55 protein-coding genes and 1 pseudogene (1 of these 56 only partly in view) are annotated in these 55,235 nt (G+C 71.5%); 32 read left to right on the top strand and 24 right to left on the bottom strand.

Going from position 1 to position 55,235, the window contains the following annotated elements:
* Positions 1-158: 158 nt before the first annotated feature.
* Together ACIDOF_RS16285 and ACIDOF_RS16280 are read left to right on the top strand one after the other, a co-directional pair.
* Entirely contained in the window at positions 159-770 is a 612-nt protein-coding gene (locus ACIDOF_RS16285; protein WP_409006748.1) for a vancomycin high temperature exclusion protein, read from the top strand.
* Between the two features lie 142 nt (positions 771-912).
* Positions 913-3,141 carry a molybdopterin oxidoreductase family protein gene (locus ACIDOF_RS16280; RefSeq protein ID WP_409006583.1) on the top strand — a complete coding sequence of 743 codons (2,229 nt, stop codon included), beginning with the start codon at positions 913-915 and terminating at the stop codon, positions 3,139-3,141.
* A 44-nt stretch (positions 3,142-3,185) separates the two neighbouring features.
* Here ACIDOF_RS16280 and ACIDOF_RS16275 read toward each other — a convergent pair whose 3' ends face one another.
* The 3 genes from ACIDOF_RS16275 to ACIDOF_RS16265 all read right to left on the bottom strand — a co-directional run bounded on the left by ACIDOF_RS16275 (position 3,186) and on the right by ACIDOF_RS16265 (position 4,882).
* Positions 3,186-3,596, bottom strand: coding sequence for a gamma-glutamylcyclotransferase family protein (locus ACIDOF_RS16275; RefSeq protein ID WP_409006747.1), 411 nt, complete (start codon positions 3,594-3,596; stop codon positions 3,186-3,188).
* A gap of 101 nt (positions 3,597-3,697) precedes the next feature.
* A complete protein-coding gene (gene cutA / locus ACIDOF_RS16270) occupies positions 3,698-4,051 on the bottom strand; it encodes a divalent-cation tolerance protein CutA (RefSeq protein ID WP_409006582.1) in 354 nt (117 codons plus the stop codon).
* Between the two features lie 198 nt (positions 4,052-4,249).
* On the bottom strand, positions 4,250-4,882 hold the full coding sequence (locus ACIDOF_RS16265; protein ID WP_409006581.1) for an NADPH-dependent FMN reductase: 633 nt from the start codon (positions 4,880-4,882) through the stop codon (positions 4,250-4,252).
* Positions 4,883-4,946: 64 nt separating this feature from the next.
* Here ACIDOF_RS16265 and soxR point away from each other — a divergent pair, with 64 nt between their 5' ends.
* From soxR to ACIDOF_RS16250, 3 genes and pseudogenes are all read left to right on the top strand, one after another.
* Positions 4,947-5,432 carry a redox-sensitive transcriptional activator SoxR gene (soxR, locus tag ACIDOF_RS16260; protein WP_409006580.1) on the top strand — a complete coding sequence of 162 codons (486 nt, stop codon included), beginning with the start codon at positions 4,947-4,949 and terminating at the stop codon, positions 5,430-5,432.
* 440 nt (positions 5,433-5,872) lie between these two features.
* Positions 5,873-6,403, top strand: a pseudogene (locus tag ACIDOF_RS16255) (hypothetical protein); the annotation flags it as partial.
* A gap of 219 nt (positions 6,404-6,622) precedes the next feature.
* Entirely contained in the window at positions 6,623-7,234 is a 612-nt protein-coding gene (locus tag ACIDOF_RS16250; RefSeq protein WP_409006746.1) for a class F sortase, read from the top strand.
* A gap of 9 nt (positions 7,235-7,243) precedes the next feature.
* Here ACIDOF_RS16250 and ACIDOF_RS16245 read toward each other — a convergent pair whose 3' ends face one another.
* The 3 genes from ACIDOF_RS16245 to ACIDOF_RS16235 all read right to left on the bottom strand — a co-directional run bounded on the left by ACIDOF_RS16245 (position 7,244) and on the right by ACIDOF_RS16235 (position 9,709).
* Complete coding sequence (locus ACIDOF_RS16245) at positions 7,244-8,023, bottom strand: sulfite exporter TauE/SafE family protein (protein ID WP_409006579.1); 780 nt, start codon at positions 8,021-8,023, stop codon at positions 7,244-7,246.
* Positions 8,024-8,113: 90 nt separating this feature from the next.
* The gene (locus ACIDOF_RS16240) at positions 8,114-8,329 is read right to left on the bottom strand and encodes a hypothetical protein (protein ID WP_409006578.1); all 216 of its coding nucleotides are present in this window, start codon (positions 8,327-8,329) and stop codon (positions 8,114-8,116) included.
* 6 nt (positions 8,330-8,335) lie between these two features.
* Positions 8,336-9,709 carry a ferric reductase-like transmembrane domain-containing protein gene (locus ACIDOF_RS16235; protein WP_409006577.1) on the bottom strand — a complete coding sequence of 458 codons (1,374 nt, stop codon included), beginning with the start codon at positions 9,707-9,709 and terminating at the stop codon, positions 8,336-8,338.
* 236 nt (positions 9,710-9,945) lie between these two features.
* On the opposite strand from ACIDOF_RS16235, the gene ACIDOF_RS16230 reads away from it, so the two are divergent.
* From ACIDOF_RS16230 to ACIDOF_RS16210, 5 genes are all read left to right on the top strand, one after another.
* Positions 9,946-11,160 carry an NAD(P)/FAD-dependent oxidoreductase gene (locus ACIDOF_RS16230; RefSeq protein WP_409006576.1) on the top strand — a complete coding sequence of 405 codons (1,215 nt, stop codon included), beginning with the start codon at positions 9,946-9,948 and terminating at the stop codon, positions 11,158-11,160.
* A complete protein-coding gene (gene nirB / locus ACIDOF_RS16225; protein ID WP_409006575.1) occupies positions 11,160-13,754 on the top strand; it encodes a nitrite reductase large subunit NirB in 2,595 nt (864 codons plus the stop codon). Before ACIDOF_RS16230 ends, nirB begins: the two co-directional genes overlap by 1 nt.
* Entirely contained in the window at positions 13,751-14,107 is a 357-nt protein-coding gene (gene nirD, locus ACIDOF_RS16220) for a nitrite reductase small subunit NirD (RefSeq protein WP_409006574.1), read from the top strand. The genes nirB and nirD overlap by 4 nt, the downstream gene beginning before the upstream one ends.
* A gap of 80 nt (positions 14,108-14,187) precedes the next feature.
* Positions 14,188-15,021 (top strand): Scr1 family TA system antitoxin-like transcriptional regulator, encoded by an 834-nt coding sequence (locus ACIDOF_RS16215; RefSeq protein WP_409006573.1) that lies wholly within the window; start codon positions 14,188-14,190, stop codon positions 15,019-15,021.
* Positions 15,003-15,206: a DUF397 domain-containing protein gene (locus ACIDOF_RS16210; protein WP_409006572.1), complete on the top strand. Its 204-nt coding sequence runs from the start codon at positions 15,003-15,005 to the stop codon at positions 15,204-15,206. Before ACIDOF_RS16215 ends, ACIDOF_RS16210 begins: the two co-directional genes overlap by 19 nt.
* Here ACIDOF_RS16210 and ACIDOF_RS16205 read toward each other — a convergent pair.
* Positions 15,178-16,101 carry an oxidoreductase gene (locus ACIDOF_RS16205; RefSeq protein ID WP_409006571.1) on the bottom strand — a complete coding sequence of 308 codons (924 nt, stop codon included), beginning with the start codon at positions 16,099-16,101 and terminating at the stop codon, positions 15,178-15,180. The genes ACIDOF_RS16210 and ACIDOF_RS16205 overlap by 29 nt on opposite strands.
* A gap of 216 nt (positions 16,102-16,317) precedes the next feature.
* Here ACIDOF_RS16205 and ACIDOF_RS16200 point away from each other — a divergent pair, with 216 nt between their 5' ends.
* The 7 genes from ACIDOF_RS16200 (at position 16,318) to ACIDOF_RS16170 (ending at position 22,360) form a co-directional block, all read left to right on the top strand.
* Positions 16,318-16,809 (top strand): hypothetical protein, encoded by a 492-nt coding sequence (locus ACIDOF_RS16200; protein WP_409006570.1) that lies wholly within the window; start codon positions 16,318-16,320, stop codon positions 16,807-16,809.
* Positions 16,810-16,819: 10 nt separating this feature from the next.
* Positions 16,820-17,149, top strand: a complete 330-nt coding sequence (locus tag ACIDOF_RS16195) for a hypothetical protein (RefSeq protein ID WP_409006569.1) — start codon at positions 16,820-16,822, stop codon at positions 17,147-17,149.
* 144 nt (positions 17,150-17,293) lie between these two features.
* Positions 17,294-17,866 carry a hypothetical protein gene (locus ACIDOF_RS16190; RefSeq protein WP_409006568.1) on the top strand — a complete coding sequence of 191 codons (573 nt, stop codon included), beginning with the start codon at positions 17,294-17,296 and terminating at the stop codon, positions 17,864-17,866.
* Positions 17,867-18,021: 155 nt separating this feature from the next.
* Positions 18,022-19,296, top strand: a complete 1,275-nt coding sequence (locus tag ACIDOF_RS16185) for an ABC transporter substrate-binding protein (protein WP_409006567.1) — start codon at positions 18,022-18,024, stop codon at positions 19,294-19,296.
* Complete coding sequence (locus tag ACIDOF_RS16180) at positions 19,293-20,222, top strand: carbohydrate ABC transporter permease (RefSeq protein WP_409006566.1); 930 nt, start codon at positions 19,293-19,295, stop codon at positions 20,220-20,222. The genes ACIDOF_RS16185 and ACIDOF_RS16180 overlap by 4 nt, the downstream gene beginning before the upstream one ends.
* The gene (locus tag ACIDOF_RS16175; protein ID WP_409006565.1) at positions 20,222-21,061 is read left to right on the top strand and encodes a carbohydrate ABC transporter permease; all 840 of its coding nucleotides are present in this window, start codon (positions 20,222-20,224) and stop codon (positions 21,059-21,061) included. The genes ACIDOF_RS16180 and ACIDOF_RS16175 overlap by 1 nt, the downstream gene beginning before the upstream one ends.
* A gap of 138 nt (positions 21,062-21,199) precedes the next feature.
* Positions 21,200-22,360, top strand: a complete 1,161-nt coding sequence (locus tag ACIDOF_RS16170; protein ID WP_409006564.1) for an alkaline phosphatase PhoX — start codon at positions 21,200-21,202, stop codon at positions 22,358-22,360.
* A gap of 247 nt (positions 22,361-22,607) precedes the next feature.
* Here ACIDOF_RS16170 and ppdK read toward each other — a convergent pair whose 3' ends face one another.
* Together ppdK and dusB are read right to left on the bottom strand one after the other, a co-directional pair.
* Positions 22,608-25,379: a pyruvate, phosphate dikinase gene (gene ppdK, locus ACIDOF_RS16165; RefSeq protein WP_409006563.1), complete on the bottom strand. Its 2,772-nt coding sequence runs from the start codon at positions 25,377-25,379 to the stop codon at positions 22,608-22,610.
* Between the two features lie 557 nt (positions 25,380-25,936).
* Positions 25,937-27,100, bottom strand: a complete 1,164-nt coding sequence (gene dusB / locus ACIDOF_RS16160; protein ID WP_409006562.1) for a tRNA dihydrouridine synthase DusB — start codon at positions 27,098-27,100, stop codon at positions 25,937-25,939.
* A gap of 89 nt (positions 27,101-27,189) precedes the next feature.
* Between dusB and ACIDOF_RS16155 the strand changes: the two genes are divergently transcribed.
* On the top strand, positions 27,190-28,650 hold the full coding sequence (locus tag ACIDOF_RS16155) for an MFS transporter (RefSeq protein ID WP_409006561.1): 1,461 nt from the start codon (positions 27,190-27,192) through the stop codon (positions 28,648-28,650).
* Positions 28,651-28,681: 31 nt separating this feature from the next.
* Here ACIDOF_RS16155 and ACIDOF_RS16150 read toward each other — a convergent pair whose 3' ends face one another.
* Positions 28,682-29,566 carry a helix-turn-helix transcriptional regulator gene (locus tag ACIDOF_RS16150; protein ID WP_409006560.1) on the bottom strand — a complete coding sequence of 295 codons (885 nt, stop codon included), beginning with the start codon at positions 29,564-29,566 and terminating at the stop codon, positions 28,682-28,684.
* Between the two features lie 102 nt (positions 29,567-29,668).
* Between ACIDOF_RS16150 and ACIDOF_RS16145 the strand changes: the two genes are divergently transcribed.
* On the top strand, positions 29,669-31,123 hold the full coding sequence (locus tag ACIDOF_RS16145; protein WP_409006559.1) for an MFS transporter: 1,455 nt from the start codon (positions 29,669-29,671) through the stop codon (positions 31,121-31,123).
* 83 nt (positions 31,124-31,206) lie between these two features.
* Here ACIDOF_RS16145 and ACIDOF_RS16140 read toward each other — a convergent pair whose 3' ends face one another.
* Positions 31,207-31,374: a DUF6243 family protein gene (locus ACIDOF_RS16140; RefSeq protein WP_409006558.1), complete on the bottom strand. Its 168-nt coding sequence runs from the start codon at positions 31,372-31,374 to the stop codon at positions 31,207-31,209.
* A gap of 164 nt (positions 31,375-31,538) precedes the next feature.
* Here ACIDOF_RS16140 and ACIDOF_RS16135 point away from each other — a divergent pair, with 164 nt between their 5' ends.
* A complete protein-coding gene (locus ACIDOF_RS16135) occupies positions 31,539-31,997 on the top strand; it encodes a TetR/AcrR family transcriptional regulator (RefSeq protein WP_409006557.1) in 459 nt (152 codons plus the stop codon).
* A gap of 156 nt (positions 31,998-32,153) precedes the next feature.
* Here ACIDOF_RS16135 and ACIDOF_RS16130 read toward each other — a convergent pair whose 3' ends face one another.
* Both ACIDOF_RS16130 and ACIDOF_RS16125 read right to left on the bottom strand, forming a co-directional pair.
* The gene (locus ACIDOF_RS16130) at positions 32,154-32,369 is read right to left on the bottom strand and encodes a hypothetical protein (protein ID WP_409006556.1); all 216 of its coding nucleotides are present in this window, start codon (positions 32,367-32,369) and stop codon (positions 32,154-32,156) included.
* Positions 32,370-32,550: 181 nt separating this feature from the next.
* Entirely contained in the window at positions 32,551-33,930 is a 1,380-nt protein-coding gene (locus ACIDOF_RS16125; RefSeq protein WP_409006555.1) for a glycine--tRNA ligase, read from the bottom strand.
* A 152-nt stretch (positions 33,931-34,082) separates the two neighbouring features.
* On the opposite strand from ACIDOF_RS16125, the gene ACIDOF_RS16120 reads away from it, so the two are divergent.
* From ACIDOF_RS16120 to ACIDOF_RS16105, 4 genes are all read left to right on the top strand, one after another.
* Positions 34,083-35,114, top strand: coding sequence for a metal ABC transporter substrate-binding protein (locus ACIDOF_RS16120; RefSeq protein ID WP_409006554.1), 1,032 nt, complete (start codon positions 34,083-34,085; stop codon positions 35,112-35,114).
* A 50-nt stretch (positions 35,115-35,164) separates the two neighbouring features.
* Positions 35,165-35,959 (top strand): metal ABC transporter ATP-binding protein, encoded by a 795-nt coding sequence (locus ACIDOF_RS16115; RefSeq protein ID WP_409006553.1) that lies wholly within the window; start codon positions 35,165-35,167, stop codon positions 35,957-35,959.
* A complete protein-coding gene (locus tag ACIDOF_RS16110) occupies positions 35,959-36,903 on the top strand; it encodes a metal ABC transporter permease (protein ID WP_409006552.1) in 945 nt (314 codons plus the stop codon). Before ACIDOF_RS16115 ends, ACIDOF_RS16110 begins: the two co-directional genes overlap by 1 nt.
* 89 nt (positions 36,904-36,992) lie before the next feature.
* Positions 36,993-37,400 (top strand): Fur family transcriptional regulator, encoded by a 408-nt coding sequence (locus ACIDOF_RS16105; RefSeq protein ID WP_409006551.1) that lies wholly within the window; start codon positions 36,993-36,995, stop codon positions 37,398-37,400.
* Positions 37,401-37,784: 384 nt separating this feature from the next.
* Here the strand turns inward: ACIDOF_RS16105 and ACIDOF_RS16100 are convergent, their stop codons facing one another.
* From ACIDOF_RS16100 to ACIDOF_RS16085, 4 genes are all read right to left on the bottom strand, one after another.
* Positions 37,785-38,099 (bottom strand): hypothetical protein, encoded by a 315-nt coding sequence (locus ACIDOF_RS16100; RefSeq protein ID WP_409006550.1) that lies wholly within the window; start codon positions 38,097-38,099, stop codon positions 37,785-37,787.
* A gap of 67 nt (positions 38,100-38,166) precedes the next feature.
* Complete coding sequence (locus tag ACIDOF_RS16095; protein WP_409006549.1) at positions 38,167-39,021, bottom strand: isoprenyl transferase; 855 nt, start codon at positions 39,019-39,021, stop codon at positions 38,167-38,169.
* Between the two features lie 42 nt (positions 39,022-39,063).
* On the bottom strand, positions 39,064-39,813 hold the full coding sequence (gene recO / locus ACIDOF_RS16090; RefSeq protein ID WP_409006548.1) for a DNA repair protein RecO: 750 nt from the start codon (positions 39,811-39,813) through the stop codon (positions 39,064-39,066).
* Positions 39,814-39,848: 35 nt separating this feature from the next.
* Positions 39,849-40,109, bottom strand: coding sequence for a hypothetical protein (locus ACIDOF_RS16085; protein WP_409006547.1), 261 nt, complete (start codon positions 40,107-40,109; stop codon positions 39,849-39,851).
* Positions 40,110-40,190: 81 nt separating this feature from the next.
* On the opposite strand from ACIDOF_RS16085, the gene ACIDOF_RS16080 reads away from it, so the two are divergent.
* Complete coding sequence (locus tag ACIDOF_RS16080; protein WP_409006546.1) at positions 40,191-41,024, top strand: Scr1 family TA system antitoxin-like transcriptional regulator; 834 nt, start codon at positions 40,191-40,193, stop codon at positions 41,022-41,024.
* Entirely contained in the window at positions 41,006-41,203 is a 198-nt protein-coding gene (locus ACIDOF_RS16075) for a DUF397 domain-containing protein (RefSeq protein WP_409006545.1), read from the top strand. The genes ACIDOF_RS16080 and ACIDOF_RS16075 overlap by 19 nt, the downstream gene beginning before the upstream one ends.
* On the opposite strand, the gene ACIDOF_RS16070 is transcribed toward ACIDOF_RS16075, so the two are convergent.
* Positions 41,193-41,843: a hypothetical protein gene (locus ACIDOF_RS16070; protein ID WP_409006544.1), complete on the bottom strand. Its 651-nt coding sequence runs from the start codon at positions 41,841-41,843 to the stop codon at positions 41,193-41,195. The two genes, ACIDOF_RS16075 and ACIDOF_RS16070, sit on opposite strands and share 11 nt — an antisense overlap.
* A 44-nt stretch (positions 41,844-41,887) precedes the next feature.
* Between ACIDOF_RS16070 and ACIDOF_RS16065 the strand changes: the two genes are divergently transcribed.
* Positions 41,888-42,253: a hypothetical protein gene (locus ACIDOF_RS16065; protein ID WP_409006543.1), complete on the top strand. Its 366-nt coding sequence runs from the start codon at positions 41,888-41,890 to the stop codon at positions 42,251-42,253.
* Here ACIDOF_RS16065 and ACIDOF_RS16060 read toward each other — a convergent pair.
* Positions 42,217-44,073, bottom strand: a complete 1,857-nt coding sequence (locus ACIDOF_RS16060) for a helix-turn-helix domain-containing protein (RefSeq protein ID WP_409006542.1) — start codon at positions 44,071-44,073, stop codon at positions 42,217-42,219. The genes ACIDOF_RS16065 and ACIDOF_RS16060 overlap by 37 nt on opposite strands.
* Positions 44,074-44,250: 177 nt before the next feature.
* Here ACIDOF_RS16060 and ACIDOF_RS16055 point away from each other — a divergent pair, with 177 nt between their 5' ends.
* Entirely contained in the window at positions 44,251-45,186 is a 936-nt protein-coding gene (locus ACIDOF_RS16055) for an ArsR/SmtB family transcription factor (protein ID WP_409006541.1), read from the top strand.
* 58 nt (positions 45,187-45,244) lie between these two features.
* On the opposite strand, the gene ACIDOF_RS16050 is transcribed toward ACIDOF_RS16055, so the two are convergent.
* The 3 genes from ACIDOF_RS16050 to ACIDOF_RS16040 form a co-directional block, all read right to left on the bottom strand.
* Positions 45,245-45,799: a hypothetical protein gene (locus tag ACIDOF_RS16050; protein ID WP_409006540.1), complete on the bottom strand. Its 555-nt coding sequence runs from the start codon at positions 45,797-45,799 to the stop codon at positions 45,245-45,247.
* A 209-nt stretch (positions 45,800-46,008) separates the two neighbouring features.
* On the bottom strand, positions 46,009-46,695 hold the full coding sequence (locus tag ACIDOF_RS16045) for a hypothetical protein (protein ID WP_409006539.1): 687 nt from the start codon (positions 46,693-46,695) through the stop codon (positions 46,009-46,011).
* A gap of 148 nt (positions 46,696-46,843) precedes the next feature.
* Entirely contained in the window at positions 46,844-47,131 is a 288-nt protein-coding gene (locus tag ACIDOF_RS16040) for a PH domain-containing protein (RefSeq protein WP_409006538.1), read from the bottom strand.
* A gap of 155 nt (positions 47,132-47,286) precedes the next feature.
* On the opposite strand from ACIDOF_RS16040, the gene ACIDOF_RS16035 reads away from it, so the two are divergent.
* Positions 47,287-47,601: a hypothetical protein gene (locus ACIDOF_RS16035; protein WP_409006537.1), complete on the top strand. Its 315-nt coding sequence runs from the start codon at positions 47,287-47,289 to the stop codon at positions 47,599-47,601.
* 90 nt (positions 47,602-47,691) lie between these two features.
* Here the strand turns inward: ACIDOF_RS16035 and ACIDOF_RS16030 are convergent, their stop codons facing one another.
* Together ACIDOF_RS16030 and ACIDOF_RS16025 are read right to left on the bottom strand one after the other, a co-directional pair.
* Complete coding sequence (locus ACIDOF_RS16030; RefSeq protein ID WP_409006536.1) at positions 47,692-49,695, bottom strand: beta-galactosidase; 2,004 nt, start codon at positions 49,693-49,695, stop codon at positions 47,692-47,694.
* Positions 49,692-50,432: a FadR/GntR family transcriptional regulator gene (locus ACIDOF_RS16025; protein WP_409006535.1), complete on the bottom strand. Its 741-nt coding sequence runs from the start codon at positions 50,430-50,432 to the stop codon at positions 49,692-49,694. Before ACIDOF_RS16025 ends, ACIDOF_RS16030 begins: the two co-directional genes overlap by 4 nt.
* A gap of 260 nt (positions 50,433-50,692) precedes the next feature.
* On the opposite strand from ACIDOF_RS16025, the gene ACIDOF_RS16020 reads away from it, so the two are divergent.
* From ACIDOF_RS16020 to ACIDOF_RS16010, 3 genes are all read left to right on the top strand, one after another.
* Positions 50,693-52,327 (top strand): ABC transporter substrate-binding protein, encoded by a 1,635-nt coding sequence (locus ACIDOF_RS16020; RefSeq protein WP_409006534.1) that lies wholly within the window; start codon positions 50,693-50,695, stop codon positions 52,325-52,327.
* 93 nt (positions 52,328-52,420) lie between these two features.
* Positions 52,421-53,380 carry an ABC transporter permease gene (locus tag ACIDOF_RS16015; protein ID WP_409006533.1) on the top strand — a complete coding sequence of 320 codons (960 nt, stop codon included), beginning with the start codon at positions 52,421-52,423 and terminating at the stop codon, positions 53,378-53,380.
* On the top strand, positions 53,377-55,235 hold the 5' portion of the coding sequence (locus ACIDOF_RS16010) for a dipeptide/oligopeptide/nickel ABC transporter permease/ATP-binding protein (protein ID WP_409006532.1). The gene runs 133 nt beyond the window's last position; only the first 1,859 of its 1,992 coding nucleotides appear in the window; the start codon lies at positions 53,377-53,379; its stop codon lies beyond the right edge, outside the window. The genes ACIDOF_RS16015 and ACIDOF_RS16010 overlap by 4 nt, the downstream gene beginning before the upstream one ends.

Genomic DNA, 55,235 nt, shown 5'->3' with positions numbered 1-55,235 from the left:
AAGCCGACCACCACCCGACCGACACCGGGTCGACCGGCGGTGCTGCGGGGCGGCCGGGTGGCGAGCCCGGTCATGTCGTTCGCCGCGACGCTGGGAAGCGACCCCGGCTCCGGCTGCCGCGCAGTCGGCGTGGGCGGCGGCGCCTCCTGCAAGCTCTGATGCTGGGCTGCGTGCTGGCTCTGCTGCCCGCGACCTGGCTGCACGCCGCTGCCGCGGAGCGGGTGCGCGGACCGGGCGAGCTGCCGCGGACACAGGTCGCGGTCGTCTTCGGCGCGGGCCTGTGGGGCGGCGAGCCCTCCCCGTATCTGGCGCATCGGCTGGACGCGGCGGCCGGGCTGTACCGCGAGGGCCGCGTGGAGGTGGTGCTCGTCACCGGCGACAACAGCCGGGAGGAGTACGACGAGCCGGACGCCATGCGCAGATATCTGACGGCGCGCGGCGTTCCGGACCGCCGCATCGTGAGCGACTACGCGGGCTTCGACACCTGGGACTCCTGCGTGCGCGCCCGGAAGATCTTCGGCGTGGACCGGGCGGTGCTGATCAGCCAGGGCTTCCACATACGCAGGGCGGTGGCGCTCTGCCGGGACGCGGGCGTGGATGCGTACGGCCTGGGGGTGGCCGAGCCGCACGACGCGACCTGGTACTACGGCGGGATCAGAGAGCTGCTGGCCTCCGGCAAGGCCGCGGCGGACGCGCTCCTCGAACCGGACCCGCAGTTCCTGGGCCCGCGCGAGGACGGGATAGCGCGGGCGCTGGCCTCCCACCGCTGAGGACCGACCCATGCGGGTACGGCCGTCCGTCGCGCCGGGACGGCACCTCACCGTCGCCCGCTGCCCGCGCTGAGGCGCGCGTACCTGGCATGTAACCCGGCCGCACCGTGCCGCGTAACACGCCGGACGCACGCTGGAGCGCATGCACAAGACCACGGCATCGCCCACTCCGACGCACTGCCCGTACTGCGCGCTGCAATGCGGGATGGGGCTGGCGCGGGACCCCGGCAGGGACGGGGGTCTGGCCGTGGTGGAGCGGGAGTTCCCGGTGAACCGGGGCGCGCTGTGCGGCAAGGGCCGTACGGCGACCGAGGTGCTGTCCTCCCGGGTGCGCCTGACCGAGCCGCTGATCCGGACCCACGCCACCGGCAGGCTCGAACCGGCCACCTGGGAGGAGGCGCTCGACCGGATCGCGGCGGGCCTCGCCCGGACGCGCGCGGAGCACGGGCCGGACGCGGTCGGGGTGTTCGGCGGGGGCGGGCTGACGAACGAGAAGGCGTACGGGCTCGGGAAGTTCGCGCGGGTCGTGCTGGGCACGTCGCAGATCGACTACAACGGCAGGTTCTGCATGTCGTCGGCGGCGGCCGCGCACCAGCGGGCGTTCGGGCTCGACCGGGGGCTGCCGTTCCCGCTGGAGGACATCCCGCGGACCGGCTGTGTGATCCTGGTCGGCTCGAACCTCGCCGAGACGATGCCGCCCGCGCTCCGCTACCTGACCGAACTGCGGGAGAACGGCGGCAAGTTGATCGTCGTCGACCCGCGCCGCACGCGCACGGCGGAGCAGGCTGACCTGCATCTGGCGCCGCGTCCGGGCACGGACCTGGCGCTGGCGCTCGGGCTGCTGCACGTGGTGGTGGCTCAGGGGCTTACGGACGAGGAGTTCATCCGGGAGCGGACGAGCGGCTGGGAGGAGGCGCGGGCCGGGGCGATGGCGCACTGGCCGGAGCTGGTGGAGCGGATCACCGGGGTGTCGGTGCCCGAACTGCGGGAGGCGGTACGGCTGTTCTGCGCGCCGGAGCACGCGATGGTGCTGACCGCGCGCGGCCCCGAGCAGCAGGCGAAGGGCACGGACACGGTGGGCGCCTGGATCAACCTGGTGCTCGCGACGGGCCGGGCGGGCCGCCCGCTCTCCGGGTACGGGTGCCTGACGGGGCAGGGGAACGGGCAGGGGGGACGCGAACACGGCCAGAAGGCTGACCAGTTGCCGGGGTACCGGAAGCTGACCGACCCGGCGGCGCGGGCGCACGTGGCCGAGGTGTGGGGCGTGGACCCGGACGCGCTGCCGGGCCCGGGCCGGAGTGCGTACGAGCTGCTCGACGCGCTCGGCGGGGACGTGAAGTCGCTGCTGCTGATGGGATCGAACCCGGTGGTGTCGGCGCCGCGGGCCGCGCATATCGAGGGGCGGCTGCGTTCCCTGGACTTCCTGGCGGTGGCGGACGTGGTGCTGTCGGAGACGGCGGAGCTGGCGGACGTGGTGCTTCCGGTGACGCAGTGGGCGGAGGAGACCGGGACGACGACGAACCTGGAGGGCCGGGTACTGCTCCGCCGCCGGGCGATCACGCCGCCGGAAGGGGTGCGTACGGACCTGTTCGTGCTGCACGAACTCGCGGCGCGGCTCGGCGTGGAGAAGGGGTTCCCGACGGATCCGGAGGAGGTCTTCGACGAGCTGCGCCGGGCCTCGGCGGGCGGGCCCGCGGACTATTCGGGGATCACGTACGAGCGCCTCGCGGCGGAGGACGGCGTGTTCTGGCCGTGCCCGGCGACCGAACTGACCGAACCGTCCGAACCGCTCGAACTGCCGGACGTACGGGGGAAGTTGCCGGTCTCGGCCGACGCGGGGACGGCGCGTCCGGGTGCCGTCGGCCCCGATACCGCGCACCCGGATACCGCCCACCCGGGGACGCCTCGCCTGTTCCTGGACCGGTTCGCGACGGAGGACGGGCGGGCCCGGTTCGTGCCGGTGGCGCACCGGGCGGCGGCGGAGGAGCCGGACGCCGAGTATCCGGTGCTGCTGACGACGGGGCGGGTGGTGGCGCAGTACCAGTCGGGGGCGCAGACCCGGCGGGTGGCCGAGCTGAACGCCGCCGTGCCCGGCCCGTTCGTGGAGCTGCACCCGCAGCTCGCCGCGCGGATCGGGGTGGCGGACGGCGAGGCGGTGCGGGTCGTGTCCCGCCGGGGCGAGGCGACGGCGCCGGCCAGGGTGACCCGTACGATCCGGCCGGACACGGTGTTCATGCCCTTCCACTGGCCGGGCGAGGGGCGGGCCAACTCGCTCACGAACCCGGCGCTCGACCCGGTGTCGCGCATGCCGGAGTTCAAGGTCTGCGCGGTCCGCCTGGAACGAACGCCTCCGGAGACGGCGGCGGGCTGACCGGAACCAGGGGGGGCTGGGCGCTCTCGGCTCGGCGCGCTCGGCTAGGCGCTCTCGGCCCGCCAGTCCCCCGTCGAGAGCGGGCGGGCGTGGGCGCGCAGGCGGGCGCGTACGGCGGGGGCCGCGACGTAGACCCAGGCTCGGCGGGTGGCGCCGTCCGGGAGGCGGACGGCGCGGGCGACGCGCTCGTAGTCGTTGTGCGGGTCGCCGGGGCGGTAGTCCTCCAGGCGGTCGAGGTCGGCGAGGAGGGCGTCGTACGACTCGGGGCGGGCGGTGAGGAGTTCGCCGTGCACGGGTCCGGCGCCGGGCTGCTCCACGAGGTACGGGTAGCCGGGGCCCGCGTACAGGACGGCGTCCGGGAGCAGGGCCGGGGTGGCGGCGGCGAGGCGGCCGTGCAGGTGGCGGTCGTGGTTGCACTCCCCGGGGCGGAGCGTGCCGTAGACGAAGAACGGCAAGGCGGAGCCCGAGGCCGACTCCGAGTCCGAGCCCGAGGCCGAGCCCGAGGCCGAGGCCGAGGCCGACCTGGGCAACGGCCCCGGCGCACGCCTCTCGTGGCTCACTTGCCCGTCTCCGCCCGCACCCAGCGGAGGTAGTCGGCGCTGCCGCGGACGACCGGGGTGGCGATGATCTCCGGGGTGTCGTAGTCGTGCGCGTCGGTGAGCCAGCGCTCCAGGGCCGGGTAGCCGTCGGCGGTGGTCTTGAGCAGCACCTGCCACTCCTGGTCGGTGGTGACGGCGCCCTCCCAGCGGTAGACCGACGTGACCGGCCCCGACACCTGTGCGCAGGCCGCGTGCCGGGCCTCGACGGCGCCCGCGGCGAGGGCCTGCGCCTTGGCGACGGAGTCGGTCGTCGTCAGCACCGTGAGCACGGTGTCGACGGGAAGGTCGGGGGTCTCGGGGAGCTGCTCCATGCCTGTACTGCCTCCGTGTCGGCGGATACGGAGGGACGCCGTCCGCGACGCCCCCGCACCAGTCTCCCCGACCGGACGGCCCCGGACGGCCCCGGACCACCCCGGACCGAGCGCCGGCCCGAACCCCGTACCGCGCCAGGACCGAGCCCCGGACCACCCCCAGGGCCGAACCCCCGACCGGCCACCCGCCCGCCCGCCTCAACTCCCGTACGGCCGGACCTCCTTGGCGTCGCGCAGGGCGTGGCCCCACCAGGTCAGCTGGTCGAGCAGGACCTTCGCGGCGGCGTCGGGGCCTGCGGGGTCGAGGTGGTTGCCCTCGTCGTCGAAGTGGCCCTGCGCGCCGTGGAAGGAGACGGTGTCCCGCACCGTCACGGCGTGCAACTCGGCGAAGACGAGCCGCAGTTGCTCGACCGCCCGCAGCCCGCCGGAGATCCCGCCGTACGAGACGAAGGCGACGGGCTTGGCCTCCCACTCGGCGCGGTGCCGGTCGATGAGGTTCTTCAGTCCGGCCGGGAAGGAGTGGTTGTACTCGGGGGTGACGACGACGAACGCGTCGGCGGCGTCGATCTGTCCGGCGACCCGCGCGAGGCGTTCCCGTACGGCGGGTTCGTGGTGGGGCGAGAAGGCGGTGGGCAGGTCGGCCTCGGCGACGTCGACGACGTCCACGGTCAGATCCTCCCGGCCGCGCACGTGGGCGAGGAGCCAGTCGGCGATGACGGGGCCGAAACGGCCGTGCCGGTCGGAGCCGAGGATCACGGCCACGCGCAGCGGGGCGGCGGCCTTCTGGGTACGGGCATCGGTGGTGGGCGCGGAATGCGTCGCTGTAGTCATGCGGAACAGCCTGATAGTTAAACCATTGTTGAGGTCAAGCCGCTCCGTCCAGCATCCTTGTCGTATGCCTCAACTCGCCTGGAACGCCAAGGAAGCCACCGTCGGAGAGCTCGCCGAGCGCAGCGGGGTCGCGCCGTCCGCGCTCCGGTTCTACGAGCGGGAAGGCCTGATCAGCAGCCGCCGCACCTCGGGCAACCAGCGCCGCTACAGCCGGGACACCCTGCGCAGGGTCGCGTTCATCCGCACCTCGCAGCGGCTCGGCATTCCGCTCGCCAGGATCCGCGAGGTGCTCGCGCTGCTGCCGGAGGACCGCACGCCGACGCGGGAGGACTGGGCGCGGATCTCGGAGTGCTGGCGCTCCGACCTGGACGAGCGCATCTGCACCCTGCAGCGGCTGCGCGACAACCTGACGGACTGCATCGGCTGCGGCTGTCTCTCCCTGGACCGGTGCCGGCTGTCCAACCCGGACGACGCCCTCGCCGACCACGGCCCGGGCCCGCGCCGCCTCCTGGAGGACCCGGTTCCGACGGGGACCGCCACCGAGCGCTGAGCCACGGCGGGCGAGCGGGCCGGTCACCCGTTCACAGCCCTCACCCCCCGACTTCGGTCACGCGCCCCGAGCCTCTCGCCGCACGGCCATGACCTGCTGGAACGCGGCGACCGCCCGGCACAACGGGCCCCCGGGGCGGGGGAACCGGGCGCTCACCGGCAGGCGTGCCGGGCCGAGTGCGCCTTTCCTCGTAACAAGGGCGCGACCGACGCAGCGGCACATGGGGGTGCCGCGGGCCGCGTTCTCTCGGAGGACTTGAGATGCGCACCGCCATCCGCCCGCTGACCGCTGCCGCGCTCGTCGTCGCCGCCTCCGCATGCCTCTCCGCGGGTCCCGCGCAAGCGGTCCCCAGACCCGCCGGCCCCCCGACCACGACCGTCGCAGCCCCCCACTCGGCCCGCGCCGCCGCTCCCGCCTCCGCCCCCGCCGTCGAAAGGACCCGTACCGCCCTCGCCGTCGAAGGGACCCGTACCGCCCCCGCCCTCGCCGCCGAGAGGGCCCGCGCCGCCCGCGTCCTCCCGGAGGACAGCGATCCGCCGGACACCCGGCTCGACCTCTACCCCGCCACGGTCGTGCCGGGCTCCAAGGTCACCGTGCACACGCTCGCCTGCGGGGTCCGCTCGCGGGCCGCCGGGGACGCGAGCGCGGTCGGCGCGGGGATGTTCAAGCTGGCGGTCGGCACGCACGACGAGGTCGTCGTCGGCAGCTTCGTCGTGCCGTCGTCGGCGTCGCCCGGCACGTACGCGATCCGGGCGCGGTGCGCCGACGGCAAGGAGGTGTCGGGCGATCTGCTGGTGAGCCTGACGGCGCCGACTGAGCCGGTGAACCCGAAGGGACATGTGAAGACGGGGGTCGGCGGCGCGCTCGGGCCCGACCCCGTGCAGACCGCGGCGGGTGTGGCGGCCCTGGCCGTCGCCGCCGCGGGCGGTACCTGGCTCCTGCATCGCCGGGCGAGAGGCGACGGGATCTGACCGGACAACCTCCGCTGTCCACCGGTACCGCCGCCCCGGCCCCCTTCGAGTCCGCCTCCGCACGCGGCTCGGAGGGGGACGCGGGGCACGTACGACCGCGTACGAGCGGGTACGACCGCGTACGACCACCCCAGGGGGCCCACCGTGCCGAACCGTGAACCCGGGACCCGCAGCAACGGGACCCGCAGCAACGGAACCCGTAAGCCGCTCCGTGCCGCGATAGCCGCCGTCTCCGCCTTCGCCCTGTGCTCCGGCGTGTGGCTGCTGCAGAACGGCAGCGCCACGCACGCGCCGCCGCAGCCGTCCGCCGCCGAGGCCGCCGCCTCCTCCGCGGGCCCGGACCCGCGCGCCACCGAGGCTGCGCCCGCGCTGCCCGCCGCGCCGCCCACCCGCATACGCATCCCCTCGCTCCGCGTCGACGCCCCGCTGATGGGCCTGCGCCTGACCCGCGAGGGCAGCCTCGACGTGCCGCCCGCGGAGAACCGCAACCTGGCCGGCTGGTACGAGGCGGGCACCACGCCGGGCGAGCGCGGCACGTCGGTCGTCGCCGGGCACGTCGACAACGCGGAGGGGCCCGCCGTGTTCTACGCGCTCGGTGCGCTCCGCAAGGGCCAGACCGTCGAGGTGGACCGGGACGACGGCAGGACGGCGGTGTTCACGGTCGACGCGGTGGAGGTGTACGACAGCCGGGACTTCCCGGACGACAAGGTGTACGGCGCCGCCGCGCGCCCCGAGCTGCGGGTCATCACCTGCGGCGGCGGCTGGTCGAAGAACAGCGGCTACCTCGGCAACGTGGTCGTCTTCGCCCACCTGACGGACACCCGCGCGTGACCGCGTGACTCACCCGAGCCACTGGTCGTACGCCAGCTTCCCGACCAGCGTGACCACGACGACCACGAGCACGCCGCGGACGAACCCGCTGCCCTTCTTCAGTGCCATGCGCGCGCCGACCATGCCGCCGACGAGGTTGAACACGGCCATTCCGGCGGCCAGTTGCCACATCACGGTGCCCTGGTAGGTGAACATCGCGAGGGCGCCGAAGTTGGTGCAGACGTTGACGATCTTCGCGGTGGCGGAGGCGTGCACGAGGTCCATGTGCAGGACGGCGGTCAGCGCGATCACCAGGAACGTGCCGGTGCCGGGCCCGAACAGCCCGTCGTAGAAGCCGAGTCCGAGGCCCGCGAGGACGATCGCGGCGAGCACCCGCTGCCGGGTCGGCGGGCCCGCGGTCGCGCCGGTGCCGAAGGCGGGGCGCAGCATCACGAAGGCGAGCACGCCGAGCAGCACGACCATGATCATGGGCCGCAGCACGTCGGCGCTGATCCCGGCCGCGAAGAACGCCCCGGTCATCGACCCGGCGAGGGCCCCGAGCCCGATCTTCACGGCGGTGCCGACCTCGACCGGGGTCTTCCTGATGTACGTGACGGCCGCGGCGGAGGTGCCGACGATCGCGACGGCCTTGTTGGTGCCGTAGACGTAGGTCGGGTGCACCTGCGGTACGCCGATGAGGAGCGCGGGCAGCAGGAGCAGTCCGCCGCCGCCCACCACGGCGTCGACCCAGCCCGCAGCGGCCGCGGCGAGGCAGAGGACCACGACCGTGGTCAGGGATATGTCGGGCATGATCACGACAGTAACCGGAGGGCCTCGCCCTCCCGGGCCCGCCCCTGGCTCAGGGTGCCGCCCGGGTGGCTCAGGGTGCTACCCGGTGGCTCAGGGTGCCGCCCGGGGTTCCGTCACCGGCGCGGGCAGCCGGTCCGGTGCGGGCGGGGCCGCCGGGTCGACGGTGACCGCGAGCAGCGTCGCGGCGAGCGCGCTCGCCGAGGCGAGGCCGACGGCGAGGTTCCGCCGGGCCTGCCGGGTGACTTCCCGTACGGGAACGGGCTTGCGGTGCCGGGCCATGGGCGTACGCCCCTCCAGAGATCTCAAGAGCTGTCAGTACGTGAAGTTCTCGGCGTGGATGCGCTCCTCGGGCACCCCGGCCCGGACCAGCGCCGTGGTCGCCGCGCTCGCCATGCCGGGCGGGCCGCACAAGTACACGTCGTGGGCGGCGAGTTCCGGCACCAGGTTGGCGAGGGCCTGCGGGGCGAGGGGGTCGAAGGACGCGTCGGACGGGCCGAGCAGGAAGTGCAGGTGGGCGCCGCGGGCGGCGGCGATGGCCTCCAACTCGGCCCGCAGCACGAGCTGTTCGGCGTTCCCCGCGCGGTAGAGGAGCGTCAGGTCGCCCGGCGCGCAGGGCAGCGTCTCGAACAGGGCCCGCATGGGCGTGATGCCGACGCCCCCGGCGAGCAGCAGCACCTTGCGCCGGCTGCGGCGGTGCGCGGTGAGCGCGCCGAACGGGCCGGTGGCGAGGACGCGGGTGCCGGGCCGCAGGCGGCGGATGCGGCGCGTGTGGGTGCCGATGGCCTTGACGGTGATGCGTACGACGTCGTCGCGGACCGGCGCCGACAGGGAGAACGGCAGCGCCGTGTGCCAGAGCCTGCGCTGCAGGAACCGCCAGCGGAGGAACTGCCCGGGTTCCGCGCGGAGTTCGTCGAGCCCGATGCCCTGCATGACGACGGAGACCACGCCGGGTCCCTCCACCCGCACCTCCCGCACCCGCAGGCTGTGCCGCAGCGCCTGGCGTACGGGGACGACGAGCCGGTACCAGACGAGCAGCACCGCGACCGTGGCGTGCAGGAGCGACCAGAACCAGCCGGCGAGGGCGCTGCCCGCGAGGTCGGGCCCGGCGAGCTGGTGCGCGAACGCCAGCCCGGCGCCGACGTACGTGAGCAGGTGCAGGGCACGCCAGGTCTCGTGCGGGACGCGGCGGCGTACCGCGCGGGCCGAGCTGACGCCGACGGCGCCGAACAGGGCGGTGCCGACCGCGGCGGCCGCGAGGCCGGGGTAGCCGAGCAGGTCGACGGCGGCGCTGAGCAGGTCGGCCCCGGTGTGGGCGGCGTACCCGCACAGGGCGAGCAGGGTGTGGGCGGCGCACAGGCCGAGGACCCAGCGCCCGCCGAGCGCGTGCCGTCGGGCGAGGCGGTCGGCGCCGACGCCGTGCTCCACCGCGGGGACGCGGGCCATCAGGAAGAGCATGACGAGCACCCCGTACGCGGCGAGCAGCCCGGTGAGGTGGGCGCCGGTGGCGAAGAGGGCGTCGAGCCTCGCGGAGTACTGGGCCTGCGCCGCCCAGAGCGCGGTGACGGCGGCGCCGCCGAGGACGAGGGCGGTCCGCAGGGCTCGGGGGTCGACCCTGAGCGGCCGGACCGGTTCGGGCACGGCGGCAGCGGCGGCGGCTGCGCGGGCGGCAGGGGCAGAAGCTCTCACGCCCTCGAACCTAGGCCCTGGAAACCGGGGAAAACACCAGGTCAGACCCCTTACGCCGATCCTTAAGGTTCCCTTGAGAACCCCCTCACGGCCGGTTAAGCCAGGCGCCCTCACACCGCCCGTCGGCCGGGGCGAGGGACCCTCACAACTGCCGCCCGCCCCCGCTGAGCGCAGCGTTCCGCGCGGGAAACAGAAGGGATGCGGACGGGTAACACCGGGCCCGCACGCTGCTCGGCATGGGTTCACAGATCGTGGTGATCGGCGCGGGCACGGCGGGCGTGCGGCTCGCGCAGCAGCTCGCCCAGGCCTCGGCCGCGGGCGGCACACCTCCTGCCGTCACCCTGCTCGGCGACGAGCGGCACGCCCCGTACAACCGTGTGCTGCTCGCCGAGGTGCTGGCCGGGCGGTACGGGCCGGAGGTGGTCACGCTGCCCTCGCCGGTGCCGGTGCGCCGGGGCCGGGTGGAGCGGATCGACCGGGCGGGCCGCTGCGTGCACCTCGCGGACGGCGGCCGGATCGCGTACGACAAGCTGGTCCTCGCGACCGGCTCGAACCCGGTGCTGCCCCCGCTGCGCGGGCTGTTCCCCGAACTCCCCGAGGGCGTGCACGCGTTCCGCACCATGGACGACTGCCTCGCCCTCTCCCAGGCCGTGCGGGAAGGCAGCCGGGCCGTCGTCATCGGCGGCGGGCTGCTCGGCGTCTCCGCGGCCCGCGCGCTCGCCGAACGCGGCGCGCAGGTCGTCCTCGCCCAGCAGGGCGAACGGCTCATGGAGCGCCAACTCGACGCCACCGCGAGCGACTTGGTGCGGCGGCACCTGACCGGCACCCTGGGCGTCGAGGTGCACACCGAGTGCCGGGTGCGCGGTCTGACCGTGGAGTGCGGCGCCGTCACGGGCGTCACGCTCGCCGACGGGTACGCGCTCGACGCCGACCTCGTCGTCCTCGCCTGCGGCGTGCGGCCCCGCGTGGGCCTCGCGCAGGAGGCCGGGCTCGACGTGCGGCGCGGCGTCGTCGTCGACGACGAGCTGCGCACCAGCGACCCACACATCCACGCCATCGGCGACTGCGCCGAGCACGACGGCCGGGTGTACGGCCTCGCCGCCCCGGCCATCGAACAGGCCGACGCGCTCGCCGAGTCGCTGACCCGGGCCGGGAGCGCCCCGTACACCGGCACCCGCGCCCTCACCCGCCTCACCCTGAACGGCGCCGGCCCCCTGGACCTCGCCACGTTCGGCGAGTCCGACCCGCTGCCCGGCGACGACGTGGTCCGCCTCGCCGACGCCACCCGCGGCACCTACCGCCAGGTCGTCGTCCGCGACGACCGGCTGGTCGGCGGCGTACTCCTCGGCGAGCTCGGCACCGTCGGCGCGCTCGCCCGCGCCTGGGAGGCGGCCGAGCCGCTGCCCGAGGCGCCCCTGCTCCATCTGCTCACCCCTGACGGAGGCTCCTGATGTCCACAGCAACCCCCCGCACGATCGTGCTCGTCGGCCACGGCATGGTCGGCCAGCGGTTCCTGGAGGCGCTTGCCGAGCACGGGGTCGCCGGGCGCGACCGGGTGGTCGTCCTGTGCGAGGAGCCCCGCCCCGCCTACGACCGGGTGCAGCTGACCTCGTACTTCGCGGGCCGCACGCCTGCCGAACTCTCCCTGTCGGACGAGGAGTTCCTCGCGAAGTACGGCATCGAGCTGCACCTAGGCGACCCGGCGGAGACGATCGACCGGGAGCGCGGCACCGTCACGGCCCGCTCGGGTCTGACGGTCGCGTACGACACGCTGGTCCTCGCCACCGGCTCGTACCCGTTCGTGCCGCCGGTGCCGGGCAAGGACGCCACGGGCTGTTTCGTGTACCGCACGATCGAGGACCTCCTGGCGATCGAGGAGTACGCGAAGAACGCCACGAACGGCGCCGTCGTCGGCGGCGGGCTGCTCGGCCTGGAGGCGGCGGGCGCGCTCAAGGGCCTCGGCCTGGCCACCGACATCGTGGAGTTCGCGCCGCGCCTCATGCCCGTCCAGGTCGACGAGGGCGGCGGCGCCGCGCTGCACCGCACGATCACCGACATGGGCCTGACCGTGCACACCGGCGTCGGCACGCAGGAGATCGTCACCGGCGAGGACGGCTCCGTGCGGGCCATGCTGCTGTCCGACGGCTCCGAACTGCCCACGGACATGGTCGTGTTCAGCGCCGGCGTCCGCCCCCGCGACCAGCTCGCCCGCGACTGCGGCCTGGAGGTCGGCGAGCGCGGCGGCATCGCGGTCGACGAGCAGTGCCGTACCAGCGACCCGAAGGTCTTCGCGATCGGCGAGTGCGCGCTCGCCTCCGACGGCCGGGTCTACGGCCTTGTCGCGCCCGGCTACGAGATGGCGCAGGTCGCCGCGGCGGCGATCGCCTCAGCGGACACGGGGAGCGGCTTCACGGGCGCCGACATGTCGACCAAGCTGAAGCTGCTCGGCGTGGACGTGGCGTCGTTCGGCGACGCGCACGGCACCACCGAGGGCTGCCTGGACGTGGTGTACGCGGACTCCCGCTCCGGCACGTACAAGAAGCTGGTCATCGGCGCGGGCGGCGAACTCCTCGGCGGCGTCCTCGTCGGCGACGCGGAGGCGTACGGCACGCTCCGCCCCCTCACCGGCACGGTGCCGCCGATCGCGCCCGAGCAGCTGGTCCTCCCGGCCGGAGCGGGCGCGCCCGTGGCCCTCGGCCCGGCGGCGCTGCCCGACGAGGCCGTCGTCTGCTCCTGCCACAACGTCACCAAGGGCGCCATCCGCGGAGCGGTCACCGAGCACTCCTGCACGACCGTGCCGGAGGTCAAGAAGTGCACCAAGGCCGGTACGGGCTGCGGGAGTTGCGTCAAGGTCCTCGGCCAGCTCGTCACCGCCGAGCTGGAGGCGGGCGGCGTCGAGGTCGACAAGGGCCTGTGCGGCTGCTTCGCCCAGACCCGCCAGGAGCTGTACGAGATCGTCCTGGCCCTGCGCCTCACCTCGTACCAGGAACTCCTGGACGCGCACGGCCGCGAGGAGGCGCGGGGCGGGGACGGCTGCGAGATCTGCAAGCCGACCGTCGGCTCGATCATCGCCTCCCTCGCCCCCACGCTCGGCGCGGACGGCTACGTCCTCGACGGCGAGCAGGCCGCCCTCCAGGACACCAACGACCACTTCCTCGCCAACCTGCAGAAGAACGGCTCGTACTCGATCGTGCCGCGCATCCCCGGCGGCGAGATCACCCCGGAGAAGCTCATCGTGATCGGCGAGGTCGCCCGCGACTTCGGCCTCTACACGAAGATCACCGGCGGCCAGCGCATCGACATGTTCGGCGCGAGGGTCGAACAACTCCCGCTGATCTGGGCAAAGTTGGTGGACGCGGGCTTCGAGTCCGGCCACGCGTACGGAAAGTCCCTGCGCACGGTGAAGTCCTGCGTCGGCTCGACCTGGTGCCGCTACGGCGTGCAGGACAGCGTCCGCATGGCCATCGACCTGGAGCTGCGCTACCGCGGCCTGCGCTCCCCGCACAAGCTCAAGTCGGCGGTCTCCGGCTGCGCCCGCGAGTGCGCGGAGGCCCAGTCGAAGGACTTCGGCGTCATCGCCACGTCCAACGGCTGGAACCTGTACGTCGGCGGCAACGGCGGCGCGACCCCGCGCCACGCGGACCTCCTCGCCCAGGACCTGGACGACGACCAGCTGATCCGCCTGATCGACCGCTTCCTGATGTTCTACATCCGCACCGCCGACCGCCTGGAGCGCACGTCGACCTGGCTGGAGCGGATCGAGGGCGGCCTCGACCACGTACGCGAGGTGGTCGTCGAGGACTCCCTCGGCATCTGCGCCGACCTGGAGCAGCTCATGGCCGACCACGTCGCCGGCTACCGCGACGAGTGGGCGTCCACGCTCGACGACCCGGAGCGCCTCGCCCGCTTCGTGTCGTTCGTCAACGCCCCCGACGTCCCCGACCCGACGGTGCAGTTCGTACCGGAACGCGACCAGATCAAGCCGGACCTGCCGCTGCTCACCCTCAACCCGACGCGCACCCTCGAAGGGACTGCCACGCGATGACGACGCTGACGCTCGACACGACTGCCCTGGTCCAGCTGGAGGTCGACGGCGACTGGCTGCCGCTCTGCGACCCGAACCGCGTGACCCCCGGCCGCGGCGTGGCCGTGCTCCTCCCCGACGGCAGCCAGGCGGCGATCTTCCAGGACCGCGCGGGCCGCTGGTACGCGATCGACAACCGCGACCCGTTCACGGGCGCGGCGGTCCTCTCCCGCGGCCTGCTGGGATCTCATGGCGGATCGGCGTTCGTCGCCTCCCCCCTCCTGAAGCAGCGCTTCGACCTGACGACCGGGCGGTGCCTGGACGACGAGGAGGTCTCGGTACGGGCTTATGCGGTGCGGATCGCTACAACATGAGAATTTCGCGGTGAGTGTGTTGCCGCTCACCCTCCGTGGCTAGGCTCGCCAACGCACAGACCTAGCAAGGAGGTTGAGCGGTGGCCCCCACACGCAAGAGTGCCGCTTGGGAGTATTTCGGCGAGGAGTTGAAACGCCGCCGGGAGGACGCCGGACTGACCCAGTCCGAACTGGGACAGCAGGTGTTCGTCTCCGGCGGCTACATCGGCCAGTTCGAGCAGGCGTTCCGGAAGCCGCAGTTGGATGTGGCGACGCGGATCGACGAGGTGTTACGGACGGGCGGGTTCTTCGAGCGGATGTGGCACAAGCTGATCCGCGAGCGGCGGTTCGCTTCCTACTTCGAGGAAGTAGTTGAGCTGGAGCGGACGGCCACGAAGATCTGCGAGTTCGCACCGCTGGTGGTCCCCGGCCTGCTCCAGACTCCGGAGTACGCCCGCGCACTCACCCTGGAGTCCGACCCGTTCGCCACGGACGACTCCGTGAAGGACACGGTCGACGCGCGGATGGAGCGGGCGAAGATTCTCGCCGACGCCACGCGACCCGAATTCTGGGTCGTGCTGCGCGAGAACGTGCTGCGCACTCCCGTGGGCGGCCCGGCCGCCATGGCCGAGCAACTGGGCCACATCGCTGACCAGATCCGCGCGCGGAAGGCGCTCGTCATGGTCATCCCGTTCGCGAAGGGAGCGCACGCTTCCATGGGCGGGGACCTCAAGCTCATGGAGTTCGAGGACGCACCCCCGGTCGCGTACACGGAGACCTCGTTCGCCGGAACCCTGATCGACGAACCGACCGTGGTGAAGCGGGCACAGCGGGCATACGATCTGCTCAGGGTCGCCGCACTGACGCCGGAGGCGTCCCTCGACCTGATCGAATCGGCGGCGGAGGACCACAGACGATGCGCACGTACGACCTGAGCAACGCCCGCTGGGCCAAGAGCAGTTACAGCAACGGCGAGGGCGGCAACTGCGTCGAGGTCGCCCGCAACGTACCCGCCGTCGTACCCGTACGCGACAGCAAGCAGACGAGCGGCCCCGTACTGCTCTTCGGGGCCGAAAGCTGGACGCGCTTCCTCAAGGAGCTGGGTAACTCACACCCGTAAGCTGCTCCGAAGCCACCCAAAGCCGCTCCCCCGCAACGTCGTTGAGGGTCCACGGGGCTCGCCACGACTTCGTGGGGGCGCCGCGCCAGCCCTGGATGCGGGGGCCGGTGAAGGAGTCGGGGCGGACGCCGGGGGCCGTGGCCGCGTACAGCGTGGGCAGCGCGCCGGCCTCCGCGGGCTGGGCGACGACCCGGTTGGCGAGGCCGACCAGCCGCTCGACGGCGCGACGCCCCTCCAGTTGGGGACCGGCGGTCTGGAGATTCGTACTCGCGTAGCCCGGGTGTGCGGCGGCGGCCACGACACCGGAACCCCGGGCCGCGAGACGGCGGGCCAGCTCGTGCGTGAACAGCAGGTTGGCGGTCTTGGAGCGGCCGTACGCCACCCAACGGCGGTAGCGGCGCTCGCTGTTGAGGTCGCCGATGTCGATGTTGGCGAGGGCGTGCAGCCCGCTGGAGACGGTCACGACACGGGCGCCGTCCACGTTCTCGACACGGGGCAGCAGCAGGCCGGTGAGGGCGAAGTGCCCGAGGTGGTTCACGCCGAACTGCGTCTCGAAGCCGTCGGCGGTCTGCGCGTACGGCAGGGCCATGACGCCCGCGTTGTTGATCAGCAGGTCGATCCGCGCGGGCGCGTACGCGTCGGCGAACTCGCGCACGGACTTCAGGTCGCCGAGGTCGAGCGGCGCGAACTCCACGGCGGCGCCCGGGACTTCGGAGCCGAGCCGCTCCTCGGCCGCCCTCCCCCGCGCCTCACTGCGACAGGCCAGCACGACACGGGCGCCCCGCCGGGCCAACTCGCGGGCCGTGACGTACCCGATGCCGCTGTTGGCCCCGGTGACGACGGCCGTACGGCCGCTCTGGTCGGGAATGTCACGCACGTTCCAGCCGGCCGGCATGAAGGCGTCCTTCCGAAGGAGTCAGGACGTTCCAGCGTACGACGTCCGCCACGCCTGCCGACCGGGTGCGGAGCAGCCCATCACCCTCAAGATGAATAACCGAACGTGCAGGTTGCACTGCATTCCGTGACGGTCGTCACCGCTGAAATGCCTTGCCCGCCATCGTCCGGCTGGCAGAGGATCATGATCACCTGACCGACAAAAGGGGGAAGTCAAGTGAGTTTCAGCCGTAAGTTATCGGTGCTTTTCGCGGCGACAGTCGGAGTGGCAAGCCTTTCGCTCTCACCGACCGCCGGCGCGCAGACCAAGCATTCGGAACACCTTGCACAGTCCGTCGACGCCGCGGCGGACAAGTGCAAGCGCCAGAAGTACTCGAAGGTCGCCTACACGTTCTATCGCGGCCCCTCCAAGGTTCCGCTCCGTTGCGGCACCAAGACCTGGGGATACAAGCACATCGCCAACCACGGCAGGTGGAGCACGTCCTTCAAGAACAAGATCAATGACACCCTTTGGAAGGGTCACCAGGTAAGGCCGGGGGTGATCTACCGGTATCGGCCCGGCACCGGCTGCTCTCCGAAGCCGGTGAAGAACTTCAAGGTGGTGTACAACGCCGGGCCGCTCGGTGGGAAACCCGGCGGGTTGACGCCTCAGGGGATCATCACAGCCACCGTCGAATACACACCGCGCAGCGCGAAGGCAGCATGCTAGAAGGGTCCCCATGGCCACCGCAGAGCAAGTTCAGGAAGCGCTCGGAGCGAAACTCCAGGGAGTGCAGCACGAAGGGCCCGGAATTCCCATCGAGGTCCTGAAGCTGCACGTCGCCGCAGTCTCGCCCGCTCTGCTGCTCGATGTCGATGTGAAGGCGTCGGAAGAAGTCTGGCGCGTCTCCCTGACATATACGAGGCAGGAGGCGAGCCTCGTCAGCGGTGACCTCGCCGACGAAACGATCGACTATCTGGCCCTGCTCGCTCGAACTCACATCTTCGAGTGGTGGCACACGAAGGACACGGAAAGAGCCTCAAAGCGCATGGGCGTGAGGCTGAAATAGGTGCAGGGGCGGCGTCAGTCAGACGCCGCCCCTCTCGCCGGGAAAGCAGGCGACCCTGCAGCCGCCCCCGTCCGCAGGGCCGGAGCCCTGTGCGCGATCGGAGTCGCGGTGCCCGCCCGCCCCCGCGCGAGTAGCGTCGGTTCCATGAGCGCTACCGGAAAGAAGATCACCGAGAAGCTCTCCGCCGCCGCCCTCGCCGAGTCCACCGGGAAGGACTGGCTCGGCTGGTTCGCCGTGCTGGACCGGTGGGGCGCCGCCGGGCCGCCGGTGCGCAGCCACACCGAGATCGCCCGGCACCTGCGCGAGGAGCACGGCGTGAACGGCTGGCACGCGCAGTCGATCACCGTCGGGTACGAGCAGGAGCGCGGCCTGCGCGAGGTCGGCCAGTCCAGCACCGGCACGTGGGAGACGAGCGGCAGCAAGACCGTCGACGTGCCCGCCGAGCGGATCACCGAGGCCTTCGTCGATCCGTCCGTGCGCCGCCGCTGGCTCCCCGACGCCGACCTCACGATCCGTACGCACCGGCCCGGCAAGTCCCTCACCGCCGACTGGGACGACGGGTCGAGCCGGATCTCCGTGTACCTGACGGTCAAGGGCCCGGCGAAGACGCTCGTCGGCGTCGGCCACCACAAGCTGGACGACGCCGACGCGGTCGCGGCGTACAAGGAGTTCTGGCGTGAGCGGCTCGCGGCCCTCAAGGCGCTGCTCGAAGCCTGACGAGGTCCGGACGACGTCCGGACGAGGGCTGTCGGCCCCTGGCCGGAATCCGTCCCCGGAGCTCGTACACAGGCGCGCAACAGCCTGGTCGTATTTCCCCTGCATGGTTGATCGTTGGGCCGAGCGAACGCTCCACGGCAACCGAGGGGGAACGCATGCACCGCCATCGCCCGACCATCAGCCGACGGCACGTCCTCGCCGCCACCGCCACCAGCGCCGCCGCCGGCCTCCTCTCCGCGTGCGGGTCCAACACCGGCCGCGGCGACAGCGGCAGCGGCGGCGGGCCCGCCCTCTCGCACTGGTACCACCAGTACGGCGAACCCGGCACCGAACAGGCCGTCCGCCGGTACGCGAAGGCGTACGGCGAGGCCGACGTGACCGTGCAGTGGCGGCCCGGCGACTACGACCGGCAGACCGCCGCCGCGCTCCTCACCGACTCCGGGCCCGACGTCTTCGAGTCCCCCGGCCCCAACCTGGACCAGATCCGCGGCAAGCAGGTCCTCGACCTGACCGAGCTGATCGAGGACGTCAAGGACGACTACAACCCGGCTGTACTGGCCCCGAAGACCCACGAGGGCCGGATCTACGGCATCCCGCAGGTCGTCGACATGCAGCTGCTCTACTACCGGAAGAGCCTGCTCGCGGACGCGAACGTCGAGCCGCCCCGTACGCTCGACCAACTCGTGGACGCCGCAGCCGAGTTGACCACCCGCGACGTGAAGGGCCTGTTCCTCGGCAACGACGCCGGCGTGGGCGCGCTCGGCGGAACCCCCTTGCAGGCGGCCGGACTTGAGCTCGTCACCGACGGCGGCGACGTCGGCTTCGACGACCCCGCAGCCGCCCGCGCCCTCGGCAAGATCCGGCAGCTGTACGCCGACAAGTCACTGCTGCTCGGCGCGCCCTCCGACTGGTCCGACCCGGCCGCGTTCGTGCAGGGCCTGACCGCCATGCAGTGGTCGGGCCTGTGGGCGCTGCCCGCCGTGCAGAAGGCCCTCGGCGACGACTTCGGCGTCCTGCCGTTCCCGAAGGACGGCGCGGGCGAGCCGTCCGTGCCGGTCGGGGCGTACGGCGCGGCCGTCAGCGCGAAGGCCCGCGACAAGGACGCGGCGAAGGCGTACGTGAAGTGGCTCTGGGTCGAACAGGCCAAGTATCAGGAGGACTTCGCGCTGTCGTACGGCTTCCACATCCCGGCGCGGCTGTCGCTCGCGAAGAAGGCCGACAAGCTGAAGCAGGGCGCGGCGGCCGACGCGGTGCGCTTCGCCACGGAGAGCGGGTTCGCCGCCCAGCCGCTGCTGTGGACGCCGCGCAGCCAGACCGTGTACCAGGACGCCCTGAGCCGCATCGTCAAGGACGGCGCCGACCCGGACAAGGAGCTGAGGTCGGTGGTGCGGAAGGTGCGGGCCGAGCTCGACCGGGTCAAGGCCAAGTGAGCGCACGGGCAAGGCTGTCGGGGAGGCGGCACCACACCCTGTGGTTCTGGCTGTTCGTCGGACCGTTCGCGCTCGGCCTGGGTGTCTTCACGTACATCCCGCTGCTGTGGAGCGTCTACCTCAGCTTCTTCGACGCGCACAACACCGTCACGCCCGACCCGGCGCGGGACTTCGTGGGGCTCGGGAACTACGCGGAGATGTTGTCGGACGGCGCGTTCACCGACAGCCTGCTCACCTTCCTGGTGTTCTCGCTGTTCATCGTGCCCGCGACGTTCGCCCTCTCGCTCGCGCTCGCGCTGATGGTGAACCGGCTGCGGCGCGCCCAGGCGTTCTTCCGCTCGGTCTTCTTCCTTCCGGCGGCGTGCAGTTACGTCGTGGCCGCCCTCATCTGGAAGCTGTCCATCTTCAACGGCGTCCGCTTCGGCCTCGCCAACACGCTCCTCGGCTACGTGGACGCCGACTCGATCGCCTGGCTGTCGACGACGGACCCGCCCTGGTACTGGCTGGCGATCGTCACCGTACGGCTGTGGCTGCAGGCCGGCTTCTTCATGATCCTCTTCCTGGCCGGACTGCAGCGCATCAACCCGCAGTTGTACGAGGCGGCCGCGGTGGACGGCGCCAGGCCCGGCTGGCAGGTGTTCCGGCACATCACGTTCCCGCAGTTGCGCGCCACGTCCGTCGCGGTCGCGCTGCTCCTCGTCATCAACGCCTTCCAGGCCTTCGACGAGTTCTACAACCTGCTCTCCGACTCCCGCGGCTACCCGCCGTACGCCCGCCCGCCGCTCGTGTACCTCTACTACACGGCACTCGGCCAGGGGCAGAACCTCGGCATGGGCAGCGCCGGGGCGGTGCTCCTCGCCGTCCTCATCGCGGTGGTCACGATCGGCCAGGCCCGCTGGTTCGGCCTCGGCAGGAAGGACGCGTGATGCGCGCCGACGCCTCCGTACGCGTGGGCCGCGCCCTGCGCCTCACCCTCCTGATCGCCCTGGCGGTGCTGTTCCTGATCCCGTTCTATCTGCTCGTACGCAACGGGCTCGCCTCCGAGCAGGAGATCACCTCGCCCGACTGGACGTTCTTCCCCGCCGAGCTGCGCTGGTCCAACGTCACGGAGCTGTTCGCCGACCCGAGCGTGCCGTTCGCCCGCTCGCTGCTCAACTCCGCGCTGATCGCCGTCGCGACGACCCTCGGCACGCTGCTCCTCGCCTCGCTCGCCGGGTACGGCCTCGCCCGCATCCCGTACCGGCACGCGAACAAGGTGTTCTACGCGATCCTCGGCACCCTGATGGTCCCGGCGGCCGTCACGTTCGTGCCGAGCTTCGTGCTCGTGTCCACCCTCGGGTGGGTCTCGACGCTGCGCGGGCTCATCGTCCCGACGCTCTTCTCGGCCTTCGCGTGCTTCGTGTTCCGGCAGTACTTCCTGGGTTTTCCACGGGAGTTGGAGGACGCGGCGCGGGTGGACGGGCTCGGCCACTGGCGTACGTACTGGCGCATCGTCGTGCCCAACACGCGGCCGGTGTTCGCGGCGGTCGGCACCATCGTGTTCATCGGCGCCTGGAACTCCTTCCTGTGGCCGCTCGTCATCGGGCAGGACCAGGAGGCGTGGACGGTGCAGGTGGCGCTGTCGTCGTTCACCAACGCCCAAGTGGTGCGGCTGAACCAGCTGTTCGTGGCTGCGGCGGTGTCGATCGTGCCGCTGCTCGTGGCGTTCCTGGTGTTCCAGCGGTGGATCGTGGCGGGCGTGGAGCGGACGGGGATCAGCGAGTGAGGGGTCATCTCCGCGGTCATCCCCGCGCCCCCTCTTGTCCATGTACCGTCAACCCCAGAAGCTTAGGTTCCGGAAGCGCGCGACCCTGTGGCCGCACCTCGGCGGCACGGGGCGGACTTCACCCACCCGGAGTGAACTGTGGAACGTCGCACCTTCCTGCGCGGAGCGGTCATCGGCACCTCGGCCGCCGCCTTCGGCGGCACCCTCATGCGCGGCGCCGCCTACGCGGCCCCGGCCCAGAACGGCCCCGGCCCGTACGGAGCGCTCGGCTCGGCCGACGCCAACGGCATCCAGCTGCCCAGCGGCTTCACCAGCAGAGTCGTCGCCCGGTCCGGGCAGACCGTCGCCGGCACCTCGTACACCTGGCACAACGCCCCCGACGGCGGCGCCTGCTTCGCCGACGGCACCGGCTGGATCTACGTCTCCAACTCGGAGGTCAGCACCGGGGGCGGCGCGGGCGCCGTCAAGTTCGACTCCACGGGCCGCATCACCGGCGCCCACCGCATCCTGTCCAACACCCGCAACAACTGCGCGGGCGGCGCGACCCCGTGGAACACCTGGCTGTCCTGCGAGGAGGTCAGCCGCGGCTACGTCTACGAGACCGACCCGTGGGGCGCCAAGGCCGCCGTACGCCGCCCGGCGATGGGGCTGTTCAAGCACGAGGCCGCCGCGGCCGACCCGGTCCGCAAGGTCGTCTACCTCACCGAGGACGAGTCGGACGGCTGCTTCTACCGGTTCGTGCCGACCACCTGGGGCGACCTCTCCTCCGGCACTCTCCAGGTCCTGACCGCCGGCAGCGGCACGTCCGGCACCTTCGGCTGGGCGAACGTCCCCGACCCCGACGGCTCCCCCACCTACACCCGGGACCAGGTCTCCGGCGCGAAGATCTTCAACGGCGGCGAGGGCTGCCACTACGCCGGTGACAACGTCTGGTTCACCACCAAGGGCGACAACCGCGTCTGGCAGCTCAACCTGACGGCGGGCACGTACGAACTCGCCTACGACGACAGCCTCGTCACCAACGGCTCGGCCCCGCTGACCGGCGTCGACAACGTCACCGGGTCCTCCTCCGGCGACCTCTTCATCGCGGAGGACGGCGGCAACATGGAGATCTGCATCATCACGCCCGACGACGTGGTGGCGCCGTTCCTGCGCATCAACGGCCAGTCGAGCTCGGAGATCTGCGGCCCGGCGTTCTCCCCCGACGGCAAGCGGTTCTACTTCTCGTCCCAGCGCGGCACGACGGGGTCGTCGTCGGGCGGAATCACCTACGAGGTAACGGGCCCGTTCCGCGCGTAACCCCTCCCAGGGGGACGTGCCCCGACAGGGGCGCGGGGAACTGCGCGAGCGACCACGACGGTGGGACAGCCGAAGAACAACCCCGAAGCCGTCCGCTGAGGACTCAGGGCAGGAAAAGCGATGAGGGGCGCCCCCGCACATGGGCGCCCCTCATCCTCGCAAACCGGGACCGGAATCGGATCGGTTGAGGGTCGGGTGACACGACCCCGGTCCCGGGGTTCGGGCGGGGCCCGGAAGGGCCCCGGACTCAGCGGCTGTCGCTGCCCTTCGACTCGGCCGCCGCGCGACCCGCCTCCAGCCGCGCCACCGGAATCCGGAACGGCGAGCAGGAGACGTAGTCGAGGCCGACCTCGTGGAAGAAGTGCACGGACTCCGGGTCACCGCCGTGCTCACCGCAGACGCCGAGCTTCAGGTCGGGCCGCGTCTCCCGCCCGGCCTTGACCGCGTTGCGGACGAGCGAGCCGACGCCGTCCTTGTCGATGGTCTCGAACGGCGAGACACCGAAGATGCCCTTCTCCAGGTAGGCCGTGAAGAACGAGGCCTCCACGTCGTCCCGGGAGAAGCCCCACACCGTCTGCGTGAGGTCGTTCGTGCCGAAGGAGAAGAACTCCGCGGCCTCGGCGATCTGCCCGGCGGTGAGCGCGGCGCGCGGCAGCTCGATCATCGTGCCGAGCGCCAGCTTCAGCTCGACGCCGGTCTGCTCCTGCACCTCCGCGATGACCTTCTCGGCGTCCTCGCGGACGATCTCCAGCTCCTGGACGGTGCCGACGAGCGGAATCATGATCTCGGCGCGCGGGTCGCCCTTGGCGTTCTTCCGCTCGGCCGCGGCCTCGGCGATGGCCCGTACCTGCATGGTGAACAGGCCCGGGATGACGAGGCCGAGACGGACACCGCGCAGACCCAGCATCGGGTTCTGCTCGTGCAGGCGGTGCACGGCCTGGAGGAGCCGCAGGTCGTTCTCGTTCGGGTCCTTGCGGGACTCGGCGAGCGCGACGCGCACCGACAGCTCGGTGATGTCGGGCAGGAACTCGTGCAGCGGCGGGTCGAGGAGGCGGACGGTGACGGGCAGTCCGTCCATCGCCTCGAACAGCTCGACGAAGTCCTTCTTCTGCAGCGGAAGCAGGTCCTTGAGGGCGGCCTCCCGCTCGTCCTCGGTGTCGGCGAGGATCAGCTTCTCGACCATCTCGCGGCGCTCGCCGAGGAACATGTGCTCCGTACGGCAGAGGCCGATGCCCTGGGCGCCGAAGCGGCGGGCGCGCAGCGCGTCCTCGGCGTTGTCGGCGTTGGCGCGGACCCGCAGGCGGCGCTTGCCGTCGGCGAAGGACATGATGCGGTGGACGGCGGCGACCAGCTCGTCGGCCTCGTCGGCGCCGGCGTGCATCCGGCCCTCGAAGTACTCGACGACCGGGGACGGCACGACGGGCACCTCACCGAGGTACACCTTGCCGGTGGAGCCGTCGATGGAGACGACGTCGCCCTCCTCGACGACGGTGTCGCCGACGGTCATCCGGCGCCGCTTGGTGTCGACCTCCAGGTCCTCGGCGCCGCAGACACAGGTCTTGCCCATGCCGCGGGCGACGACGGCCGCGTGCGAGGTCTTGCCGCCGCGCGAGGTCAGGATGCCCTCGGCGGCGATCATGCCGTCCAGGTCGTCCGGGTTGGTCTCACGGCGGATCAGGATGACCTTCTCGCCGGACCGCGACCACTTGACGGCCGTGTACGAGTCGAAGACGGCCTTGCCGACCGCGGCGCCCGGCGAGGCGGCGATGCCGCGGCCGATCTTCTCGACCTTGGCGTTCTCGTCGAAGCGCGGGAACATCAGCTGCGCGAGCTGCGCGCCGTTGACGCGCTGCAGCGCCTCGGCCTCGTCGATCAGGCCCTGGTCGACGAGCTGGGTCGCGATCCGGAAGGCGGCACCGGCAGTGCGCTTGCCGACGCGGGTCTGCAGCATCCACAGCTGGCCGCGCTCGATGGTGAACTCGATGTCACAGAGGTCCTTGTAGTGCGTCTCAAGGGTCTCCATGATCTGCATGAGCTCGTCGTACGACTTCTTGTCGATCTGCTCGAGCTCCGCGAGCGGCACGGTGTTGCGGATGCCCGCGACGACGTCCTCGCCCTGCGCGTTCTGCAGGTAGTCGCCGTACACGCCCTGGTGGCCGGAGGCCGGGTCACGCGTGAAGGCGACGCCGGTGCCCGAGTCGGGGCCGAGGTTGCCGAAGACCATCGAGCAGACGTTGACGGCCGTGCCGAGGTCGCCGGGGATGCGCTCCTGGCGGCGGTACAGCTTCGCGCGGTCCGTGTTCCACGAGTTGAAGACCGCCTCGATGGCGAGGTCCATCTGCTCGCGCGGGTCCTGCGGGAAGTCCCGCCCGGCCTCGGTCTTGACGATCTTCTTGAACTTGGTGACGAGCTTCTTGAGGTCGGCCGCCTCCAGGTCCGTGTCGACGGTGACCTTCTTGGCGGACTTCGCGGCCTCCAGCGCGTCCTCGAACAGGTCGCCGTCGACGCCGAGCACGGTCTTGCCGAACATCTGGATCAGCCGGCGGTACGAGTCCCACGCGAAGCGGTCGTCGCCGGCCTGCTTGGCGAGGCCCTGCACGGACTTGTCGGAGAGCCCGATGTTGAGGACGGTGTCCATCATTCCGGGCATGGAGAACTTGGCGCCGGAACGCACGGAGACGAGGAGCGGGTCCTTGCCGTCGCCGAGCTTCTTGCCCATCTTCTGCTCGAGCGCGTCGAGGTGGGCGGTCACCTCGTCCCGGAGCGCGGCCGGCTCCTCACCGTTGGCGAGGTACTCCTTGCAGGCTTCGGTGGTGATCGTGAACCCGGGGGGCACGGGGAGACCGAGGTTGGTCATCTCGGCCAGGTTGGCACCCTTGCCACCGAGCAGGTCCTTGAGGTCCCTGTTGCCCTCGGTGAAGTCGTAAACGAACTTCTGGCGGTCTACGTGATCCGACACGGGCCTGTCTCCTCGGTGCGGCTGCCCTGACGGCGAGGAACATACCCAGATCGAAGGCATCTGGGTACGTCCACTCAGAGGTCATACGGCCGCAACCACCCGTCCGCCAGCAGATCAAAAGTAATGACCAGGTCATGTGGTCGACGGAGCGGAGTTCACGCCCCGAAGTGGACTACCCCGGTAGATCCCGATTTGGCGCTCAGATGAGCGGGGTTAAACCTCATTTGCGTTCAACTCTTGAACTCAAAACGCTTGGCACTGAGTGCCAGCGTTTGAGGCGTGCAAACGAGCAAGATCCGCTCATCTGAGCGTGACCCCGATCAGGGGTGGCGAGAATCACGCCGTCCACGGGGCCGGATTTCCACGATCCGGACGGGATGCGGACGGGATCCGGGCGGGATCCGGGCGGCGGGGCACCCCGAAAGGAGCGCGGAGAACTGCGCGACCGGCCACGACGACGGGACGGCCGAACGAACAGGCGGAAGGGGCCGACGGAAAGCTCGTCCGGCGCCTGAGGGCGAGGCCGGAGGCCGAAAAAGGGAAGCGGGGCCCGGGGCGGCAGCCCCGAAGGGACCGAGCCCCGAACGCCCCGCACCGGACGACGACGGAAGGACGCCTCAGCCCCCGGACGTGTCCAGCTCCGCGTCCTCACTCACGCCCGCGCAGTCGTACGGATCCTTGAGCCAGCCGTCCGGGAGGACCACCCGGTTGTTCCCCGACGTACGCCCCCGGGGGCCGTCCGCGCCGGTGGGCCACTCCTGGTCGAGGTCCAGCTCGTCGAGCCCCGCGCGCAGTTCGGCCAGGGACGAGGTGATCGCCAGGCGCTTGCGCATCTCGGAGCCGACCGCGAAGCCCTTCAGGTACCAGGCGACGTGCTTGCGGAAGTCGATGACACCGCGTGCTTCGTCACCGATCCACTCGCCCAATAGCGTCGCGTGCCGCACCATCGCGTCCGCGACCACCCGCAGCGTGGGCCGCGCCCGCTCCTCGCGCCCCTCGAACGCCGCGACCAGGTCGGCGAACAGCCACGGCCGGCCGAGGCAGCCGCGGCCCACGACCACGCCGTCGCACCCCGTCTCGCGGACCATGCGCAGGGCGTCGTCCGCCGACCAGATGTCGCCGTTGCCGAGGACGGGGATCTCCGGGACGTGCTCCTTGAGGCGGGCGATGGCGTCCCAGTCCGCCGTGCCGCCGTAGTGCTGGGCGGCCGTTCTGCCGTGCAGGGCGATGGCCGTCACGCCCTCCTCCACGGCTATGCGGCCCGCGTCCAGGTACGTGATGTGGTCGTCGTCGATGCCCTTGCGCATCTTCATCGTGACCGGGAGGTCACCGGCGCCGGTGACGGCCTCGCGCAGGATGGCGCGCAGCAGCGGCCGCTTGAAGGGCAGGGCCGAGCCGCCGCCCTTGCGGGTGACCTTCGGGACGGGGCAACCGAAGTTGAGGTCGATGTGGTCGGCGAGGTCCTCTTCCGCGATCATGCGGACGGCCTTGCCGACGGTGACGGGGTCGACGCCGTACAGCTGGATGGAGCGGGGCTTCTCCGACGCGTCGAAGTGGATCAGCTGCATGGTCTTCTCGTTGCGCTCGACCAGCGCGCGCGTCGTGATCATCTCGCTCACGAACAGGCCCTTGCCGCCGCTGAATTCACGGCAGAGGGTGCGGAACGGCGCGTTCGTGATACCCGCCATGGGGGCGAGCACCACCGGCGGCTGCACGGTGTGCGGTCCGATGGCGAGGGCGGTGGCGGGCTTCGGCGAGGTGCCCTGGGCGAGCGAGGTCATGCCCCCCATTGTCGCGTACCGCGAGCCGGTCCAGGTGCCCCTGTGGATACTCGTTAGTTAGCCGTACTAGTGGACGTAGCATGGATCTCATGCCCGAGCCGACCCACCGCCGAAGGCTGCTGATCCTCGCGATCTGCTGCATGAGCCTGCTGATCGTCAGCCTGGACAACACCGTCCTGAACGTCGCCCTGCCCTCGATGCGCGCGGATCTGCGCGCGGACGTCGCGGGCATGCAGTGGACCATCGACGCGTACACGCTGGTCCTCGCCTCGCTGCTGATGCTCGCCGGGTCCACCGCCGACCGCATCGGGCGCCGCAAGGTGTTCAAGGCGGGGCTCGTGCTCTTCACGCTCGGCTCGGTGCTCTGCTCGCTCGCGCCGAACCTGGAGTCGCTGGTCGCGTTCCGGATGGTGCAGGCCGTGGGCGGTTCGATGCTCAACCCGGTGGCGATGTCGATCATCACCAACACCTTCACGGAACCGCGCGAGCGGGCCCGCGCGATCGGCGTCTGGGGCGGTGTCGTCGGCATCTCGATGGCGGCCGGGCCACTGGTCGGCGGGCTGCTCGTGGACTCGGTCGGCTGGCGATCGATCTTCTGGGTCAACCTCCCGGTCGGCCTCGCCGCGCTCCTCCTCACCGTCCGGTACGTGCCGGAGTCCCGCGCCCCGAGGCCCCGCCGCCCCGACCCGGTCGGCCAGCTCCTGGTGGTGCTGCTGCTCGGCTCGCTGACGTACGCGATCATCGAGGCGCCCGCCGCCGGCTGGAGCTCGCCCGGGACGCTGCTGCTCGCGGGGCTTGCGGCGCTGGCCCTGGCCGGGCTGCTGCGGTACGAGCCGCGGCGTGCCGAACCCCTCATCGACCTGCGGTTCTTCCGCAGTGCGCCGTTCAGCGGGGCCACCGTGATCGCGGTCAGCGCGTTCGCCGCTCTCTCCGGGTTCCTGTTCCTGTCCACGCTGTACCTGCAGGACGTACGCGGGCTCGACGCGCTGCACGCCGGGCTGTGGATGCTGCCCATGGCGGCCCTGACGTTCCTGTGCGCGCCGCTGTCCGGGCGGCTCGTCGGCAGTCGCGGGCCGCGGTTGCCGCTGCTCGTGGCCGGGGTGGCGATGAGCGCGAGCGGGGTGCTGTTCGCCGCGTTCGACGCGGAGGCGGACAACGTGACGCTGGTGCTCGGCTATGTGCTGTTCGGGCTCGGCTTCGGCTTCGTCAACGCGCCCATCACCAACACCGCCGTCGCCGGGATGCCGCGTGCCCAGGCCGGGGTCGCGGCGGCCGTGGCCTCCACCAGCCGGCAGATCGGCGGCACCCTCGGCGTCGCGGTGATCGGCGCGGTGCTCGCCTCGGGCCTCGCGTCCGGGCTCGCCGGGGCGCCCGCGGACGGGGACTTCGTGGCGGCGAGCCGCCCCGCCTGGTGGATCATCACGGGCTGCGGCCTCTGCGTGCTCGTCGTGGGCGCGCTGACCAGTGGCGGCTGGGCCCGCTCCACCGCACTGCGCACGGCGCGGCGCCTGGAGCACACCGAGGAGCAGCCGGAACCCGCCGCGCGCTGAGCCGCGCGCTGAAGGGAGCAGCGAGGACAGTTCAGCCCTCGACCAGTGCGCGGAGCTTCTCCAGGCGGGCCCGCGACTCCTCGTCGACCGGTACGTACGTCACCAGGCGCGGTCCCTGGGACGGGCCGAGCCAGAGGCTGGTGTGGCTCAGATTGAGCTGCCCCACGCGGGAGTTGAGGAAGCGCTTGGTCTTGTCGGTGGTGGCGACCACGTCGTGCCGCTCCCAGATCTCGCGGAACTCGGCGGACGTGGTCTGCAGCCGCTTGAGCAGCGTCTTCCAGGCGGGCTCGGCGAGGTGCCCGGCCATGGCGGCGCGGAACTTGCCGGCCATGAGGCGGATCGTCTCGTCCCGGTCGCCGAGCGAGGCCCGCCACTCGTCGTGGGTGAACGACAGCCACAGGCAGTTGCGGTCCTCGGGCGGCAGCGCGTCCAGGTCGCAGAGCAGCCGCCCGTACGTGCGGTTGTAGGCGAGGATGTCGTACCTGCTGTTCTGGACGCAGGCGGGCACCGGCTCCAGCTGGTCGAGCAGGGCGCGCAGGGCCGGGGTGACCGAGGGGCAGGGTGTGCCGGGCGCCGGGTCGGTGGCCCCGGCGAGGGCGAACAGGTGGGCGCGCTCGCCGGTGTCGAGGAGGAGGGCGCGGGAGAGGGCGTCGAGGACCTGCGGGGAGACCTGGATGGGGCGGGCCTGCTCCAGCCACGTGTACCAGGTCACGCCGACCGCCGAGCGGTGGGCGACCTCCTCGCGGCGCAGCCCGGGCGTGCGTCGTCGGGCGCCGCGCGGCAGGCCGACCTGCTCGGGTGTGATGCGCTCGCGGCGGCTGCGCAGGAACGCGGCGAGCTCGTGCCGCCGCACGTCGCCGGCAGCGGCGTCCGCGTCTCTGGTATCGGCCGTTCGTTCCTGCACCATCGTCGCCATGCCCCCAAGGCTGCCGAAGGGGCGTACCCCTTGCCAGGTAGTGCTTGTACCAGGATAAAGACACTCTGGTACCAGGCTGCGGGGAGCGGGATCGTCGACGACGTGAGTGAAACGACCGTACGCGCCACCGCAGCCGACCCGACCGCCGTCCCCTCCGTCCGCAGTGTTCAACACGGCGCGGTGCTCGGGCCGTTGGGCCTGTTCACCGTGTTGCTCGGGGCGGCGCTGCCGCTCGTCGACTTCTTCATCGTCAACGTCGCGCTGCCCACCATCGACCACGATCTGGCCGCCGGGCCCGCGCTCCTCGAACTGATCGTCGCGGGGTACGGGGTCGCGTACGCCGTGCTGCTCGTCCTCGGCGGCCGGCTCGGGGACACCGCGGGGCGGCGCCGGCTCTTCCTCATCGGCATGGCGGCCTTCGGCGTGACCTCGCTGGTCTGCGGCCTCGCCCCCGGCGCGTGGACGCTGGTCGCGGCGCGGGTGGCACAGGGTGCCGCGGCCGCGCTGATGCTCCCGCAGGTGCTCGCCACGATCCAGGCGACGACGCGGGGCGCGCGCCGGGCCCGCGCGATGGGCCTGTACGGGGCGACGGCCGGCCTGTCGATGGTCGCCGGGCAGGTGCTCGGCGGCGTCCTGGTCGCCGCGGACGTGGCCGGGACCGGCTGGCGCTCGATCTTCCTGGTGAACGTGCCGGTGGTGCTGCTCGGCCTGGTCCTGGCCGTGCGGTACGTGCCGGAGAGCCGCAGCGAGCGGCCCGCGCCGGTGGACGTGCCGGGCACGCTGCTGCTCGCCGTGGCCCTGGTGACGCTGCTCGCGCCGCTCACCGAGGGCCGGGCGGCGGGCTGGCCGCTGTGGACGTGGCTGTCGCTCGCCGCGTTCCCGCTCGCGTCCGGCGCGTTCTATGCCGTGGAGCGGCGCGCGGACCGGGCCGGGCGCACCCCGCTGGTGCCGCCGAGTCTGCTCCGACTGCCCAGTCTGCGGCGGGGGTTGGCGCTGATCCTGCCGTTCTCGGTCGGCTTCGGCGGCTTCATGTTCGTGATCGCGGTGGCGCTGCAGCAGGGCCTGCGGATGGGCCCGGTGGCGGCCGGTCTGGCCCTCGCGCCGATGGCCGTGGTGTTCTTCTTCGGCTCGCTCGCGGGCCCGCGCCTGACCCGGCGGTACGGCAGCCGGATCGTCACGGTCGGCGGGGTGCTGCAGGGGCTGGGGATCACGCTGCTCGCGGTGACGGTGTGGCGGGGCTGGCCGGACACGGGCGTCCTGGCGCTGGCGCCTTCGGTGGCGCTCGCCGGGCTCGGGCAGGCGTTCCAACTCCCGGTCCTGCTGCGGATCGTGCTGTCCGACGTGCCGGCCGAGCGGGCCGGTGTGGGCAGCGGGGTGATGGTGACGACCCAGCAGACCGCGCTCACCCTGGGCGTGGCCACGCTCGGCACGCTGTTCCTCGCGCTCGTGCCGGGGCTCGGCATGCGGGACGCGCTGCTGGTCACGCTCGTCGCCCAGCTGGGCACGATCGTCCTGACGGCCCTGCTGAGCCTGCGGCTGCCGCGCCGGGTGAACTGACCGCGCAGACGGTCGTGTTGAGACGCCGAGGCCCGCAACTCCCAAAGGAGTCACGGGCCTCGGCTCACTCGGTGGTGCGCCTGCTACTTGCTCTGCGCCCGCTCGCGCATCTTGCGCAGCAGGTCCTGCTTCCGCTCGGCAGCGGTCCTGCGGTCGGCGGCGCTGTCGGCGGCCGCGCCCTGGGCGTCCGTGCGGGACAGCTTCTTGCGCTGTCCGCCCACGCCGAGGAGGTTGTTGCGGCTCTTGGCCATGCGTACTCCCGTTCACGGTGAAGGTCTGGTCGTGTGCCGTCGCGGAGGGCGGGATCGCGTCCCGCGCGCTCTCACTCGTAGATCGGAAGGTGGAAGTACATGCCCGCGAACATAGCCGGGTGCGGCCCGCCCGCGCACCTGATTTCCGCGGGTACGGTCACCCCATGGCACACACCCGTACGGAGGCCGAGCTGCGCGCGGCCGTGACCGAGGAGTGGCTCGACCGCACGGCGGACCGGCTCGCCGAGGTCGCACAGCGGCCGGGCGGGGACGGCTCGGCGTCGCTGCGCCGCTGGCTGGCCGAGCTGTTCACCGCCGAACGCCGCAAGGCCGCCGACGACCCCGAGCTGTACGCGGCGTACGCCGAGCTGGCCGCCGAGTGCGACCCCTCGGTCGAGCGGCATGCCGAGCGGCTCGTCGGGCAGCTCGCCGGGATCGTCGAACGGGGCGCGCGCTCGGGCGAGTTCGCGACCGGCGACCCGGCGGTCACGGCCCGCGCGGTGTTCGACGCGACGGCCGTGTTCCACGACCCGCGGCACGCGCACCTGTGGACCCGCGAGGGTGTGGACGAGCGGTTCGGCGAGGTCTGCGCGCTGCTCCTGCGGGGGCTTCGGCAGGGTTGAGCTCGGTCGTACGGAACGTGCGGGTCGACCTGGGCTCGGTACCGGGGCTGCGCCCCAGGGCCCCGCTTCCATCGGCCTTCGGCCTCGTCCTCAAACGCCGGACGGGCTGGATTGTCGGCCTCCGGCCTCGTCCTCAAACGCCGGACGGGCTGAATTTCACGGGCCGACCGTCGCCTGATGCGCCTCCGCCAGATGTTCCTCCGCCTTCAGCCACGGCAGGAACTGGGCCCGGCGGTTCCAGTCGCAGGTCTCGCAGACCAGGGTGCGCTGCACGCCGGACTTGCGGACGCGGACGGTGTGTTCGCGGCCGTGCTGGTCCCAGCGGCTGACCTTGCTGGACTGCATGGCTCGCTCGGGCTGCGTGGACGGCATCGGTGCCTCCTGGCACTCGCGTACGGGGGCCGGTCTGCGTGCGCCGCCCAGTCTGCAACAGGAGCAACATCAACAGGCTTGCGTTGCAGGGTCGTTGTACGGCGGGCGCCCCCGCGTACGCGAAAGGCGCCGGGCCCGTACGCGGACGGGCCCGGCGCCTTCAGCGAGGCGTCGCGGGAGCTCAGCAGCCGATCAGGCGGGCCGCGAGGTAGCTCTCGATCTGGTCGAGGGAGACGCGCTCCTGCTTCATGGTGTCGCGCTCGCGCACGGTCACCGCGTTGTCGTCGAGGGTGTCGAAGTCGACGGTGACGCAGAACGGCGTGCCGATCTCGTCCTGGCGGCGGTAGCGCTTGCCGATCGCGCCGGCGTCGTCGAACTCGATGTTCCAGTGCTGGCGCAGCGCGGACGCCAGGCCCTTGGCCTTCGGCGACAGCTCCGGGTTGCGGGACAGCGGCAGGACGGCGACCTTGACCGGCGACAGGCGCGGGTCAAGGCGCATCACGACGCGCTTCTCCAGCTTGCCCTTGGCGTTGGGCGCCTCGTCCTCGGCGTACGCGTCGAGCATGAACGCCAGCATGGCGCGGCCGACGCCCGCCGCGGGCTCGATGACGTACGGAGTCCAGCGCTCGCCGGCCTCCTGGTCGAAGTACGAGAGGTCCTTGCCGGAGGCCTGCGCGTGCGCCGACAGGTCGTAGTCGGTGCGGTTGGCGACACCCTCCAGCTCGCCCCACTCGGAGCCGCCGAAGGAGAAGCGGTACTCGATGTCGGCGGTGCGCTTGGAGTAGTGGGAGAGCTTCTCCGCCGGGTGCTCGTACCAGCGCATGTTCTCCTCACGGAGACCCAGGCCCGTGTACCAGTTCCAGCGCTGCTCCATCCAGTACTCCTGCCACTTCTCGTCCTCGCCCGGCTTGACGAAGAACTCCATCTCCATCTGCTCGAACTCGCGGGTGCGGAAGATGAAGTTGCCGGGCGTGATCTCGTTGCGGAAGGACTTGCCCATCTGCGCGATGCCGAACGGCGGCTTGCGGCGCGAGGTCTGCTGGACCTGGGCGAAGTTGGTGAAGATGCCCTGCGCGGTCTCGGGGCGCAGGTACGCGACCGAGCCGGAGTCCTGGGTCGGGCCGAGGTGCGTGGAGAGCAGGCCGGAGAACTGCTTGGGCTCGGTGAACTGGCCCTTGTTGCCGCAGTTCGGGCAGTTGACCTCGGCGAGCGACTCGGGCAGGCGGCCGTGCTTGGCCTCGAACGCCTCCTCCAGGTGGTCGGCGCGGAAGCGCTTGTGGCAGGAGGTGCACTCGGTGAGCGGGTCGGTGAAGGTGGCGACGTGGCCGGAGGCCTGCCAGACCTCGGACGCCAGGATCACCGACGAGTCGATACCGACGACATCCTCACGGGACGTGACCATGTAGCGCCACCACTGGCGCTTGAGGTTCTCCTTGAGCTCGACGCCCAGCGGTCCGTAGTCCCAGGCGGCACGCTGACCGCCGTAGATCTCACTGCAGGGGTAGACGAAGCCACGGCGCTTGCTGAGGCTGACGATGGTGTCGATCTTGTCGGCGGCCACGGTGCTCTCTTCAGTACGAATGGACGGCAGCGAATTGATTCAGGTTACCGGCGTGGCCCGGCCCCTGACCAAATCGGTCCCTCTCTGTACCTGCTATGCACCAGCCTGACCTTTGTTGACAATCGTTTCCATCTTTGATGAAAATGAGTGTCATGAACGTACGACGCTCCCGCTCCCGCTCCCGAATAGGCACCACCGCCGTCGCCGGAGCCGCCGCCCTCGGCCTGCTGGCCCTCTCCGCCTGCGGCAACTCGAACGCCGCCGACGGCAAGGACGGCGAAGGGCTGAACGTCGTCGCGTCGTTCTACCCGATGCAGTTCCTCGCCGAGGAGATCGGCGGGAAGCACGTCGACGTGAACACCCTCACCCAGCCCGGCGTCGAGCCGCACGAGCTGGAGCTCAAGCCCCGCCAGATCGCCGAGCTCGGCGAGGCCGACCTGCTGCTGTACCTCGGCGGCATGCAGCCCGCCGTGGACGAGGCGGTCGAGCAGTCCGGCGTGAAGAACAAGGTCGACGCCGCGTCGCTCACCGACCTCGACCTGCACTCCGCGGACGACGGCCACGACCACGGCGGCCACGAGGAGCACGCCGAGGAGGGCCACGAGGAGGCCGGGCACGAGGAGCACGGCGGCGAGCACGCCGAGGAGGGCCACGAGGGCGAGGCCACCGACCCGCACTTCTGGCTCGACCCGTCGAAGTACGCCGAGGCCGCGAAGGGCGTCGGCAAGTCCCTGGAGAAGGCCGACCCGGACCACGCCGCGGACTACAAGAAGAACACCGACGCCCTGGTGAAGAAGCTCGAAGGCCTCGACAAGGACTTCGAGGACGGCCTGAAGAGCACCGAGACGAAGACCTTCATCACCGCGCACACCGCCTTCGGCTACCTCGCCGAGCGGTACGGCCTGCACCAGGAGGGCGTCACCGGCCTCGACCCGAAGGCCGAGCCGAGCCCCGCGCGCATGAAGGAACTGCAGCAGGTCGCCAAGGACGAGAAGGTCTCCACGATCTTCTTCGAGACCCTCGCCAGCGACAAGACCGCGAAGACCCTCGCCGGGGACGCCGGCCTGAAGACGGACGTCCTGGACCCGCTGGAGGGAATCACGGACAAGTCCAAGGGCGCTGACTACATCGAGGTCATGCGCGCCAACCTGACCGCCCTGAAGAAGGCGCTCGGCGCGAAGTGACCTCGCGCACGGCAGCGGCGACGGCGGCAGAGGCTGAGACGGAGACGGACATGCACCAACAGGACCAGGAACCCGGGGATCGCGAGACCGTGATCTCCCTCGAGGGAGCCAGGGCGACCCTCGGTTCACGCCCCGTCCTGCGCGGTGTCGACCTCACCGTGCGCCGCGGCGAAGTCGTCGCCCTGCTCGGCGCCAACGGCTCCGGCAAGTCCACCGCCGTCCGCGCCGTCGTCGGTCAAGTCCCGCTCAGCGGCGGCTCGTTGGAGCTGTTCGGCACCGAGCTGAAGCGCTTCCGCAAGTGGTCCCGGATCGGGTACGTGCCGCAGCGCACCACCGCCGCGTCCGGCGTCCCGGCGACGGTCCGCGAGGTCGTCTCGTCGGGCCGTCTCGCCCGTACGAAGCTGGGCCTGCCCGGCCGCGGGGACAAGGCGGCCGTCACGCGCGCCCTGGAACTCGTCGGCATGGCGGACCGGATCAAGGACTCCGTGAACGCCCTCTCCGGCGGGCAGCAGCAGCGCGTCCTGATCGCCCGCGCCCTGGCCGCCGAGCCCGAACTGCTGATCATGGACGAGCCGATGGCCGGGGTCGACCTGGCCAACCAGGAGGTGCTCGCCGCCGCCCTGCGCGAACAGGTCGCCGCCGGCGTCACCGTGCTGCTCGTCCTGCACGAACTCGGCCCCCTGGAGCCGCTGATCGACCGTGCCGTGGTGCTCCGCGACGGCTGCGTGCTGCACGACGGCCCGCCCCCGAAGGCCGTCGGCCAGCACGCCCTGCCCGGCCACGACCACGTACACCCGCACGCGGCCGACGCCGCGGAGCCGATCCGGACGGGGCTGCTGACCTGATGCTGGAGATCCTCGAATTCGACTTCATGCGGCGGGCGTTGATCGCCGCGACGCTGGTCGGCATCACCGCGCCCGCGATCGGCACGTATCTGGTGCAGCGCCGCCAGGCGATCATGGGCGACGGCATCGGGCATGTCGCGATGACCGGTGTCGCCCTCGGCTTCCTGATGAACACCAGCCCGGTGTGGATGGCCACGCTCGTCGCGATCCTCGGCGCCGTCGGCATGGAGATGGTCCGCTCCCGCGGCCGCACCAGCGGTGACGTGGCCCTCGCGATGCTGTTCTACGGCGGCATGGCCGGCGGCGTCATGATCGTCAACCTGTCGCCGGGCAACTCGACGGCCAGCTTCAACACGTACCTCTTCGGCTCGATCACCACGGTCGCGCCGGAGGACGTCACGGCGATCTGCGTCCTCGCGGCGTTCGTCGTCGCGATCACGATCGGGCTGCGGCGGCAGCTGTTCGCGGTCTGCCAGGACGAGGAGTTCGCCCGCGTCACCGGGCTTCCGGTGCGGCTGCTCAACCTGCTGATCGCGGTCACGGCCGCGGTGACGGTGACCGTCGCCATGCGGATCGTCGGCCTGCTCCTGGTCAGCGCGATGATGGCGATCCCGGTCGCGGCGGCCCAGCGGGTCACGCGCGGCTTCGTCACGACGCTCGCGCTCGCCATGACCATCGGCGTCACGGTCTCCCTGACCGGCACGGCCGCGACGTACTACGTGGACGCGCCGTCCGGCGCCGCGATCGTGCTGCTCGCCGTCGCCGTGTTCCTCGTCCTGGCGCTGCTCGCGGCGCCGCTCGCGCGCAGGCGGGCGCGGCGGACCGCGGCGGCGGAGGCCGCGGAGGCCGGGGCGCAGGGCTCGGCGGGCGGTCCGGACGGCTTCGACGGTTTGGAATGCGAGCTTCCGCCGGCTCGGCGGACAGAGGAGAACGCCAAGGCCTGAGCCGCGCACGTAGGGCGTCCACGTAAGGCATGCCTTACGTGCCGGGCCAACCTGGCACAATGGCCCGGCAGCGACGTGAGGAGGTCCCAGTGACAGCGCCCGTACGCGGCCGGTCGACCCGGCAGCGAGCCGCCGTGGCGGCTGCCCTGGACGAGGTGGACGAGTTCCGCAGCGCCCAGGAGCTCCACGACATGCTCAAGCACAAGGGCGACTCGGTCGGCCTGACCACGGTGTACCGCACCCTGCAGTCCCTCGCCGACGCCGGCGAGGTCGACGTGCTCCGCACCGGCGACGGCGAATCCGTCTACCGCCGCTGCTCGACCGGCGAACACCACCATCACCTGGTCTGCCGCGTCTGCGGCAAGGCGGTCGAGGTGGAGGGGCCGGCGGTCGAGAAGTGGGCGGAGTCCATCGCGGCTGAGCACGGGTATGTGAACGTGGCTCACACGGTGGAGATCTTCGGCACATGCGCGGAGTGCGCGGCGGCGGGCAAGTAGTTTCCCCGCCCCGCCTCCGGGGCTCCGCCCCGGACCCCTGGCCCGTCCCGCGTCTGCGGCGCCGTCGTGCCCGCTCGCGCAGTTCCCCGCGCCCCTTTCGAGGCACGTGCCGGTGCGGGTCGGACGTGCCTCGGCCCAGGGCTTTGCTCCCCGCCCCGCCCCTTCCCGAAATCCGGCGGAGCTGTTCGTCCGGCTGTCCCGCCGTCGTGCCCGCTCGCGCAGTTCCCCGCGCCCCTGTCGGGGCCAAATCCAGCCCGTCCGGCGTTTGAGGACGAGCCCGGAGGGCGATCGGGGGCGAGGGGCGGAGCCCCATGCGGGGGCCGGGGAGGCAGGACCCGGGGCTGTCCGCCCAGGACTTTCGGGAAGGGGCGGGGTGGGGAAAGCTCAACGGTCGTAGCAGGTGTACGTGCCGTTCTCGTTGCGGGCGACCGTGTCGTGGGACCAGCACGGGAGCATCGGGGCGAGGGCGTACACCCGCCAGACCGCGCCCGCCAGCAGGCAGAGCCCGAGAACCACGGCCGTGCGCGGGAGGCGGCGGGCGCACAGCAGCACCCCCGCCAGCCCGCACAGCACCGCGACCGCCACCGCGAAGACCGCGATCGGCGCGACGTTGTCCCGCAGCCCGGGGAACGACTCCATCTCGACCGTGAACCCCAGGCTGAACACCGTCAGGAACAGGCCGAGGACGAGCAGCAGCACCCCGGCGCAGCCCGCGAGGGGCGAGCGCCGGGGCGGTGAGAGCCGGGGCGCGGAGAGCCGCTGCGGCTCAGGACTCGTCAGGGCGGCCCGCCATCTCGCGTTCCATCCGCTCCAGCTCCTCGTTCGGCACCGCTCCCCCGAACCGCCGGTCCCGCTGTGCGTACTCCACGCAGGCCCGCCACAGGTCGCGCCGGTCGAAGTCGGGCCACAGGACGTCCTGGAAGACCATCTCCGCGTAAGCGCTCTGCCAGAGCAGGTAGTTGGACGTGCGCTGCTCGCCGCTGGGCCGCAGGAACAGGTCGACGTCCGGCATGTCCGGGTAGTACAGGTACTTCGCGAACGTCTTCTCGTTGACCTTGGACGGGTCGAGCCGCCCGGACCTGACGTCCTCCGCCAGGGCCTGCGCCGCGTCCGCGATCTCCGCGCGCCCGCCGTAGTTCATGCAGAAGTACAGCGTCAGCTTGTCGTTGTCCTTGGTCTGCTCCTGGGAGATCTCCAGCTCCTTGGCGACCGACTTCCACAGCTTCGGCATCCGGCCGACCCACCGCACCCGCACTCCGAGCTCGTCGAGCTGGTCGCGGGTCTTGCGGATGAAGTCCCGGTTGAAGTTCATCAGGAAGCGCACCTCGTCCGGCGACCGCTTCCAGTTCTCCGTCGAGAAGGCGTACAGGGAGATCGCTCCGACGCCCATCTCGATCGCGCCCTGCAGGACGTCGAGCACGCGCTCCGCGCCGACCTTGTGGCCCTCGGTGCGCGGCAGGCCCCGCTCCTTCGCCCAGCGGCCGTTGCCGTCCATGACGACCGCCACATGGTCCGGCACCAGCTCTCCGGGGAGCTTCGGCGGCCTCGCCCCCGACGGGTGCGGCTCCGGCGCCTTGTACTCGCGCCGCGACCGGCCGCCCAGAATCCCGCGTCGTGCCATGTTGGTTACTCGCTCCCCTGCAACAGCTCTCATCAGGTCTTGCTAGGTCTTCTCGACGTACCGCAGCGAGCGCAGTCCGCGCTCCAAGTGCCAGTGCAGATACGCCGACACGAGGCCGCTGCCCTCCCGTACGTGCCGCGCCTCGCACGCGTCGGCCGTCGGCCAGTCGCCGGTCAGCAGCGCGGCGAGCAGGCCGATGGCCTCCGAGGAGGGTACGACGCTTCCCGGCACCCGGCACTCGGCACAGACCACTCCTCCCGCGGCGACCGAGAAGAACCGGTTCGGTCCCGGCATGCCGCACTTCGCGCAGTTCACGAAGCTCGGCGCGTAGCCGTTGACGGCGAGCGAGCGCAGCAGGAACGCGTCGAGCACCAGATGCGGGGCGTGCTCCCCGCGCGCGAGCGTCCGCAGCCCGCCGACCAGGAGCAGGTACTGCTGCACCGCCGGCTCGCCCTCGTGGTCCGTGAACCGCTCGGCGGTCTCCAGCATGGCCGTGCCCGCGGTGTAGCGCGCGTAGTCGGTCACGATGCCGCCACCGTACGCAGCGATCGTCTCACTCTGCGTGCACAACGGCAGTCCCCGGCCGACCAGTTCGCTGCCGCGCGCGAAGAACTGCACGTCCACGTGCGAGAACGGTTCCAGGCGCGCGCCGAACTTCGACTTCGTACGGCGCACGCCTCGCGCCACCGCCCGTACGCGCCCGTGACCACGGGTGAGCAGCGTGATGATGCGGTCGGCCTCGCCCAGCTTCTGGGTGCGCAGGACGATCCCATCGTCACGGAAAAGGCTCATGCCCTCATTGTCGCGTACGGGCCGCGGCCCCGGGGTCAGTGGGTCACTCCCGCCCCCTCCGGTTCCCCCGGCTTCGGCAGCGCCGCCGCGATCCGCTGCGCGGTCTCCACGGAACACCGCCCCAATTCCACGAGCGGGCAGGGCGCCTCCCGCGCGTACGAGATCGGGTCGAGCCGCAGAGAAGGCAATGCGATACCGACCCTCGCAAATGCGGTACGCAATTCAAGTACGGCCTCGTCCGCTTCCCGCAGGCATTCGAGCGCGTGCCGATTCTCATTTTTCGTTTTGCTGTTCATGAGTGCATCGTGTCGCGCCGTGGATACAGTTCGTAAGAGCGCGGACCCTACAACTGCCGCGCAGAGCTGGGAGGTTGAGCCATGGCCAGTACTCGGCGGAATGCCGCGTGGGAGTACTTCGGGGAGGAGCTGAAGCGGCGCCGCGAGGAAGTGGGAATGACGCAAGCGGAGCTCGGGCATCGGGTGTTCGTGTCCGGCGGATACATCGGCCAGTTCGAGCAGGCGTTCCGCAAGCCGCAGTTGGATGTCGCCCAGCGAATTGACGACGTTCTACAAACCGGTGGTTTTTTCGAGCGTACGTGGCGGAAGTTGATCAGGGACGGTCGCTACGCGGAGTACTTCGAGAAGGCGGCCGAGCTTGAGCAGTTGGCGACGAAGATCTGTGATTTCGCCCCGGCGATCGTGCCCGGTCTCCTGCAGACCCCCGCGTACGCGCGGGCGCTCACCCTCGCGGGCAACCTGCTCGCGCCGGACGAGTACATCGAGGAGAAGGTGCGTGCCCGACTCGACCGGGCCGAACTGCTCAAGGACGCTACACGGCCCGTGTATTGGGCGATCCTGCACGAGACCGTGCTGCGGGTCCCCGTGGGCGACGCCGCCGTGATGGCGGAGCAGCTGAAGCACATCGCGCGGCTGCGCCGCGAGCGCAAAGTGGTCGTGCAGGTACTGCCGTTCACCGCCGGCGCCTACCCGCAGATGGGCAAGGTGCTGACGCTCATGGAGTTCGACGACGCCCCGCCGACGGCCTACACGGAGGGCGTCTACTCGGGCAATCTCCTCGACGATCCGGCCGTAGTGAAGCGAGCCCGTGACGTCTACGATCTGGTCAGGGCCGCCGCGCTGTCGCCGGAGGCGTCCCTCTCCCTGATCGAATCGGCGGCGGAGGATTACGGATCATGCGTGAGGACGACCTGACCAACGCCCGCTGGTTCAAGAGCAGTTACAGCGATGACAACGGCGGCACGTGCGTCGAGGTCGCCCACAACCTCCCCCACATCGTCCCCGTACGCGACACCAAGCTCGGGGGCGGCAGTCCCGTACTGGTCGTTCCTGCCCGGAGCTGGGCGGCGTTCGTCGAGGCGGTCAAGGCCTAGTCGTGCGCTCCTTGTGGCCCTTGTAGTCGGGGTGGCCGATGTGGTTCGGCTCGCGTTCCACCTCGCCGAGCCACAGGTGCTGCGCGTACCGCTGGACCGCCTCCGTCAGCGCCGGCTTGTTCTTGCGGCCGACGGGGATGCGGTAGCGCTGCCGCGGCAGGTTCGGGTGCAGCGGCTCCTCGTCGCGGACGAGGTGCCACAGGACCGGGTGGTCCGGGTCGATCGGCGCGTTCGGGCACAGCTCCAGGGAGTACACGACCTGCGACTTGCCCCGGCCCGCACGGCTCCAGTGCACCCCGGCCCCGGCGAGCGTGTCCCACGGGACGACCTTGTTGCCGGCCGGGTTGCTGAGCCACACGCCGACCTCGTCCACGGCGATGAACGCGTTCCGTGCCTTGAACCCGCGCTTCAGGAACAGCCCGGCGACGATCAGCGGGATCAGGCCCACGGCTATGGAGCCCCAGCCGCCGCTGTTGGGTGAGCCGGTCGCGCCCAGTACCGCCATCAACCCGGCGCCGATGAAGAACAGCGCGAAGACGGAACAGCCCGCCGCGCCCTTCACGGACTGCTGCATCACCTCGCCGCCCAGCTTGATGACGGAAGCGGTGGGAGCGGGGCCGTGCGCGTAGGGACTCGACATGGCCATGCAGTGTAGGGAACGGCCCTCCCCTACGATGCGGTGCCATGGACATGCGGGGGACCCAGGGGCAGGGGCCGAGGCCCGATCCGGACGAGCTGCGGGCGGCGTTCCAGCGGCAGAGCCGGGCGGAGCTGGCGCAGAGCCGCTCACAGCAAGCTCGCATCGCCCGCTGGGCAGGCATGGCCTTCTCCGTGCTGCTCGGCCTGGGGGCTGCCACCGTGCTCGTCACCCGGCTCAGCGAGGGACGCCCGGCGGGCCTGTGGGCGGCTCTGTGCGCGGTGTCCCTGCTGCTGACAGTCGCGGGCTTCGCGCTCGCCAAGCTGGGGCGCACACGCTGGACCATCGCCGCCCTGGCCCTCGCCGTGCTGGTCGTTCAGCTGGGCGACTCCCTCGGCTTCTTCGCCGACTGACCCTCACCCCCGAACTCCACCAGCACCGGCGTCTCCCCGTACACCACCCGCTCCCCCGCCCGTACCGTCTCACTCGTGCCGTCCAAGCGGCGCAACTTGGCCGCCCCGAGGCCGAGTTGGGCGGGTGCCGTGCCCGTGCGGGTCCAGCGGATCGCGGTCCAGCGCGACGTACGGCCGTGCACGAAACGACACTCGTGGACACCGTCCGGCAGGCCCACCCGGGGGCCGCGGCCGCAGGACGTGATGCGGGCGCCCGCGATCCACCCCTGGAGGCGGCCGATCCGCCGGCCCGCCTCCGTGGGCGCGCCGCCCACCGGCTGCACGACGAGCGGGACGCGGGTGGAACCCCAGCTGTAGAAGTACATGCGGCTCAGCTCGGCCTTCCGGCTGAGGAAACCCGCCAGGTAGAAGCGGACCGCGTAGTCCTGGGCGCGGCGCGCGTCGAGGGCGGGGCGGGTCACGATGTCGCGGCCGGGGCCCGTGTTCCACAGCTGGATGCCGACGTCCTCGCGGTACAGGATGTCGTCCTGCACCGTGCGGGCCAGGTCGACGATCTCCTCCGGCGGCCCGTCCGCGCGCCGCGGATGCAGCTTCACGGCCGCCGCGTCGCAGTGGTCGTACGCGCCGGTCGCGGCGAACTCCCGTAACGTCTCCCGGCCTTCGCGCTCCCAGAGGCGGCCGAACGACGGGCAGGCCACCACCGCCCTCGGGTCGACCCGCTCGATGATGCGGGCCGCGCGGCGCACCATCTCGGCGAGGGTGCGCATGTCCCCCGAGTAGTGCGAGCGGGCCCCGACGTTGTCCCACAGCTCGTACGCGCCGATGCGGCCCCGGTAGCGGGTGACGACGGCGTCGACGAAACGGTCCCAGTCGGCGAGGTCGTCGGGCGGGGCGGTACGCGTGCCGTCGGTGTAGAGGGTGCGGGGGCCGTCGGGCGCGGCCCAGCCGGGAGTACCGCCGAAGGTGAACAGGACGGGCAGGCCCTTCCGTTCGGCCCCGTCGACCATGCGCTCCAGGACCGACCAGTCGAACTCGCCCTTCTCCGGCTCCACCTGGCCCCAACGGGTCTCCCCGTCCCACAGACGCACCCCGCCGACGCGGAAGCCGGGCATCCGGCCGGTGTCAGTGTTCATCGTCATCCCGAAGAACTCGGGGTCGATCCGCTGCGGCGCCATGTCCCAGTCGGGGCCCGTCAGTTGCTGGGCGGGAGCCTTGGCCTGCGGGCGCGGCGGGCGTACGGGGTCGTCGGGGGCGAAGGTGACGTACGCGAGGGCGGCGAGGGTGAGGAGAGTGAGGGCCAGGACTGCGGCGAGCAGGGGGCGGCGGCCGTGGCGGGATCGGGTGCGGGTGCGGGTGCGGACGCGGACGCGGGGTGGCTCGTCGTTGGTGCTGGGAGGTTGCGGCTCCTCGGGCGGAGGGGCGGGCCGAGAAGGGGGCGCCGTATCGGCCCCAGTCTCGGCCCCAGTCTCGGCCCCGGTCACGGTCTCGGTCTCGGTCTCGGTCCCGGGTCCGGTCCCGGCTTCAGCCTCTTCCCCCTCCGCCTGCGGCTGAGGCCGGGTCTGGCCCTCATCGGATGCGTACGCCTGCTGTTCCGCCCGTACCCACGCCGCGTACAGGCTGTCCAGCTCGGCCCGGTCCGCGCCGCAGACGCGGGCGATGCGCTCGACGACGCCGAAGCTGGCGGGCACGGTCAGACCCTGGCAGTAGCGGTGCACCGACGAGCGGCTGAGGCCCGTGCGCTGGGCGAGGGCCGAATAGCTGCGGCCGCTGCGCTCCTTCAACTCCTGGAGTTGTGCGGCGAGTTCGTGAGTACCGGGCAACGCGCGCCTCCCCCGTCCGTCCCACAGCGGCAGAAGATAGCAGGTCGGGCGGTATCGGACGTCCCACCGTCCCAGCGGGACGCCGGCTCCTTGCCCGACGGGGCCCGGGCGGCGATCGTCGGCCTGTCGCCGCTCGGGGGATCGGCGGCCGCACGAGAACAATCGGGGGAAACACCTGTGCTGCGCATCCACTTCACCGCCGCCGACCTGTCACGTACGCGGGTGTCCGACGGGGCCGATCCGCTGTGGGAGACCGTCCTCAGCCTGCACCGGCTGCGGGACCGGCGTCCCGAACCCGCACTCGCCGCCGTACGCGAGAACGCCGGCCTGCGCTCCACCGCACTGCGGCTGCTGCTGCCGCTCGTACCCGCCCGCGGCTACTTCCCGGACTTCCTCACTCCGCCCGCGGCGGCGGCCGGGGTCGAGCACGGGCTGGAGGCACTGATGTCCACGCCACGGCGGCGGCTGCGGGCCGAACTCGCGCGCCTCGCACGGCGGAACACACTGCCCGAGTGGACCCTCGGGCTCGCCGAGGGGCGGGCATCCGTGCTGCGAGGGCTCGCCCGGTGCCTGCGCGACTACCACCACCGGGCGCTCGGCCCGGCCTGGCCGCGCGTCGCCCGCCGCGCGGAGGCCGACCGGTCGTTGCGGTTGCACGCGCTGTGGCAGGGCGGGGCGGAGGCGATGCTGCGGACGTACGGGCCGGACATGCGGTGGCGGGCGCCGGTCCTTGAGGTCGCGTATCCGATCGAGCGGGAACTACGGCTGGAGGGGCGGGGGTTGCTGCTCGTGCCGTCGTACTTCTGCCGTACGCCGGTGGCGCTCGCGGACGAGTCGCTGCCGCCGGTCCTTGTGTATCCGGCGACGGGACTCGCCCCGTCCTCCCGTGAACTGGGCCCCCTCATGGGGCACACCCGGGCGGCGATCCTCCGCGCCCTCGCGGGCACCTGCACGACGACGGAACTCGCCCTGCGGGCCGGGGTCTCGCTCTCCACAGCGAGCGAACATGCGGCGGTGCTGCGCGGAGCGGGCCTGATCCTCAGCACCCGCCAACGCAACACGGTCCACCACGCCCTGACCCCACTGGGCTCAGCACTCCTACGCTCAGACTGAACGAACACCCGCGCCCCCGCGCCCCTTTCGGGGCCGACGGGGCGTCGCTGGGTCAGCGCTAGTCGAAGGAAGCGCTGGCCACCACCGCGTCGGCATCTGCTTCCTCGGGCGTCCCGGGTTCGGCGAAGAGGCCCAGCAGGAAGACCGCGCGGCTGTCGTTCACGGACACCACCGTCATGCGCATGTACAGCTTTCCGCCGTCACCGTCCTCCATCCGCACGGTCGCTGCGTGCGCGGCGCGACCGTCCACCGTCGTCGGCTCCGACTTCAGGAGCTTCGACGGTTCGTTCGGCGAGAAGAACTCCGCGTTGGACCACGCGTACCGCTCCGTCTGCGCCTTCAGCTCGGCCTCGGGGACGGCGTTGCCGCGTCCGGCGATGACCGTGGCCCACTTCTTGCCGTCGACGGGCTTCTTGTCGATGGTCGACGTGAAGGCGGAGAGGAGCTCGCCCTTGTTCTGCTTCCAGCCTTCAGGAATCCCGTACGAGACCCCCGCAGCCTTGTCCGTCACCCGCGGCCGCCCTGCCAGCGGGCTCTGGTCACGCAACAGCCACCAGGCCACGCCGACCGCGGCGAGCAGCGCCAGGACAACCGCGGCGATGATGGCCAGCACCGCCCGTCGCTTCCTCGCCGGCTCAGGCGGCGGCGTCGGCGGCGCCACCGGGCAGCCGGTGTCGGACGGATACGGCGGAAGCCCAGGAGACGGGGAAGGAGTTGTCATGCGCCCATCGTGCTGGCTCGCGCTCGGGCGCACATGAGCTCCCGTACTCAGGCGGCTGCTCGACGCTCCTGCGCCGGGCGGCCCGATGCCGCTGGAACCTCTCACATTCCCTGGTCTCGCCGGGCAGGGCCGAAGACCGGTGGCGTTTCGTCCTCCCCTGGCAGGCCGACGTCGCCCTCCTTCCACTCGGGGGCGAAGGCGCAAGGGACGGACGCCCCACCCATGAAGTACTCCCGGTCCGGGTACCACGTGAAGGACATCCGCTCTCCGCCGTCACGCCGAACGTACAGATCCCAGCTCTGGTCCTTCGTGCCCTCTCGGGAAGACGTGACTTCCCAACCACTGTCCTCGAGGTGTTGGCGCAGTCGGCGAAGGCCCGGGACGGCCTGGCTCGCCGGCACGTGGTCCAGGGCCCAGCTGTGGTGCATCCGGTAAGCGCCGTCGACGGCATCGTCCTTCAGGCCCAGCAGGCCCCCGTCGTAGCAGTAGTCGGAGCTGAAGGTGTTCTCCGTGCCGACACCGATGTCCTCGACACCCGGCTCTATGGTGCGGCTGAACCCTGCAATGCCGTACGCCTCCTGGGAACGCTGGAAGGCGCGGCCGGCCATCTCCTCGGGGGCGACGCGAGGCATCTCCTTCGGGCCCAGAAGTCCCGATGCGAACAGGACGGTGAGACCGCATACGACGACCGCGGCGCTACCGCGTCCAATAGCCCGACGTCCGAAAGAGGCGGTCCCAGGCTCGCTCGCGGAACGGGTGGGGTTCGTCGGTGTCGTCTCGTCAGGCATGCAAGGACGGTACGACCGAGACGGACCGCTACGGATGGGCGCAGCTACTCGGCGAGGCATGAGTGCTCGCACTCAACTGATCCACGGCCGTGGTCGAAGAGCTCCTTGGACACCGCCAGTCGCAGGCGCACGAGAGTGGAGACGCCGCCTAGTGGGGCACGGAAGGCGAACGCTCCTGTAGGCCGAAGTACAAGTGCGGCGCGTGCAGTTGGAAGGCCTCGTGCAGGCGGGCGCGGGGGCGGTTCGCGTCGGCGGGGATGCGAAGAGTCTCTCCTCCGGCCTCCCCAGACGTGCGCAGCTCCAGCGTGTGGCTCCGACGGCCGGTCCCGGTGGGCGCCCAGGTGAAGCCGACCGCGGCCAGTGCCTGCCACGGGAAGTGCCTCGTACCGTCGCGGTTGCCCAGCCGGATGCCGGTCTCGTCGACGCTCAGCGACACCGTGTGGCGGCGCAGACCACGTACCCCGAACCCTGGTTCCGCGGCACCAGAACAACCGCCGTAGCCGTGCGCGTGGGACCCTCCGGACAGCTCATGGGGGCCGAGTCTAGGTGTGCGCCTCACCGGAGGTGCCTGGCGGCGTTACGCTCGACCCCGTGAGCGGACGGGGTGAAGAGGCTTACCAGGAACGGGTGTTGGGGCAGCTGGAGCGGGCTCGGGGCGCTCGGCGGTGGGTGGCCGTCGTCGGGGGCGGGCTCGCACTGCTCGGGCCCGCCGTCGTGTGGCTTCGGGTCGCGCGGGGCGTGCCGTGGGGGTGGTGGGCCGTGCCGTGCGGGCTCGCGCTGCTCGGGTGCGCGGGGGCGGTCGTGCTCGCCCGCAGGGGGCGGACCCGGAGGGCGCTGGCGCTGATCGTCGGCGGGGTCGGGCTCGTGCTCGTCGGGGATCTGCTGGCCACGGCGACCCTCCCCTGACCGCTGGGGGCCTGTCCGGCGGATCAAGCCGGGGGCACGGGGCTCGGCACGCACATCTGCGCCTGCGAGAGACGTCGCCCCGGCCAGTCCCTAGTCCACCGTCACCGTCCCGGTCCCGTAGTCCAGGCGGATGCTTCGTACGCGGCCGTCGGCCGTGATCCTGCGCCGGATCTGCACGCCCAGCGGGATGTCCGGTTCCGGGGGGCTGACCGACGCGTCGAGGCGGGCGCGGTCCAGGACGGCGCGCATCGTCTGCGGGTCGGGGCGGGTGGCCAGGTACCAGGCGTGGCCCGTGCCGAACGCGTTGCGGGTGACGGCGGGGCGGCCGTCGGCGTACGTCAGTATCGGAGCGGCGCCCTCCAGGACCAGTTCCTCCGACCACAGCCGCCCTTCCCCGCCCCCGACCAGCGGCAGCGCCCCGCCCTCCGGGAGCGGGTCGAACTCCTCGATGCGCAGGCCGAGCAGCTCACGGAACGGCGCCGGGTACCCGCCGAGGTGGACGCGGTCGTACTCGTCGGTGATGCCGGAGAAGTAGGACATGAGGAGCGTGCCGCCGGCCGCCACGTATGCGCTGAGCCGGTCCGCGGTGTCCTGCGAGACCGCGTACAGGTTGGGGACGAGCAGGAGCCGGTACTCCGACCAGTCGCGGTCGACCGGCACCACGTCGCACGGCACCGACGCGTCGTACAACGCCCGGTGGTGCGCGTGCGCCGCGTCCAGCATGCGGGTGTCGGCGCTCGGGTGGGCGTCCTGCTCCAGGGCCCACCAGTTCGGCCAGTCGAAGAGCAGGGCCGCCTCCGCCCGCTCGGGCGTCGAGCCCAAGAGGTCCGGGTGCGCGGCCAGTTCGGCGCCCAGCTCCGTGACGTCGCGGAACATCCGGGTCTCGCGGCCGCCGTGCGGCACCATCGCCGAGTGGAACTTCTCGGCGCCGCCCCGCGACTGCCGCCACTGGAAGAACAGCACCGAGTCCGCGCCGTGCGCCACCGCCTGCCAGCTGTCGAGCCGCATCCGCGCGGACCCCTTGCGGCCGTTGCGCGCCCGCCAGTTGACCGCGCCCGGCGCGTGCTCCATCAGCAGCCACGGCTGTCCGTCGCGCAGGCCGCGCATCACGTCGTACGAGAACGCCGCCTCGTGCACCGAGTCCGGATCGTGCGGGTCCGGATACGAGTCGTACGAGACGACGTCCATCTCCTTGGCCCACGTGAACAGGTCGAGAGTCGGCGCGACCGGCACGAAGTTCGTCGTCACCGGCACCCCCGGCGTCACCGCGTCCAGGACGGCCTTCTCCGCGCGGTAGCAGTCCAGGAGCTCGTCCGAGGAGAAGCGCAGGTAGTCCAGCTGCTGGGTGGGATTGCGGAAGGACGGCGCCGTACGCGGGGTGTGGATCTCCTCCCAGTCGCCGTACCGCTGCGACCAGAAGTCGGTGGACCAGGCCGAGTTGAGGGCGTCGAGCGTGCCGTAGCGGGCGCGCAGCCAGCGGCGGAACGCGGCCGTCGACTCCTCGCAGTGGCAGTGCCGCGAGATGTGGCAGCCGAACTCGTTGCCGATGTGCCACAGGGCGAGCGCCGGATGCCCCGCGTACCGCTTCGCGAGCTGTTCGACGAGCCGCGTCGCGTACGAGCGGAAGACCGGGCTCGACGGGCACCAGTGCTGACGCGAACCCGGGTACAGGCGGGTGCCGTCCGCCAGCACCGGCAGCGTCTCCGGGTGCAGCCGGGCCAGCCACGGCGGCGGCGACGCGGTCATCGTGGCGAGGCAGACGGCCACGCCCGCGTCCGCGAGGCGGTCCAGGTGGGCGTCGAGCCAGCCGAAGTCGTAGGCGCCGGGGGCGGGTTCGGACTTCGCCCAGGAGAAGATGCCGACGGTCGCCAGGTTGACGCCCGCCTCCCGCATCAGCTCGACGTCCTCGGCGTGCGTCTCCGGGCCCCACTGCTCCGGGTTGTAGTCCCCGCCGTACGCGATCGAGCCCAGGTAGTCGTAGAAGTGGGCCAGCCTGCCCGCCCGTAAGCCGTCCTGCCGGCTGGTGCGCGTTCCGGGCGCGCCCTGATCGCCGGTACCCGATCCGGGCCTGAACTCGCTCTGCCTGCCGCTCACTTGACCCCCAGCGTCTCTTGTCCCGACCTAGCCTCGATACCCCGGAAATGGTCCGCCATGGCTCTCTGCGCTCCGGAAACGTTCCTCTCGCGCAGAGCCGTGAGAATGTCGCGGTGGCGGCGTGCGGTGATCGCGGGCGCCGGGTCGCGGGTCCAGCCGCGTACCTTCGCCACCCGGTGGAAGACGTGCCAGAACGCCGCGAGGAGCTGGGGCACCAGATCGTTGCCGAGCGTCTCGTACAGCGTCTCGTGGAACTCCCGGTCCAGCTCGGGGAAGGCCTCGCCGGCGCGGGCGGCGGCCTCCATCCGGACGACGATCGACTCCAGTCCGTCGAGTTCCGGGTCCCCGATGCCGCCCGCGACCCGGCGGATCAGGCCCTCCTCCAGGACCTCGCGGACCTGCAGTATCTCGGCGAGCGCGGCGTGGTCGTCGGCGACCCGGGCCAGGGTGCGGAAGGTGAGCCCGTCCACGAGCGGGGTGAGCGAGGCCTGGCCGACGTACGTGCCGTAGCCGTGTCTGATCTCCACGATGTCCAGGGCCTGCAGCGCCTTCAGCGCCTCGCGCACGGAGTTTCTGCTCACCCCGAGGCTCTCCATCAGCTCCGCCTCGGTGGGCAGCGGGGCGCCGGGGGGAAGTCTGCGGTCGAGGATCAGCTGCATGACGTCCCGCCGGATCTGGGCTCCGACGCGTCGTTCCCGGGCAGAGGTCGGCCTCGTGTTCCTTGGCTCCTCGGACATGCGGCACAGCGTACGACCGAAGGACGTCCCACGTCCCATGTCGGGAGCGAAATAGTGCCCGCCCCCGCTGCCCGACCCTGCCCGGCCGCCCGCCGACCCCCTGCCCCGCCCCTTGCGCCGCCGCACCCCCGCCGCCCCTGTGCCGATCCTTGCGCGATCCCTTGACCGGCCCCGGTGGCGCTCTTATGGTCGCGCTACCCCTTAGACGTAGGACGTGGGATCTCCCAACCACCCATCCTCTTCCGGGACTTGGAGACACCGTGAGCGACGCGACCTCCGGATCGGCGCTGCACCGCCGGTCCTTCCTCAAGTACTCCGGCGCCATCGGCGCGGCCGCCGCCATCACCACGACCCTCTCCGCCTGCTCGGGCGGCCCGGAGTCGACGACCGACGGCGGGGGCGACGGAAAGGGTTCCCTCGACACCCTGACCGCCGTCATCGGCTACGGGAACGACGGCAGTTGGGACCCGACGCAGACCGCGTCCGCGTTCTCGATGGCGGCCAACCACCACATCTACGAGGGCCTCCTCGACACCGACCCGATCAGCCGCGAGCCGTACCCGGCGCTGGCGACCGCGATCCCCGACGGCCTGGACACGGCGACGCGCTGGAAGTTCACGCTCCGCTCCGGCGCGAAGTGGCACGACGGCAAGCCCGTCACCGCCGACGACGTGGTCTTCACGTTCGACCGGATCCTCGACCCGGACACCGTGACCCTCGCCCAGGGCTTCTTCCTGTCCTGGCTGAAGGAGGTCAGGAAGGTCGACGAGCAGAACGTCGAACTGGTCCTGAAGTTCCCCTTCCCGGACGGCGCGGCCCGGCTCACCCTCGCCAAGATCATGCCGAAGCACGTGTTCTCGAAGCCCGGCGCCTGGGACAAGGCGATCACGGGCCTCGCGGTCGGCTCGGGCCCGTACAAGCTGACCGCGCACCACGCCAAGTCCAACTCCACCCTGGAGGCGTTCGCGGACTACAACGGGCCGCGCAAGGCCGCGTTCAAGAAGATGAACTGGCTGACGATCGTGGACGCCGCGCCCCGCGTCGCGAAGATCTCCGGCGCGGGCGCGGGCGCGCAGATCGCGGACAACGTCCCGTACGCCAACATCGCCCAGCTGGAGAAGGACGGCCTGAAGGTCGAGGGCGGCGCCGGGATGAACAACCTGTTCCTGATGTTCAACACGGCCCACGAGCCGTTCGACGACGTCCGCGTCCGGCAGGCCCTGCACTACGCCATCGACCGGGAGAAGATGATCTCGGCCGCGCTCAAGGGCCACGGCAAGCCCGCCAGCTCTTTCCTCGACGAGTCCAACCCCTCGTACCGCGCGGCGAAGACCGTCTACGGCTACGACCCGGACAAGGCCCGGCAGCTCCTGAAGGAGGCCGGGGTGTCCAAGCTGAAGATCAACCTGATGGCCGTGAACGTCAGTTGGATCGTGGACTGCCTGCCGACCATCGAGGAGTCCTGGCGGAAGATCGGCGTCGAGACCACCCTCCAGCCGCAGGAGACCGCCGCCCTGTTCACCAAGCTCGACCAGAAGAAGGACTTCCAGGTCGTCGCGGCCGCCTCCAACCCCAACCAGTTCGGCATCGAGGCCGACCTGATCATGCACTACAACTACGGGCCCGCGAACCTCTGGATGCAGTACGCCCGTTGGGCGAAGAACTCCGAGGCGAAGAAACTCTTCAAGATGATGGACCAGGCCACGCGCGAGGCCGACGCCGAGAAGAAGAAGCAGATGGTCCAGGAGTACATCGACCTGGTCGCCGAGAACGCCGTGATCTACCCGGTCGTCCACAACGAGCTCATGACCGCCTGGGACCCGGACAAGCTCTCCGGGGTCCGCGCGCAGCCGTATCCCGGCATCAACCTGCTGCAGGCGAAACCCGCCAACTGAGTTCCTGCCGACGGGAGTTCGCATGGCCTTGACCCACGCCGGGAGTTCTGAGTCCGCATGGTCCTGACCTACGCCAGGAGGGCATGAGTCCGCATGGTTCAGATCGCCAGAATCCTGGTCCGCCGCATCGCCCTGCTCGTCCCGCTGATGCTGGGCATCGTGCTGTTCGTGTTCCTCGTCATGCGGTTCTCGGACATCGACCCGGCCGCCGCGTTCTACCAGGGCACCAACCCCACCCCCGAGCAGCTGCACGCGTTCCGCGAGGAGCACGGGCTGCTCGACCCGCTGCCGGTCAGGTACGTGGCGTTCGTCGGCGAGCTGCTCCAGGGCGACATGGGCATCAGCGTCCTCACCCGGGCGCCGGTGCTCGACCAGGTCAGCACCGCCCTGCCGCTCACCATGCAGCTCACGTTCCTCGGCCTCGGCATCGCGGTGGTGATCGCCCTGGTCCTCGGCGTCACCGCCGCGATCCACCGCGACGGCCTCCCGGACCAGCTGATCCGGGTGCTCTCCCTGACCGGCGTCGCCGCCCCCGGCTTCTGGCTGGCGCTGCTGATGATCCAGTACCTGGCGGTCGGCGCGGGCTGGTTCCCGACCAGCGGCTACGTCAACCCGGCCGACTCGTTCACCGGCTGGCTGCGGACCATGACCCTGCCCGCGTTCGCCCTGTCCCTGCCGGTCGCGGCCCAGCTCACCCGGATCGTACGGACCGCGGTCGTGGAGGAGCTGGACAAGGACTACGTGCGCACGGCGATCGGCAGCGGGCTCCCGCCGGTCGTCGTGGTCGGCCGGAACGTCCTGCGCAACGCCCTGATCAACCCGCTGACGGTGCTCGGGCTGCGCGTCGGCTATCTGCTCGGCGGCGCGGTCGTCATCGAGACGATCTTCGCCCTTCCCGGCATGGGCAACCTGATGATCACCGCCGTGAAGAACGGCGACCCGGCCGTGGTGCAGGGCGTGGTGATCACGACAGCCGTCGGCTTCGTCGTCGTGAACCTGGCCATCGACATCCTGTACCTGCTGGTCAACCCCCGGTTGAGGAGCGCCTCATGAGGAGTCGTAAGGAGCTGGCCGAGACGCTGTCCCGGCCCGGTGTGCGGCTGCGCGGCCTCCGGCGGCTGCCCCTGCTCTCCCGGATCGCGGTCGCCGTCATCGCCGTCGTCGTCCTGACGGCGGCGCTCGCCCCGCTGCTCGCACCGCACGACCCGCTCGACCAGGCCGCGATGGCCGACGGCACGGGCAGCCCGTCCGGTGCGCACTGGATGGGGCAGGACAGCCTCGGCCGCGACATCCTCAGCCGGCTCATGTACGGGGCGCGGCTCTCCCTCGTCATCGGGCTCGGCGCGACGCTCCTCGGCCTGGTCGCGGGCGCGGTGCTCGGGGCGGTCGCGGCGACGTCGCGGAAGTCGGTCGACGAGTTCATGATGCGCTGCCTCGACATCGTCATGGCGTTCCCGGGCATCGCGCTCGCGGCCGTCCTGATCGCGGTGTTCGGCGGCAGCATCCCGGTCCTGATCCTCGCCATCGCGTTCCTCTACACCCCGCCGATCGCCCGCGTCGTCCGCGCCAACGTGATGGACCAGTACGGCGAGGACTACGTGACCGCCGAACGCGTCATCGGCGCCCGCACCCCGCACATCGTCCTCAAGCACGTGGCCGTCAACTGTGCCGCGCCGATCCTGGTGTTCTGCACCGTGCAGGTCGCCGAGGCCATCGTCTTCGAGGCCTCGCTGTCGTTCATCGGCGCAGGCGTCTCCCCGCCCGACCCGTCCTGGGGCAGCGTCATCGCCGACGGCAAGAACATGGTGCTCACCGGGGGCTGGTGGGCGACCGTCTTCCCCGGCCTGCTGATGCTGGTCACCGTCCTCGCCCTGAACATCCTCTCCGAGGGCGTGTCCGACGCCTGGGCCGCCCCGGCCGCGCGCGACGTGCCCGCCCAACGGTCCGGTACGCAGGACAAGTTGGAGGCCGTCGAGCCGGGCACGGGCAAGGTCCTCGACCTCCCGGGCCTCACGGAGGCCGCGGCCCGCCTGCGCTCCCGGGCCCGCCCCCTGCCCTCCGGGCCGCCCGTCCTGGAGGTCACCGACCTGGCGATCGGCTTCGACGAGCGGCACGGCGGCACGGACATCGTCGACGGCATCAGCTTCGATGTACGGCCCGGCGAAGTCCTCGGCCTCGTCGGCGAGTCCGGCTGCGGCAAGTCCCTGACGGCGCTCACGGTGATGGGCCTGCAACCGAAGGGTGCGCGTGTCTCCGGCCAAGTGATGTTCGACGGCCAGGAGTTGACGTCCCTCCCGATGAGCGCCCGGCGCCGGCTCCTCGGTCACGACATGGCGATGGTCTACCAGGACGCGCTGTCGTCCCTGAACCCGTCGATGACGATTCGCGCCCAGCTGAAACAGGTCGTACGGCGGGGCGGGGCGCGGTCGGCCGTGGAACTCCTCGAACTCGTCGGGCTCGACCCGGACCGCACCCTGCGCAGCTACCCGCACGAACTGTCCGGCGGGCAGCGCCAGCGCGTCCTGATCGCCATGGCCCTGTCCCGCAACCCGAAGCTGATCGTCGCCGACGAGCCCACGACCGCGCTGGACGTGACGGTCCAGGCCCAGGTGATCGAGCTGCTGCTGCGCCTGCGCGCCGAACTGGGCTTCGCCCTCATCCTCGTCTCGCACGACCTGGCGCTCGTCGCGGACGTCACGGACCGGGTGGTGGTGATGTACGGCGGCCAGATCGTGGAAACGGGCGTCACCACCGACCTGGTGGCCGCCCCCGCCCACCACTACACGCGGGGCCTGCTCGGCTCGGTCCTCTCCCTGGAGTCGGCCGCGCAGCGGCTCACCCAGATCCGGGGCGTCGTCCCGTCGCCGGCGGACTTCCCGCCGGGCTGCCGCTTCGCGAACCGCTGCCC

Source organism: Streptomyces sp. Da 82-17, from assembly GCF_046098215.1.
In the GTDB taxonomy this organism is placed as follows: domain Bacteria; phylum Actinomycetota; class Actinomycetes; order Streptomycetales; family Streptomycetaceae; genus Streptomyces.
This window is presented reverse-complemented; position numbering and strand designations above follow the sequence as displayed.

Excerpts from the sequence above, each read along its gene's own strand:
- ACIDOF_RS16285 (WP_409006748.1), top strand. The coding sequence starts at position 159 with ATGCTGGGCTGCGTGCTGGCTCTGCTGCCCGCGACCTGGCTGCACGCC.
- ACIDOF_RS16280 (WP_409006583.1), top strand. The coding sequence starts at position 913 with ATGCACAAGACCACGGCATCGCCCACTCCGACGCACTGCCCGTACTGC.
- cutA (WP_409006582.1), bottom strand. The coding sequence starts at position 4,051 with ATGGAGCAGCTCCCCGAGACCCCCGACCTTCCCGTCGACACCGTGCTC.
- ACIDOF_RS16265 (WP_409006581.1), bottom strand. The coding sequence starts at position 4,882 with ATGACTACAGCGACGCATTCCGCGCCCACCACCGATGCCCGTACCCAG.
- soxR (WP_409006580.1), top strand. The coding sequence starts at position 4,947 with ATGCCTCAACTCGCCTGGAACGCCAAGGAAGCCACCGTCGGAGAGCTC.
- ACIDOF_RS16245 (WP_409006579.1), bottom strand. The coding sequence starts at position 8,023 with ATGCCCGACATATCCCTGACCACGGTCGTGGTCCTCTGCCTCGCCGCG.
- ACIDOF_RS16230 (WP_409006576.1), top strand. The coding sequence starts at position 9,946 with ATGGGTTCACAGATCGTGGTGATCGGCGCGGGCACGGCGGGCGTGCGG.
- nirB (WP_409006575.1), top strand. The coding sequence starts at position 11,160 with ATGTCCACAGCAACCCCCCGCACGATCGTGCTCGTCGGCCACGGCATG.
- nirD (WP_409006574.1), top strand. The coding sequence starts at position 13,751 with ATGACGACGCTGACGCTCGACACGACTGCCCTGGTCCAGCTGGAGGTC.
- ACIDOF_RS16210 (WP_409006572.1), top strand. The coding sequence starts at position 15,003 with ATGCGCACGTACGACCTGAGCAACGCCCGCTGGGCCAAGAGCAGTTAC.
- ACIDOF_RS16205 (WP_409006571.1), bottom strand. The coding sequence starts at position 16,101 with ATGCCGGCCGGCTGGAACGTGCGTGACATTCCCGACCAGAGCGGCCGT.
- ACIDOF_RS16195 (WP_409006569.1), top strand. The coding sequence starts at position 16,820 with ATGGCCACCGCAGAGCAAGTTCAGGAAGCGCTCGGAGCGAAACTCCAG.
- ACIDOF_RS16190 (WP_409006568.1), top strand. The coding sequence starts at position 17,294 with ATGAGCGCTACCGGAAAGAAGATCACCGAGAAGCTCTCCGCCGCCGCC.
- ACIDOF_RS16185 (WP_409006567.1), top strand. The coding sequence starts at position 18,022 with ATGCACCGCCATCGCCCGACCATCAGCCGACGGCACGTCCTCGCCGCC.
- ACIDOF_RS16175 (WP_409006565.1), top strand. The coding sequence starts at position 20,222 with ATGCGCGCCGACGCCTCCGTACGCGTGGGCCGCGCCCTGCGCCTCACC.
- ppdK (WP_409006563.1), bottom strand. The coding sequence starts at position 25,379 with ATGCCTTCGATCTGGGTATGTTCCTCGCCGTCAGGGCAGCCGCACCGA.
- dusB (WP_409006562.1), bottom strand. The coding sequence starts at position 27,100 with ATGACCTCGCTCGCCCAGGGCACCTCGCCGAAGCCCGCCACCGCCCTC.
- ACIDOF_RS16155 (WP_409006561.1), top strand. The coding sequence starts at position 27,190 with ATGCCCGAGCCGACCCACCGCCGAAGGCTGCTGATCCTCGCGATCTGC.
- ACIDOF_RS16150 (WP_409006560.1), bottom strand. The coding sequence starts at position 29,566 with ATGGCGACGATGGTGCAGGAACGAACGGCCGATACCAGAGACGCGGAC.
- ACIDOF_RS16140 (WP_409006558.1), bottom strand. The coding sequence starts at position 31,374 with ATGGCCAAGAGCCGCAACAACCTCCTCGGCGTGGGCGGACAGCGCAAG.
- ACIDOF_RS16135 (WP_409006557.1), top strand. The coding sequence starts at position 31,539 with ATGGCACACACCCGTACGGAGGCCGAGCTGCGCGCGGCCGTGACCGAG.
- ACIDOF_RS16130 (WP_409006556.1), bottom strand. The coding sequence starts at position 32,369 with ATGCCGTCCACGCAGCCCGAGCGAGCCATGCAGTCCAGCAAGGTCAGC.
- ACIDOF_RS16120 (WP_409006554.1), top strand. The coding sequence starts at position 34,083 with ATGAACGTACGACGCTCCCGCTCCCGCTCCCGAATAGGCACCACCGCC.
- ACIDOF_RS16115 (WP_409006553.1), top strand. The coding sequence starts at position 35,165 with ATGCACCAACAGGACCAGGAACCCGGGGATCGCGAGACCGTGATCTCC.
- ACIDOF_RS16110 (WP_409006552.1), top strand. The coding sequence starts at position 35,959 with ATGCTGGAGATCCTCGAATTCGACTTCATGCGGCGGGCGTTGATCGCC.
- ACIDOF_RS16095 (WP_409006549.1), bottom strand. The coding sequence starts at position 39,021 with ATGGCACGACGCGGGATTCTGGGCGGCCGGTCGCGGCGCGAGTACAAG.
- recO (WP_409006548.1), bottom strand. The coding sequence starts at position 39,813 with ATGAGCCTTTTCCGTGACGATGGGATCGTCCTGCGCACCCAGAAGCTG.
- ACIDOF_RS16085 (WP_409006547.1), bottom strand. The coding sequence starts at position 40,109 with ATGAACAGCAAAACGAAAAATGAGAATCGGCACGCGCTCGAATGCCTG.
- ACIDOF_RS16080 (WP_409006546.1), top strand. The coding sequence starts at position 40,191 with ATGGCCAGTACTCGGCGGAATGCCGCGTGGGAGTACTTCGGGGAGGAG.
- ACIDOF_RS16075 (WP_409006545.1), top strand. The coding sequence starts at position 41,006 with ATGCGTGAGGACGACCTGACCAACGCCCGCTGGTTCAAGAGCAGTTAC.
- ACIDOF_RS16070 (WP_409006544.1), bottom strand. The coding sequence starts at position 41,843 with ATGTCGAGTCCCTACGCGCACGGCCCCGCTCCCACCGCTTCCGTCATC.
- ACIDOF_RS16065 (WP_409006543.1), top strand. The coding sequence starts at position 41,888 with ATGGACATGCGGGGGACCCAGGGGCAGGGGCCGAGGCCCGATCCGGAC.
- ACIDOF_RS16045 (WP_409006539.1), bottom strand. The coding sequence starts at position 46,695 with ATGCCTGACGAGACGACACCGACGAACCCCACCCGTTCCGCGAGCGAG.
- ACIDOF_RS16025 (WP_409006535.1), bottom strand. The coding sequence starts at position 50,432 with ATGTCCGAGGAGCCAAGGAACACGAGGCCGACCTCTGCCCGGGAACGA.
- ACIDOF_RS16015 (WP_409006533.1), top strand. The coding sequence starts at position 52,421 with ATGGTTCAGATCGCCAGAATCCTGGTCCGCCGCATCGCCCTGCTCGTC.